Below are 56,597 nucleotides of genomic sequence, written 5' to 3'. Positions count from 1 at the left end.
TTTGCGTTTCTCTTAATAGGGAGATAGTTTTCTTTTGGCGGCTTCTGACGTTTTCATGAATTGTGCTCACACTCGCTCAACTCCTTCAGAAGCATATATATTCATATGTAAAAGACAGCATGACAAAAGAAAGAAACTGCCGACAGGCAGCAGTTTCTTGTTTGATTTAATCTTCCAGGTTGATCCAGACGCTTTTCACTTCTGTATAATTATTCAGCGCGTAAGAGCCCATTTCCCGCCCGAGGCCGGATTGCTTATAGCCGCCGAAAGGAGATGCCGCATCGAAAACATTGTAGCAGTTGACCCAAACGGTGCCGGCTTGGAGACGGTCAGCAATGTAATGGGCGTTTTTCACATTTTCAGTCCAAAGTCCGGCTGCAAGGCCGTATTCCGAGCGGTTCGCCCGCTCAATGACTTCATCAACCGTATCATACGGAATGGCGGCTAAGACCGGGCCGAAAATTTCTTCTTTTGCGATGGTCATACTGTCATCCACATCCGCAAATACAGTCGGGGAGACAAAATACCCTTCTTCAAACGGGCAGCTGCCGCCCGCGACAGCTTTGGCTCCTTCCGCTTTCCCTTTTTCAATATATGAAAGCACGCGCTCATGCTGTTCCTGACTGACGAGCGGGCCGATTTGTGTATCTTGGTGAAGGCCGGCGCCTTGCTGAAGCGATTTCGCATATGAAACCATTTCGCTGACGACCTCATCATATTTGTCTTTGTGAATGAAGACCCGGGAGCCTGCGCAGCATACCTGCCCCTGATTAAACATGACCCCGTTTAAAGCGCCGGGAATGGCTTTCTTCAAATTGGCGTCAGGCAAAATGATGTTAGGTGACTTTCCGCCAAGCTCCAGTGTCACGCGTTTAATTTTTTTTGCGGCTTTTTGCATGATTTTTTTGCCGATTTCTGTAGAGCCGGTAAAAGCGAGTTTATCGACATCGTCATGGTTGGTCAACGCTTCCCCGGCCGTCTCGCCGAACCCTGGGACAATATTGATGACGCCGTCAGGGAAGCCCGCCTGATCTATTAATTCCGCTAAATAGAGGGCGGTCAGCGGTGTCTGCTCCGCCGGTTTCAAAACGATTGTGCAGCCTGTGGCAAGGGCGGCGCCCATTTTCCACATCGCCATAAGGAGCGGAAAGTTCCAAGGGATGATCTGCCCCACGACGCCGACAGGCTCATGGCGGGTGTAATTAAAATATGAGCCGGCGACCGGAATTGTTTGTCCGGTTATCTTTGTAGACCACCCGGCATAATAACGCATATGCTCAATTGCGAGCGGGATATCCCCATTTGTTGTTTCATTAATCGGTTTTCCGTTATCAAGTGTTTCAAGCTGCGCGAGTTCCGTTTTGTGCTCTTCCATTAAATCGGCAAGCTTATACATCAGCCTGCTTCTGGAAGCGGCCGGCATAGTGCGCCATTCGCCGTGATCAAAGGCTTTGCGTGCCGCTCTCACTGCACTGTCAATGTCTTCTGACTGTGCCTCGTAAAGCGTCATCAGCGTTTCTCCGGTTGCCGGATTCGGTGTGACAAACGTTGATCCTGAAGCGCTCGGAACAAATTTTCCGTCAATATAAAGTTTCTTCGTACCCTGTAAAAATGTTTCCAGCCTTTTTGTGATCTGCATCGTTAAAGAACTCATTCGTAACAAACCTCCCGAAATTTTTTTATGGTCTGTTTTGAGCATCTTGATGTCCGCGCAAAGTAAGCGCATACAGTCATTCTATAATAACACCCCCGGTAAAATCAATCGATAACCGTTATTGCAATTCACAAGAAAAAACGGCTACAATAAGCTTATCGATTAAGAAAAGGAGTTTTATAAATGATTCATAATAATTGGCAGACAAAAGAAAGCGTCAAAAAGGTCAAATGCGTACATACAGATGCGAAAAAATACATTGTCAAAAATGTGCTGACGCCGGGTAAAGAGTATGAAGTCAAAAATGAAACAGAAGAATTCATTTTTGTTGCAGACAATACAAACAAAGTCGGAGGCTTCTACAAAGAGTATTTTGAAGAAGTTTAAAGCTGAATGAATCCATTTTGCCTGAGCCATACTAAAAAAGACTACATATAAAGGGTGGCTGCAAAATGAAAAAAACAGAGCAAGACAAACAAAATAAAACATCAGATCAGCTTCAGCAAGTGCAACCTGAAGAAGGCACCGACACGACGATGGAACAAATTTCAGATACCTATAAAGAAGGAACAATTGAAGATACGGATCGTTGATGTTTTGTTGAAACCGCGGCATTGGAGAAGCCGCGGTTTTTTATGGCGAAAATAAAAAACTGACTTTTCGAAAAAAATACCGTTTTCTTGAAACCTTTTCTTCCGCTGAACCGTATTACTTCATAACAGCAGCACCTTTCGCGAAGGGCTTTTTTGATGAACGTTCTAAAAATGTAATCTGTTCGTAATGGTTTAAATGCCGTCTATGTCGTATTCTTATATAGGGATAAAGAACTTATTTTTTTATGATTGTAATAAAACAATAGTATAGAAGCAGAAAGTGGGGTTCTTCATTGGGAATTTTTTCTGTCAGCAGATCAACCGACACAAAAAAGCTGGAGGCTTTGCTCGTTGAGGGAGAACGGATCGAAACGATTTATAAACTGCGGGTTGACCAAATATGCTTTACGAATAAACGAGTGATTTTCTTTGATAATAAAATGTTCTCCAAAAAGAAAGTGCGCGTATTTCTTCCATATAAAACAATTGAAAGCTTCGCCATTCAAGAAGCGGGGATGTTTGATCCCGATACCGGGCTTGTATTAATGACAAGGGGAAAAACTTTCGAATTGGAATTTGCAAAAGAAACGGACTTGACTGAGGTTCAAGCCATCTTAACAAAATACTTATGCAGTTAAATATCACATAAAAGCCATCCGAATGCATGCGGATGGCCTTTTTATTATATAATGCTTGTTTTTCCGGAGTTCGAATCAATGAGATCCGGATCAGCGATAGAACTGATGGGGATATAAATCGGCGCCAAATCACCATTTTCTTCACCGAATCCGTAGTTGATCTTATTGGATAAAAAATAATCGATCTGCTGATACGGCCCGATCGTAATGGAAGAACCGCGGTCGACCGCATTTACTTTAAAGCCTCCTACATTTACCAAAACCGGCGAAAACATCATAATGGGCCTCCTTTTCCGGCAGGGATTTTATCGCATGCAGACTCAAAGGTTGATGGAGAATCAATTTGATCCCGGTCATCCACTTTGCCGTTCGTGCCGATGAAGCCGCTTGCATCTCCGAAGTTCTGTCCGTATCCCTGATTCTTTTTATCAGAATTCTGCCATTCCGCCAGTAAATTTTGTCCGACATTCACCGCTGAAGCATTTTCAAAGGAATTAATTTTCAACATGAAAATATTAATATTGATATATGGAGTTGGTTGAACCACAGGCAAACCTCCTTTAATACAGGTGTATGCCGGCTGTTATGACCGTATGCTTAGACAGGGGGCGATAAAAATGGATTTCGATAAGATGAAGCAATGGATGGAAATGGCGCAAAACATGTCCGGCGGCGACTTTTGGAAAAACGTTTTTGATGATGAACAACTGAAATCATTTCAAAACGGCCATTCTCATTTTCCCTTTCAACAGGGAGATGGGCAAATGAGAAGAAATGAGGATGCTTTTCCTCTTATAGATATTGTGGAAACCCATGATGAGCTCCAATTTTTGCTGTATCTGCCCGGCTACCGGAAACAAGATGTTCAGCTTTTGTCCTACGGAGAATATATTGTCGTAAAAGGCACGAGAAAATCCTTTTTCAATGAACAGGATTTTAAACAGAAGACCGGAAAATACGGCGATTTTGAAAAAAAACTCGATCTTCCGCATTCCGCTCAAGGTACGAAGGGAATGCAGGCGGTATTCAAAGACGGGATTTTATATATATCGATTGCTAAACATCTGGGGGATGCAAGCCAGATCATTATCGAAGGCTGATCTTGTTCGCTGTGCCATCTATCAGATCTGAATCATCGATACTCATGATAGGGATGACGGCAACGGTGCAATCACCGTTTTGTTCACCGTACCCTTCATTTCTTTTATTGGCTGTTGTGTTTCTCACCATAACGGAAGAGCCGGTGTTAAAAGCCGCTCCGCCGCTGATTCCGTTCATTTTTATATACTCAAAGTTGATAACGGATGGAAAAAACATCATGATTCGCCTCCTTTTTGTATATCATGTTTATATATTCGCAATGCGGGACGCATAGAACTTTCCAAGAGTGACGGGGAAAGAAGTGATTTTCTTTGAAAAAAATAATGAAAGAGATTTTCAAAAAAGTGTGTGAAGATGAATTAGACCGGCTTAAGAAAGTGGAACAACAGCTTGATGACCTTCAGGATAAGTGTCATTTTGAGCCGCAAACGGTTGAAGGGGAAAAAACATATGTCCATATTGAGCACGTCAAAGTGGACAAGATTGAATACAATATTGATTTTGAACAGCTGAGTATAGAAGAGCTGAGCGGTATGCTGAATATCGGCGCCACTTACCATACACCGGCGCACAGGCTCAAACAAGCCTGCGCTGAAGAAAGTCGGGACAACCCGCAAAATGATGCTGCAAAAGAAAAAAGACAGACAAAGCAGCAGACACCCAATGTCACCATCAGGGGGAGAAAGCATTGACCCCCCATTGTTTCATCCTCCTTTTTCGAGGGTATGTATTAACAGATGCAGCGAAGAATACAGACGAAAAAGGAGATGATGAATATGTCATTATCAAAAGAACAGCAGGACAGCCTTTATCATAAATTAATCGATTTAAAGGAAAGTCTTCAGGGAGAACCAAAAGAAAATCATTCAATGAGCGAAGACACAGGAGAATTGTCGAACGGAGTAGATAATCACTTAGCGGATCACGGAAGCATTTATTTGGACAGGGTCACGAATCAGACGCTGGACGGTGTCGATCAGAATCTTTTAGATGAGGTGAACGCCGCGCTTGAACGAATGGATAAAGGAACATACGGGATTTGTGAGAAAACGGGAAAAGAAATTCCTTATGAAAGACTTGAAGCCGTTCCGTACGCCAGAATGACTGTCGAAGCGCAGCGAGAAACAGAAGGGGATGTGAAAACAGACGCTCCGTCATATGAAAGGGAATTTCACGAGCAGGTGAAAGACCTCTCAAATAAAGAAACCGTTGATCAAAAAAGCTCACAAACTTACGAAATCCTGGATCGCGAGCAGGATTCACAATAATAGCAGCAGGTACATTCATATGTACCTGTTTTTTTATTCCATAAAAAATCTCAGAATCGAAATAAAATCATTGACTTTATATAAAAAAGAAAGTAACATACTATTTGTAAGTAAATATTAAAAGATTACCGGGAGGAATTTAGAATGTCTCAAGTATTATTTGTAAAATCAAGTGACCGTACGGCTGAAGAAGGCGTGTCCGTAAAATTATACGAAGCGTTTCTGGCTGCTTATAAAGAAAACAATCCGAATGATGAAGTGATCGAACTTGATCTTCATAAAGAAAACCTTCCTTACCTCGGAAGAGATATGATTAACGGAACATTCAAAGCTTCAAAAGGAATTGAAATGACAGACGAAGAGAAAAAACTAGCGTCAACTGCTGACATTTACTTAAATCAATTCGTCAAAGCTGACAAAGTCGTGTTTGCATTCCCGCTTTGGAACTTCACAGTGCCTGCTGTGCTTCATACTTATGTTGATTACCTGTCTCGCGCAGGGGTTACTTTCACATACACGCCTGAAGGCCCTAAAGGTCTGATGGGAGATAAAAAAGTAGCGCTCTTAAACGCACGCGGCGGCGTATATTCTGAAGGACCGATGGCATCTCTTGAAATGTCATTAAACTTCATGAAAACCGTTCTCGGTTTCTGGGGTGTCCAAGATCTTCACACTGTTGTCGTTGAAGGTCATAATGCTGCACCGGATAACGCTCAAGCGATCATTGAAAAAGGACTGCAAGAAGCGAAAGATCTGGCTGCAAAATTCTAATTGCCATAACTCTTGCGCCCCTACAGGGTGTGAGAGTTTTTTCTATTATAGAAGAAACTGGCGGAAGCTTTCGATCTGATCTTATATTGATATATTGATATTTTGTCGAAAAAACAATTTTTATGTAGAATAAAGCATTTTTTACAAAGAAAAAAGGTTTTCTGTAAAAGAATTAACCCTCTTGCCAAAATACGACTGATGGTGTAGGATATAAGAGAAGCTACATTGTTCGTATTGTTAATTAAGTTTTAACCTTTAAGCTGTAATAGGGAGTTTTATATCGAAGCCGGAATGTCATGCCTCCATTGCAGAGGACGACAGGAACGCTTCTGCAAACACCCACTTTGAGGAGTGGTGGTTTAAAACTTTCTTACTTGCGTACGGCATACGTAGCGAAAGCCATTTCCCTTGCGGAGATGGCTTTTTATTTTGAATTGCCCTTGAGCAGCGTACTTTATCATTATGATAAAATGAAAGAATCAAAGACAAAGTGAGGTTTTACAACATATGCTGGATAAAGCCCAATCCCTTCTGGCGCATTATTTTGGCTACGACAGTCTTCGCGCGGGCCAAAAGCAGGCGATACAATCAGTTGCAGAGGAGAGAAAAAACACGGTCTGCATTATGCCGACGGGGGGCGGAAAATCAATCTGCTATCAGATTCCCGCACTGCTGTTTGAAGGAACCACAATCGTTATTTCCCCTCTTATTTCTTTAATGAAAGATCAAGTGGACGCGCTTGAAGAAGCGGGTGTCGCGGCAGCTTATATTAACAGCACCCAGACAAGCCGTGACATTCATGAGCGCCTGACCGGTTTGAAACAAGGGGCTTACCGGCTCTTTTACATCACACCGGAGCGTTTGACTTCTTCTGAATTCATTCACATCCTGCAGAATATTACGGTTCCTCTTGTCGCCATTGACGAAGCTCACTGTATATCGCAATGGGGACATGATTTCAGGCCGAGTTACCGGAATATCGAAATCCTTTTTAATGAATTAAAAGAACCGCCCGTCATCATCGCCTTAACGGCGACGGCTACGCCTGAGGTTCATGATGACATCTGCAAGCAGCTTCATATTAAGAAAGAACAAACTGTATATACCGGTTTTGCCAGAGAGAATTTAACGTTTAAAGTAGTAAAGGGCGAAAACAAAGACCGGTTTATCGAGCGGTACCTCGAAAAAAATAAACACGAAGCCGGCATTATATATACAGCGACAAGAAAAGAAACCGACCGTTTATATGAGAAATTAAAACGCAGCGGCATCAATGCCGGCCGTTATCACGGCGGATTGGCGGATGATGACAGAAAAGACCAGCAGGAGCGTTTTCTTAACGATCAGATACAAGTGATGGTAGCTACGTCCGCTTTCGGAATGGGAATCGATAAGAGCAACATCAGGTTTGTTTTACACGCGCAGATCCCGAAAGATATGGAGAGCTATTACCAGGAAGCCGGACGGGCCGGACGCGACGGCCTTAACAGCGAGTGTGTGCTCTTATTTTCGCCGCAGGATATTATGGTGCAGCGTTTTTTAATAGACCAATCGGCCGCCGGAGAAGAAAAACAAAAGCAGGATCTCAAAAAACTGAGACAGATGGTGGATTACTGTCATACGGAAGATTGCCTGCAGCGGTTTATTCTGAAGTATTTCGGCGAGAATGAGGCGGAAGCTTGCGAAGCATGCGGCAATTGCACTGATACAAGGACCGCCCATGACGTCACAAAAGAAGCGCAGATGGTATTGTCATGCATCATCAGAATGAATGAGCGCTTCGGAAAAACGATGGTGGCGCAGGTGCTTAGCGGGTCTAAAAATAAAAAAGTGCTGGAAAACGGCTTCAGCAGCCTGTCCACTTACGGCATTATGAAGCATCAATCCGCAGCGGAAATCAGTGATTTTATCGAATTTCTTATTTCAGACGAATATATCAGAATGGCGGACGGCACATTTCCGACGCTTATGGTCACCCAAAAAGGCAGGGACGTCCTGCTTGGAAAAAGCGCAGTCGCGAGAAAAGAAGCCTTACAGGCCGCCGCCGTTACCGAAAATGATGAATTATTTGAGCTTCTCCGGCGTCTCCGCAAAGAGATTGCAGCTGAACAGGGTGTTCCTCCATTTGTCGTGTTCTCAGATCAGACGTTAAAAGAAATGTCGGCGAAACTTCCGAAAACAGATCAGGATCTTCTTTCCGTAAAAGGGGTCGGGGAACAAAAAAGATTGAAATACGGAGCGGTTTTTTTAGAAGAAATCCGAAATTATGTAAGAGAAACAGAGTGAAAAAAAGTTTTTTTAGAAATTTGCACATTGTGTTTTTCATCGGCGCCGGAAAAATCAGAAGCTTGAAAACCCTTGCTGTATCAAGGTTTCAGCAAGACTTACCAAGCGAGAGAAATGTTTCATGTAAAGGAACTGTAATCTAATTCAAATCGTTTTGTTATTGAACTGACATTTTCATATGTTACGATATCACCTGTTAGCCGCCAATAAAAAGCTAACAAGGGAGGATTTACTTATGAAGAAGACGATTATGTCCTTTGTCGCAGTTGCAGCAATTTCAACAACTGCATTTGGAGCTCACGCTTCTGCTAAAGAAATCACGGTGCAAAAGGGTGACACGCTCTGGGGGATCTCGCAAAAAAACGGAGTGAACCTAAAGGACTTAAAAGAATGGAATCAGTTATCTTCTGATTTAATTATTGAAGGAGAGAAACTGACTATTTCTTCAGTAGAAACAACCACATCTGGGCAGTACACAGTGAAGCAGGGCGACAGCCTCTGGAAAATTGCTCAGAAATTCGGAACATCAGTCGGCAATCTGAAAAGCTTGAATAACTTGCAATCAGATATAATTTACGCAGGCACAACGTTAAATGTGAAAGGTCAGGCTCAGGCTGCACAGCCGGCTCAAGAAGCCAGCCAGCCGCAAACTGAACAAAAACCAGCTGCTGAGACAGAACAGCCGAAACAAGAAGCTGTCAAAAACGAGCAGCCTAAACAAGAACCTGTTCAAGAACAACAACAACCTAAACAAGAAGCGAAGGCTGTCGAAGCAAAACAGCAGCCTGTTCAATCAAATACAAACCAACAAGAGCCTAAAAAGCAGCTGACAATGACTGCAACTGCTTACTCTGCTAACGACGGCGGCATTTCCGGTGTAACGGCAACCGGTGTTGACTTAAACAAAAACCCTGATGCAAAAGTCATCGCGGTAGACCCTAGTGTCATTCCGCTTGGCTCTAAGGTTTATGTTGAAGGTTACGGAGTGGCAACAGCAGCAGATACAGGCGGCGCAATTAAAGGAAATAAAATTGACGTATTTGTTGCAAAGAAAAGTGACGCTAACAACTGGGGCGTCAGAACTGTAAATGTTAAAGTATTAGACTAGTTTCATATAGAGATGAAGAACACAAGGCGAAATGCTTTGTGTTCTTTTTTTCTTCCCTTTTTTGACTGTATATAATCGTTATATGCGGAAAAAGAAAAAGCGTTTCTCTAATATAATAAGGAATGGATGTGAAAACGGAATCTGAAGGGATGATGAATCTGATGGAGCCGGAATTTATATGTTTATGGAATGCCTTCACAGAATCACCAGTGTTTCAAGCAGGTATATGCACCGCTTTCGTCATTGTGCTCGTTATCGGACTGTCTATGCCTGCTGTCAGGCTGTTTCAGGCGCTTGACAGAGGGAGAGGAAGGCCAGCCGTTATTGAAAAGGTGAGAAGTACTGGCGTGATGAAGAATGGCAGGCACGAGCTTGTACTTATTTTAAACGTAAAAAACCAAGATGGAACGCATGATAAACGTGAACTGACACACGCCGTATATAATGAAGAGATCAGCCGTTTTTATGAAGGAGCTTCCGTATGGGTGACGGCAGCGGCTGGCGGACGAATTATGATCGCTCCGCGCACGCCGCGGCATAAGGCGTCAAAATAAAAAGACGGGGCGGTTTTCCCGTCTTTATGTATTAATGCCGATCAATCCATATCCGTCCGCCTTCTGAGCCGGCTTCTATCCTGCATGTTCCTCCGATCGGGAATGTCATCAAAGGGGAGGTATGGCCGAAATCAGCATTTGCGATAACAGGCATGGATGACAGTTCTTCTTTTGTACGGATGACGGTACGCAGAGCCTCCTCAGACACATTTGAAGCATGCTGGAAACGTCCGATGACAATTCCCTTCACGGCTGAAAAAGCGGGAAGATGGATGAGTGACTGCAAATCCCGGTCAAACATATGAATGTCCGACATATGATCATCTTCTATAAACAGAATCACTTGTTCCATCTCCGGAAAGTATTCCGTGCCCTGCAGAAGATTCAGCGTGCATAGATTTCCTCCGATCAGTGTTCCTTCCGCATATCCGGGTTGAATAACGAGCGGTCCCGGATTCCGATAAAAACGTCTGTCCTCCTGGTTCAAATACCATTTATCATCACTCCACTCGGATGAAGGTTTTACCTCATACGGGTTGTCAGAAGCACAGCAGGCCAAGAAAGAGTCAATCGTATAGTCCAGCCCTTTTTTCATGGCAAATGAAGAAAAATGGGGACCGGAATATGTAATAAGGCCGGTTTTTTGATATATGGCATGGCCGAGGGCGGTAATATCTGAATAGCCGCAAAGGATTTTCGGATGCCGCTTGATGTTTTCATAATCAAGATAGCGGAGCAGCTGATTTGATTGGAACCCGCCGAGTGTCGTCAAAATCGCTTTGATGTCAGGATCAGCGAAAGCTTCGTGCAGATCCCGTACACGCGATTCAATCGATGATGAATGAAATTCATTTATTTCTTTTGCATTCTCTGAAAAAGAGACACAAAAGCCCAGCTCCTCCAATTTTGTCTTCGCGGCATTTATATTTTCATCTGACATAGCGGACATGCTTGTGGCCGGAGACACAATACGAATGCCGTCGCCTTTTTTCAATTTTTCCGGATACAAAAAAACCCTCCTTAAATGGTTTAATCTATTACACCATATTAACGAGGGTTTATCTATCATTTTTTACAGGTCGACCCATTTAATGCCGCCTGATTGCGTATCATTGTCAATCCAGACATCAAATTGATGCTTTTCATAAAAATGAACGAGCCGGTCGACATGATCCCAATCACGCTTAGCGATGTCGCCCGTCACTTTCGGGATATTCTGCTCTCTGGCGATATGTTTTAAAAATTTCATGCAGATCGAGCCGTAGCCGTGGTTCGGCGGCCCTTTAATGTCCCCGATATGAATGGCATTATCATAATAAGAGGCGATCAGTGAAAAACAGCCTCTTCCCCGGTAGGCTGATTCACAATCAGTCAGCATAATCTTACATGTTTGGCCATCATCAATCGAGGAAACAATGATCCAATCGTCATTGTTCGATTGATCAATACCAAGCACTCGCGCGTCTTTTGATACATCTATCAGATTTTCCCGCATTCTGAAAATCTGAAATTCAAGTTTATGAAGCTCTTTTTCCAGCTCTTTCTGATCTCTTTCTTCTGCAGTAAACAAAATCATACTCCTTTCACAGCGTAAAAGTCTTAGTCAAACACAAGTATCCATTGTAGTAAATGATGTCTTGGTTTGTAAATGGGTTTTGCAAAAACTTTTTTAGAAAAGTCTGCCGTTTATATGTGGATTGACGTTTTTAAGGCGGTGCGGATAGGGAAAGGAACAGTGAGCAGCGGAAAAAGGAGGAATCTATAATGGCAATTGACTCACTCATCGGCAAATTGAAGTACGTAATGACGGAATCTCCTGATAAAATGCTTTCCTTATATGTAAATACGGATATGAGAAATCCGGATCAGCAGGGGGGAGAGTGGAAAATCGCCTTGAAAACCGGTTTTCGGAGATTAAAAGAGTATCTGTCTGTAAGTGATCCGGAAGAAGAAAAATCTCTCGTCCGCATCATGGAACGCGTCTATCAATATATCGATGGGCTTGGTAAAGAGATGCCGCGAAGTCTCGTATTTTTTGCATCGGGAGAAGGCGGCATCTGGGAGACGATTGAATTGCAGGTGCCTGTCGAAACACGATTTTATTGGGAAGAAACGGCTGTCCTTGATCAATTAGAACTTCTCCGTGAACAATTTCCGAGCACGGCTTTTATTCTCACCCAGCAGAATGAAGTGAAGATCATAGAAACCGTACTCGGAAAAATTGAAGGGGTGGAGCATTATCAATACGACGTCATCAATGAATCGTGGAAACCGCAGGATGTAAGCGGAAGCTCCGCATCGATGGACGAAGACGCTGCCAAAGCCCATGTCGAAGAAAACCAAAACAGGCTGTATAAACGATTGGCTTCAAACCTTGATCAAAAGGCCGCTTCACACCAATGGGAGCGTCTCGTAATCGCAGGGGACAAAGAAACAGCCGATATTCTCGATCAGCATATGAATAAACCGATAGATCGGATCATTCCAAAAAATCTGTTGAATGAAAACGAACATAAGGTGATAGAAGAACTGTTGAAGGAAGCATAATATGACGAAAGGCCGGGTCTCAAACACCCGGTCTTTTTAGGGCTTAAGTTTGTCTAATTTCTGACGAAGCGGACGAAACCGTTGACATCAAAGCTGAATTCTCATACCATTTGGATAGTCAGTAAAATTGAGAGAGGTCATAAGATGAATCAGACAGAAAACAAACCTAAAAGTTATACCGGTATCGTGCTGACATTGACCGTTTTGATCAACGGGTTAATTGCGGTGCTGTTTTTTATGCCGAAATCGGGACAGGTCAGCATTGCCAATATTCATATTCTGCCGATGTTAAATGCCATTTTTAACAGCTTTACTTTTATCTTTTTGCTGGCAGCGCTCTTTATGATTAAGCAAAAAAATATTCAAGCGCATAAACGCTTTATTTTGGCGGCGTTTACGACGACTCTGCTGTTTTTGATCTGCTATGTCGTGTACCACTCGATAGCTGAGAATACTTTATTCGGCGGCCACGGCATCATTCGGGGGATTTATTTCTTTATTTTGATTACGCACATCTGTCTTTCCGCCGTTATCGTGCCGCTTGCGCTGTTTACGCTGATCAGAGGATTCAGCATGCAAGTGGAGCGCCACAAAAAAATCGCGAGATGGACGATGCCGCTCTGGCTGTATGTCAGTCTGACGGGTGTCATTGTATACTTAATGATCTCACCGTATTATTAAAAAAAGCCGTGCTCTGCGCGGCTTTTTTCTATTGATTGAAAAAGGCGCCTCATCAGGGCGCCTTTTACTCTTCAAGCGTTTCAAGTGTTGTTACATTTAAGGATTGTTCAACGGTTTTTGTTTTTGCTTTTACTTTTTCTGCGTACGTGTAATCACCATAGCAGTAGGGATAACGGAAATTGTCTTTGTTCCCTCCGCAAGTGTAAAGTTTCGGATTCTTTTTGACCTGCTGCTCGGAGTATTGTTTTGCCAGTTCCTCAGTATGCGATCCTCCATGTTCAGCCACAAAATCAATATAGCCGGCTCCCATGTTGTAGCTTTGTATAATCGTATCCAAGTCTACGCCTTTTTTCTTGCCTGTTTGGTACATGAGAGTGAATTGTTTGATTCCCTGTTTGATACTGGTTTGAGGGTTTTTAATCTCATTTCGCTTTAAACCCAGAGATTCTGAAGACTGCATGGGATCATTTCCTCTTCCTTTTGACTCCTGATATATCATGCCGAGTACAAGCGATGTATATTTGGTGAGTCCTTTTTCATCCAGCTCGTCTTCAACAAGCGGTTTGTAATCTGTCAGCCGTTCAAGCACGATCGGTTTGACATCAAACGGAAGACTTTTGAGCCATTCATTATTTGAAAATAACAGAATGAGGAAGAAGGAAACCATGACAAAAACACATATCATCATAAGACCCGCGGCAGCGAAACAGCCTTTTTTCTTTTTCTCCACTGTGTTTCACCCTCAATTTCAGGAGCATTATGACTTTTTCATTATGACACAGATGAATGCGCGAAACCAAGCGGAAACCCGTATTTGAAACATAAATTTAAAATAACGGTTCTTTTGTCAGGCGCAGGATGTACCTGCATCAATTGACATTTGGTATAATTGGGCTACTTGAGAAAAGAAGGGTGAGGTATATGACTGAATTTCACGAATCCGGAAACACGAATGACCCCGCTGTCGATTTAGATGAGGAAACTTTATTTTTGGTTGCCCAGACTTTTAAGGCGCTGTCTGATCCGACCAGAATCAGAATTCTCCATTTGCTGTCACAGGGTGAACACGCGGTAAATGATATCGCAGAAAAGCTGAATTTGCTGCAGTCTACCGTTTCTCATCAGCTGCGTTTTCTTAAAAATCTGCGCCTCGTCAAATCACGCAGAGAAGGAACATCCATCTATTATTCACCTGAGGATGAACATGTGTTAGATGTGCTTCAGCAAATGATTCACCATACGCGGCACGATTAAAAAACATCCCTGCTTTTTAGACAGGGATGTCAGCCGTACTGACTGTTATTGGTTTGGTCTCTGCTCGTTTTTAAAACATAAAAAGAGAAGCCGCTGTAATAAACTGCGATGAAATAAAAGATACTGATGGTCAGCGGATCAGCCCCGACCGTTTGGCTGTATGCCTCCGGATGGGTAAAGTCCGCTGTGACCCGGTATATTTCAATAACGCGATAAACAAATCTCGATAGGAATAACGTTAATAGAATAAGTTCAATCCACAGGTGAGTGCGAAAATACATTTTTCCGCGGCGTTCTTCAAAAGAAATGTTCCGTTTGGCAAACAGGACCAGAAGCCAGCCGCAAAAAGTGCCGAATATAAGATACCCGTATAAAGCCGGGTGTGTGATGCTGAAAAACGCCAGAGCGGCGGCCAGCAATGAAAATAAAATCATTCTTGTGTAAAGCCAGCGGGGTTTCAAAGGCTGAAAGCCGACGGACCGTTTCACCTTTTTATACAGAAAAAAGGCAATCATTAAGACAGGGCAGATGCTTTGAAGTGTGATATGCATGATGTGGAACTCCCCCTCCGTTGAGTAGTGTATGCTTATCCGGCTGGTTTTAGTAGTCTGATTTATTCGCAGGCTGAAAGCATCTTTTATCACAGTATGCGCGTTTCTTTTTTTGGCATGAGAGAAGCGCCCGCGCCTTTTTCAGGATTTAGACAGAAAACGCTTGATAAACTAACGGCATTAGTTATAATAAAACTAATGATATTAGTTTTAGGGGGATGTTGATGAGAATCTTACAATACGGAAGGGTTTGGCAGCTGACTTTTTTTCCAGCGCTTTTCCCGGTGAATTGTTATTTGGTCGAAGAAGAAGAAGGAGTAACCCTGATTGACACCGGACTGCCTAACAGTCATAAAGGAATCAAACAAGCATTGCGGCAGCTTGGGAAGCCGCTGAATGACATATTACTCACCCACGCGCACGGGGATCACATCGGTTCGCTTGACTCATTAGCTGCGGAATTTCCGGATGCTTCCGTCTGTATTTCTGAGCGGGATTCTTTCTTGCTGAAAGGTGACACTTCTTTATTTGAGCATGAAGCACAAACGCCGATAAAGGGGGGAGTGCCGAAAAATGTTCAGACCGAACCTGATCGCCTGCTGAAAGGCGGCGAGCGGATCGGATCTTTACTTGTCATTCCCGCTCCCGGTCATACGCCGGGAAGCCTCGCTTTTAAAGATATGAGAAATGATATGCTGATCGTCGGAGATGCCTTTCAAGTACGGGGCGGCCTTGCTGTTTCAGGGAAGCTGAAATGGAAATTTCCGTTTCCGGCTTTTGCTACGTGGAATAAAGAAGAAGCTGTAAAAACAGCAAGAACGCTTATCGCTCATCAACCAAGCAGTCTGGCCGCCGGACATGGAAATGTTCTCTGCAATCCCGTTGAAATGATGGCTGAGGCTGCTGAGGAAGCTGAACGAAGCCTGCCGGGAGGCCGATCATAATGTCACCGAGAGTCGGAATGAGCCTTGACATGATATTGAGAGCCGCAGCAGGTATCGCTGACGAAAAAGGGCTGAACGAAGTGACGCTTGCGGCCGTTGCAAAGTCCTTAAACGTAAAACCGCCTTCCCTTTACAATTTTGTCAATGGCCTTCAAGGAATTAAAACAGAGCTGGCTGTCTCCGGTTTAACTATGTTATATGAAAAAATGGCGGCCTCTGCAGAAGGACTGACGGGTGAAACGGCTTTGCTCGCTCTTGCCGATGCCTATATCAATTTCGCCGAAGCCAATCCCGGATTATATGACGCAACATTTCAAAAGATAAAAGACGGCCGGATTGAGAATCTGTCAAGCCTGCTTGTAGAGCTTGTTGTCAGGCAGCTGACAGCTAACGGTTATGCACAGTCTGACACTGCGATTCATGCTGCGAGAGGACTGAGGAGTCTTCTTCACGGATTTGCCGTGTTGAGAAAACAGAGTGCATTTGAATTAACCGAATCAATTAAAGAAAGCCGGAAGTTTGCAGTTGTTGCTTTCCTAAGAGGTTTACAGATGAGGGGACAATAATATTATTATGTAAACTAAATAAAAAAACGCATCATGTAAAAGGAGGGACAAATGGATTCATTACAACATATCATCTGTGAGCGGCGCACCTATTCGCATATTTTTGATTCTCATGCACACACATACTGCCAAATGCTCTTTCCGCTCGAAGGACAGCTGGACTTGGAGACAGAAAGACGTGAAATCAGATTAAAACCTGATCAAATGCTGTATATTCCGCCCGGGCATGAACATCGGTTCCGTTCTTTGGAGCGAAATGAATGTCTTGTTCTCGACATACCGGCATATTTTTTCAAAGGTTCATTTGACCCCGGCGTACTGAATAAGCTTGATCCTTTTTGGACATCGATTCGGTTTCTGCTGACAGAAGAGACAAAGCAGCAGTCGGCTCATTCATTGAGTCTGCTTGCAGAATATATTGCTGAAAAGATACAAGAAAACCGTACGAATGATTCAATTGCGTATATCCGCCGAAATCTCTCAAAGACTTTTTCAATTAAAGAGCTTGCCGCAATGGAACATTACCACCCGGCGTATTATTCCGACTGGTTTAAAAAGCAGACGGGGAAAAGCCCGCAAGCTTATATTGCTGAGCTCCGTATGAAGAAAGCGGAACAAATGCTTATTGAAACAAAATGCCGGCTGACAGACATCAGTCAGGAGGTCGGCTTTCAAAATTTGTCTTCCTTTACCAGATGGTTTGTCAGACATAAGGGAATAACGCCGCGCGTCTTCCGAAACACCTTTCAATCTGATAAATAATCCTGAAAATCGGTTAAATAAACTGCGTCTTTTTTTGATATCATGATTGTAAAAAAGGAGTTTTTGATATGGCAGTCATCGAAGATTTTATCAAGCTCGATCTCAGAATAGGAACGGTCGTAAAAGCGGAAGTATTCCCGGAAGCAAAGGTGCCGGCTATTAAGATGACAATAGATTTCGGCGAAGAGATCGGCATGAAACAATCAAGCGCCCAGATTACAAAACGGTACGAACCGGATGATCTGACGGGCAGGCAGGTTACCGCGATTGTCAACTTTCCGCCGCGGCGGATCGCCGGATTTAAGTCAGAAGTTCTCGTTCTCGGCGGCATCCCGGAAAAAGGAGACGTTGTCCTGCTTACGCCAGAGCAGACAGTACCGAACGGAACGAAAATCGGATAATAAAAAAAGACGTTTGCAGAAGCAAACGTCTTTTGCGTATTGAGGCGATACACCACACGCCACATTCGTGTGTGCCGCAAGGGCATGTGCATCGGCTTACACAATTCAGCTCATCGCTATATGAATATAGCATGCCGGGTGTGGAAATGCAAGAGATTTTTTAATATATGTTATATCTGGCTTTGTTTTGCCGATCCCCGATTCCTTCGTGTAAGGTTTCGTTTGAAATTTTATGATCTTGAATAAAGCAGTTCGAGAAATGCAAGAGGGAATTTGAGCAAATTGTGACCTGAAGTGTGACCTGGAATTAAAATCCGGGTCTTTTTGTGTAAAAAATGCATGCGAAGAGACCATATAGGCATTAAATGTTATTACTGATGTCTTCATTTATCTTTTTGCTAAGTTTCTGAACCTTCTCTTTAACATTTGAAACAGCTCTTTTTTGAATTTCATCAAAGTTCTCCTGAATATAGTCCATGACACTTCTTATTAGAACTTCACTTTCAAAATTGAATATCTCATTTATTTCTGACTGTTCTTCATCTGTCAGGTGATGGTATTGAAGTTGTTTAGCATTTACTTCAGCAGCTGCATCAATCCTAACTTAGTTGTTCTGGCTGTACAATTTCATATTCACCTTCTGCATACTCTTGCTCCGCATAATGGCCTCCCCATTGACAGAGCTCCTGCAAGATAGGTTTAAGAGATTCTCCAAGTTCAGTGGATGAATATTCAACCTTCGGCGGTACTTGATTATACATCTTTCTGCTCACAAGTCCACTGGCTTCAAGCTCTCTAAGTGTTTGAATCAGCATTTTCTGAGTTATATTTGGGATAATGCGTTTTAATTCACTCGTTCTCTTTGGTCCATTCATTAAAAAGTATAATACAAGACCTTTCCATTTTCCGCCAATAACTTCCTTTGTCACTTCAAACCCACAGCTAAATTTTTTCATGTCTAAAGCTCTCCATTCCACATTTATTACTTTTTAGTTACTATATCACAAAAAAGTGGGTACTTCCGATAATGTGCTTACTGAAGGATACTATATCTTGTAAGTTGTTCTTCAAGTACTTAAAGGTACTAGACATAAAATAAAATTAATTCTAAAGGAGTGTTAAGTATGGGTAAATTTGAAGGTAAAATAGCGCTTGTAACGGGTGGAACAAGTGGGATTGGTCTTGCTGCAGCACAAAAATTTGTAAACGAAGGTGCATATGTTTATATCACGGGACGTAGACAAAACGAACTTGATAAAGCTGTTAACCAAATTGGCAAGAACGTAACCGGTGTTCAAGGTGATATTTCTAAGCTTGAAGACTTAGACAAACTATATGACATGATAAAGCAGGAAAAAGGTAAGTTGGACATTCTTTTTGCTAATGCGGGCACCGGCAGCTTCCTTCCATTAGGTGAAATTACTGAAGAGCAGGTTGATAGAACGTTCGGCATTAACGTTAAAGGAACCATCTTTACTGTTCAAAAAGCGTTATCACTATTCCCGGACAAAGTAGGTTCTATTATTGTAACGGGCTCTACTGCTGGATCAATTGGCAACCCAGCGTTTAGTGTATATGGAGCATCTAAAGCAGGATTAAGAGCACTAGTTCGCAACTGGATTCTTGACCTAAAAGATACTGAAATCCGTGTAAATGTGGTTAGTCCAGGAGCTATTCTTACACCTGCCTACGATGAGCTTTTTGGTGATGCACTTGAAGAAGTAATGGAAAATAGCAGAAATACTGTTCCAGCTGGAAAAGTTGGGACACCTGAAGAAGTAGCAAACGCTGTATCTTTCCTTGCTTCAGACGAAAGCAGTTACTTGACGGGTGTTGAATTGTTCGTAGATGGCGGGCTAGCACAGGTATAATTTCACTGCGCAGAGATTACAAATCGTCCCCAAAAAAGGTTAATGGGGATTTACTTGAAGAAGCCGTATAAAAAAGTCGTTTTCCTTAAAGGACAGGAAATTCGACTTTTTTATGTTTGAATTTGATTAACGTTGTAAATTCGCATTTTCCTGGGGCTGCCACTAAATGACCTGTAAAAAAGATTACTTTGTGAATAAATGTACTTAAAGTAACGGGAAGGAGAATGTCCAGTTGTTATTTGGAGTGAATTCGGTGGCTATAAAGAACTTAATTCTGCCTTATAAAGTTCTTTTATGAAAGACTTCATGAGATGAAAGAAAATCGGGAAGAAGATGAGGACTGGGACGATTAATAAAAGAAAGCTCTCTTTTAGAGAGCTTTTTTCAGGTTTTTAATTTTTTAACAGGCTTTATAATGAGCAAACAGGCATTACTCAAAATACTCGCCGCGCCTATCCAAAGCAGCCATTGTGTTGCGGTCAGCCATGAGGCAGTTAGGATAAAGAGTCCAATGGCAATTGATATATAATTGCCGGCTCGGTCCAGTTTACGGTTGCTATGAATTTTATATTTAGCATGAGAAATAAATTGATCAATTTTATCTTTCAGCTCATAGCATTTTTCCTTCATCTTATCCTCTGTTTCTTTTACTTTTCGATAAAGCATATTATTCATCGTCTGCACTCCCATATCTCCGTTTTGAAAATTCAGCCATGATTTTTTCTTCATAGTCATCTGAGATGAATCGTGCCTGGCCTTCAACTTTCAAATGTGCTTTTTCTTCAAAACCATCCTGTTCTTCACCATCAAAACGATAAAGTTTTTGCAATAGCCTCCAGAATGTTTCAACTTCTTCAGTTGTGAACTCATGAAACATATCCGCTAAAAAATAGGTGGATCTTTCTGAACAGGAAATTAACGCTTTTTTTCCTTCAGGGGTAATCTCAATATTGATTGCACGTTTATCCAGTTTGCTTGGCACCGTGTGAACATATCCTTTTTTCGCGAGGCTTGAAATTAATTTGTTAGCGGTTTGTTTTGTTGTGCCCAGCTTTTTAGCGATATTCATAAGTGTGGTATCTTCCGTCGGTAAATGGGCAATAGCAATAAGAGTCATGTGCTGTCGGGAAGTCAACATTTCTAAGTATTCGTCCCCCCGAGTCTGCACCTTATTGACAACCGAAAATAATGATGCGTAACTTTGTTGCATAAAATGCAGTTCCTTCATTAGTAATTTAATATCCATAAATTATCTCCCAACTAAATTGTCACCATGTTGACAATTACAATATACATCACAAAGGGAAATAAGTCAACATGGTGACTAATAGGGACGGGTACGGCTGTTTTCAAAAATGTCACAGGCAGTCGGAGTGTTTACAAAAGGGGAAATAAGTATAATAAATGCGAAAAGGGCATTAATCCAAAGTGAGAAGGTGTTTGACATGCAGAAAGTGAACTGGTCAGAACGGTATGAATGGTTCAATAAACAAGATGAAAAAGACGGGCGTTTAATGGCGCTCCTTCGTCATGAGCTTACATATGAGGAAGTCATACGGTTATATAAGAAAGGGTTTTATTTGAAATCTAAAGAAGGGGATGTTTCGTTACGTAAGAACGATATCTGTCGTATGTTTGGGGTTGAAGAGAGGCAGGGCGGCAAATCTTAAATGAACGGGAAGAGAAAAAACTCTTCCCGCTTTTCATAGCAGCTGTTATTCTTTTTCCAGCATGGAAGTCAGCCATTCTCTTAATGCCGTCTTCTGCACATACCGCTTTCCGTTTCTCGTGATATGCGGAATGTCAGAGGTGTCAGGCACGATTTGTTTCGCTTCTTCCTTGGTTACTCCTAAATAATAACCAATATAATAGTGTAAATCTTTTTCTTTAATGAGAATGTGGTCAGTGTGTTCATGAGGATCAGGTGATTTAAAGTTTTTCAATCCGTCTCCTATGAAATATCCGGCTAAAGCGATTCCGATGCCGGTAATGATATCCATACAGCAAACCTCCAATAAACGTAATCATTTTTTATACGGTGAAGCCGGCCGAAGGATTCAGCCTTCAGCAAAACCGCCGGGCGTTTATTGCGGACGGTTTTGATTGCTGAGCTTTTCCACCTGCACCTTTCCGGAGAAGAAAACAGCGCCTCCGCCCATATCCGCCAGCCGATCGGGCGTGAGCGAATTGACGAGCTGTTTTTTATCATCCATATCGGCCCAAAGACCTTGGCTCACCGCAACGCCGGGAAGCACCTGTTCGCCGACCGAAACTGTCAATTCGCACTCTCCGCGGTGATTCCAAACTCTAACGGTTTCCCCGTCTTCTATGTTCCGGAGTACAGCATCCTCTGTATGAATAAAAAGCTTTGGCGCTTTTTCTAATTTTACGTGTTTTTTATTATTTGAAAATGTTGAATTTAAAAAATTATGATTCGGTCCCGGGACAAATAAAAGCGGAAAATCGTCATCGCTCTCAAGAGGGATGTGTGTCGGCAGCGCCGGATAACCGTCCTGTTTCATCTTTTCCGAATATAATTCAATTCTTCCGCTAGGTGTCTTGAGCTTTCCCGGAAAAAGCGGTTTTTTCCGTTTGGCTTTCATGAAGGAATGGCGTGAGAGCGCTTCGTAATCAATATCCTCGATATACGGATTGTCGGGAAAGTCCAGCGCCTGTCTGATCAATTCTTCATCGGAATCCTGAAGCTCCTGCTCGGTAAATCCCATTGCTCCGGCAAGCAAACGGAACACTTCCGTATTCGATTTGCTGTCCCCGTAGGGTTCGATCACCGGTTTTTGCAGCTGAATAAAATGATGCCAGTAAGACGTGTAAAAATCCGTGTTTTCAAAAGCGGATGAAGCAGGGAGCACGATATCCGCATATTTGGCGGTTTCCGTTAAAAACAGATCGTGAACGACTGTAAATAAATCCTCCCGCAGCAGGCCTTTTCTGACTTTATTCGCTTCCGGCGCAACCACTGCGGGATTCGTACCGTAAATAAACAGGGAGCGCACGGGCGGTTTTGTTTCTAAAAGAACGCTTCCGAGCCTGTTCATATTAAATGATCGCGGCTTCCGGCCGTAAAGCAGATCAGGCCGCTGGAGCGCTTGTCTGTTATAGTTTAATACCGCGCTGTTGTGCTTGATTGCGCCTCCTCCGGTGTTGAGCCACTGTCCTGTAACAGCCGGAAGGCAGGCGACGGTGCGGACGATCATTCCGCCATTGTCATGGTGCTGAATGCCGTTTCCAATCCTGATAAGGGAAGGGGAGGTTTCCCCGTACATTCTCGCAAGGCGTCTGATATCGTCGGCTTTAATGCCTGTAATAGAAGAAACCGTTTCCGGATCATAGTGTTTAACATGCGCTTTTAATTCTTCACTGCCTTCGGTGTATTCTGTGAGAAATGCTTCATCGTGAAGGTTTTCGTCGAATAAGACATGCATGATACCGAGGGCGAGTGCGGCATCTGTGCCGGGACGAATGGGAATAAACCAATCGGCAAGCCGGCCGGTTTGGTTCTTATGTACATCGATAACGACAATTTTAGCCCCTTTTTTCCGGGCTTTTTGAGCAATCATGATTTGGTGCATATTCGTGCTGACGGCATTGATCCCCCAAAAAATAAAGAGCTTTGCATGTATGGTCTCCTCCGGATCAGTACCCGCTCCTTCACCCATTGTATAGTTATAGCCTTCAGATCCGGCTTTGCTGCAGATCGTCCGTTCGAGATGACTCGCTCCGAGACGATGGAAAAAACGGCGGTCCATTCCCTCTGCCGCCAGTTTTCCCATATTGCCGTAAAAGCTGTACGGAAGAATGCTTTCCGCTCCTTCTTCGGCAATAAGCTCTTTCCAGCGCGAACTGATCGTATTGATTGCTTCCTCCCAGGAAATAGGCGCAAACGCGGCTTCACCTTTTTTACCGATCCGTTTTACCGGAACGGTTACGCGCTTCTCATCATAAATACGCTCAGCCATGTGTCTGACTTTGTTGCAAATATTCCCTGATGTGACCGGGTGATCGGGGTCTCCCTGAATGTTAACGATTTTTCCGTCTTTTTTTGTCACAAGCAAGCCGCATTGATCGGGACAGTCTAGTGAGCACACCGACTTAAAGACCCCGTTCGGCTGTGTTGCAGCAGAATTCATAGCCCATTTCTCCTCTTTGTTTATATTGTAAGCATTATAACATTTCAAAATCGAACGTCAATTCAGAAAAAAGTGTTGACATTACGGAAAGACTTTTCTATGATGAGTTTATTCTTTTAAACAGCCTGACAATTTCATCATTTTATTTTCTATCCAGAGAGGTGGAGGGACTGGCCCTATGAAACCTCGGCAACATTTATTGTGCCAATTCCAGCAAGCGTATGCTTGAAAGATAGGAAAGAATGGTCTATACATATTTGTGCGCTTCAAGCGGATAAAGACGGTATATGAATCTCTTTCCTTCTTTGAGGAAAGAGATTTTTTTATGAAAAAATTTATGTGAAAAGGATGTTTTGCATCATGACGGTTTTAATTACCGCGCCATATCACGACGAGGGGCTGAAGGAGCTGACTGAGCTGTTCGGCCGGACTGTGCACCGGCCGTGGAAGAAGCACGGCCGGGCCTATCGGGAAGATGAATTAATCCGAATGATTCAAGAGACAAACGCGTCGGGGCTTATTACCGAACTTGATGAGGTGTCTGAGCGTGTTATTGACATATTGCCGGATTCCGCTTTTATCGGTGTCTGCAGAGGGATGCCGTCTAATGTGGATATTGCGGCGGCGACTAAAAGAAAAATCCCCGTTTTCTTTACACCGGCCCGCAATGCCCAGGCCGTTGCTGAAATGTTTATCGGAAATGTGATTTCATTTTTGCGTCATACGTATTCTTCCCATCAGTGGCTGAAGGACGGAAAGTGGAATGGTGATTATTTGCAGGCTTACGTCAAATTCAGAGGAAATGAGCTGACGGGGAAATCAGTCGGCCTTATCGGTTTCGGAGCTGTCGGACAGAGAATCGCCCGGCTATTGGCCGCTTTTGATTGCAAGGTGCTTTACTATGATCCATTTGTCCGTCATGAAAACCGGGAGTATGAAAAAACGACGATTGAACGGGTATTTTCTGAAAGTGATATTGTTTCCGTTCACTTGCCGCGCACAGAAGAAACCATCGGCCTTATCGGCGCCCGGCACTTTCAATTGATGAAACAGGAAGCTGTTTTTGTCAATACGTCAAGAGCGGCGGTTACAGACAGGGAAGAGCTGCTGCGGGTGCTGAAAGAACGGCGGATTAAGGGAGCGATCCTTGACGTGTTTTATCATGAACCGCCTGAATCTTCTGATTATAATTTGATCTCTTTGCCGAATGTGTTCGCGACTCCCCATTTAGCGGGCGCAACATTTGAAGTGGAAGATCATCATGTGAAGATTTTAAATGAAGCGCTTTTCAAATGGAAACAAGATCAAACCTGCACAATACGTGAACTTTATAACAAAAGAGAACTTGAAACGGAAGGAGGAGGCTGTAATGGCTGAACAAAAAGGCTACCTTGTATTTGACATCGGGACTGGGAATGCGCGAGTCGCGGTCGTTACTGCCGGCGGCGAAGTGACCGCGCTTGAAAGGGAAGACATCGAATATGTGACGGATCCGCTTTATCCGGACGGACGATATTTCTCACCGGAAGGGTTATGGACGCAAATCAGCGCTATGGCAAGAAAGGCTATTGCCAAGAGCCCTCATATTACATTAATCGGAATCACCTCAACAAGCCAGAGGCAGGGAATCGTTTTGATCAATAAAGATAAAAAGGCATTTCTCGGTCTGCCCAACATTGATAACAGAGGGCGTGAATGGGAAGGCGGGATTGAGGCAGAAGACGAAGTGCATCAGCAAACCGGACGTCTTCCGAGCGCTTTATTTTCCGCCATGAAACTTGTCGGATTAAAAGCCAGACAGCCGTCTTTATGGAAAGAAGTGAAGTGCATCACAAGCATCAGTGACTGGGTGACATTTGAGCTGAGCGGAATTTTAAGCTATGAACCGTCACAGGCTGCTGAAACACTGCTGTTTGACGTAAGGAAAAAGGCGTGGTCAGAGAAATTATGCAACATCTTCGGTGTGCCTTCTGCCATTCTTCCTTCACTCGTCCGATCTGGGACGGTTGTCGGAATGTTAACGTTTAAGAAAGCGGCGGTGCTCGGTCTTTCTGAAAGAGTGCCTGTGATTGCAGGCGGGGGAGACACACAGCTTGCCATCAAAAGTGCAGATGCAAAGCCGGGAGATATCGTCATCGTATCCGGCACAACGACGCCGATTACAAAGATAACAGCGGAGACCGGAACCGAAAGTTTAGAGAATGCATGGCTGAATTGCCATACAGAAGAAGGTCAATGGCTTCTTGAAACGAATCCGGGTGTAACAGGACTCAATTATCAAAAATTAAAATCCATTTTTTATCCGAATGAATCCTACAGCGTCATGGAACGGGAAATCGCAAGTCTGCCGAAACATGATCATGCCTGTATTTCTGCGTTAGGCTCCTATTTATCGCCTGAGAAAAACGCACTGGCAAAAGGCGGATTTATATTTGACGCTCCGCTGTCCCAAAACTTAAGCAGAGCCCATTTTGTTAAAGCCGCACTGCTGGAAATCGCTTTTTCAATCAAATGGAACTATGAGGCGTTAACAGAGGCGGCTTCCTTTGCACAAGATTATGTGAAGGTGTGCGGCGGCGGTTTCCAAAGTGATGCTTTGACGCAGTTTCTTGCTAACCTTCTTCAAAAGAAAATCTATAAGAGAGAGGGGTTCAGCCAGGCATCCGCAATGGGAGCGGTGATGATTTGCAACGAAGCTCTCGGTGTGAAAGCAGAGCTTTCGACCCGCACAAAGATAATTGAGCCGGAAGCGGATCAGACGGATCTCTTCCTATATGAAGAATGGAAACATGCGCAAAAATTATTTACTCATTTTCAGCCGGCGGTGAAAGCCTGACTTGGGGATGAGATGACAACATGAAAGATTGCTGAGGAGGAACAAAAATGCTTAATAAAATAGGAATTCCGAAACAGCTCGCCTGGGGATTTTTAGGGGTCGTGCTGTTTATGATGGGGGACGGCCTTGAACAAGGCTGGCTCAGCCCGTTTTTAGTTGAAAACGGCTTGACGGTACAGCAATCAGCATCCTTGTTTACGGTTTACGGTATTTCTCTTGCTGTGGCGTCGTGGTTTTCAGGGGTCTGCCTCGAAGCCTTCGGCGCAAAGCGGACGATGTTTATGGGGCTGTTGTTTTACGTCATCGGAACAGCCGCGTTTATCGCATACGGATTTGAGAATCTTAATTTGCCGGTGATGTATGTCACGTATTTTATTAAAGGGCTGGGTTACCCGCTGTTTGCCTATTCATTTTTGACATGGGTGATTTACCGGTCGCCGAAAAACAGGCTCAGTACGGCGGTCGGCTGGTTCTGGATTGCATATTGCTGCGGGATGTTTGTATTCGGTGCTTGGTATTCAAGCTGGGCCATCAAATCCTTCGGCTATTTGAATACGCTGTGGAGTTCAATTTTCTGGGTATGCCTCGGCGCGTTTTTTGCTTTGATTTTAAATAGGGACCGCTTTGAAAAGAAAAAGGCAGATAAGCGGGAAAAGGCGCAGGAATTAATGAAGGGAATCACCATCCTTGCTGAAAATCCGCGCGTGCTCTCTGGGGGGATCATTCGGATCATTAACAGCATCGGAACATACGGATTTCCGGTATTCCTCCCGATGCATATGGCGCAGCACGGCATTTCTACAAATGTATGGCTTCAAATTTGGGGAACGATCTTTCTCGGAAATATCGTTTTTAACTTAATATTCGGCGCAGTCGGCGATGCCTTCGGCTGGAAAAAGACCGTCATGTGGTTCGGAGGAGTGGGCTGCGGCATTTTTACTCTTTTATTATATTATGCTCCTGTTGTATCACATGGGAACTTGCTTTTGGTCAGCATAGTCGGTTTTATATGGGGAGGGCTCCTCGCCGGGTTCGTTCCGATCGGGGCTATCGTGCCGACGGCGGCCGGCAGCAATAAAGGTGCTGCCATGTCTGTGTTAAATCTGGCTGCGGGCCTGTCGGCATTTGTCGGCCCCGCGCTTGCCTGGGCGTTCATCGGGCTTGTCGGCGCACAAGGCGTTGTATGGATTTTCGCAGCGCTCTATTTCGTAAGTGCAATCTTGACAAATCAAATCAAAATACCTGAAGAGAAAACGGCAAAACACAATAAAGCATTGCCTGAATACGCTTCTTAACAGCAGCGCCCCGAAAATTCGGGGCGTTTTTTTACAGCTTCTGAAGAAACCCGGCAAACCGCTGAATTTGTTCACGTAACGATTGTTGGTTTTCGTGAAATTGTTTGAAACGATGTCCGTTTGCTCCGGACGGATGCGGGAAGCCTTCCAGAATGACCGCATGGCCCATTCTGCCGTTCTTCTTCAGCATGCGGCAGGCTGATTCTGCTGCTTTACCGAGAGGGACGAGCAGAATGTCCTTTTTCATCATTTCTATTTCATCCGGAAAACATGTCAGCGCATAACGGCTGAGAAGAGCTGACCTGCTGATGGGCGGCTGATGCCCCGTATAGTTTTTCTGTTTATAAAAAACAGGGTGTTTAATAACGGATGTCGTATGAAGCAGCTCCCGTTTTGAATCAAATAACCGGGATGAATCCTCAACGTGAAGCGCGGCCGGCAGACCGCATTCATTAAGCATTTCGATGATGTGCTGCCTCATGGAACCGGAAAGTCCGGCCGCTTTTTTTGTCTCATATGCTATCACCTCAAGAGATTCGCCGTTTTTTAAAAGCTGTGCCGCTGCTTTGTAAGCCCGCTGCATCTGAAAAAAACCGGGTGTAATTCCGGAGATGACAACCGCAGCATGTGGGTTGATATACTCATTATGAGGCGAATAATACATATCCAGATATCCGTCCTTGGCTAAATGGAACTCCGGAGTCAGCAAATCCGATTTTGTAAACCCTCCCGAAGATGATAATGCTTTAAGCTGCTGCAAAAAATGCGCAAGCCGCTCACGATCGCAAATCATGTTATGCCTCCTTGAATCCGCCAGTTTCTCTTAGTGTCATCAAAAACGTCGGATGACATGCAGGCTCATAAATCGCTTTTACCGGCGTTCCAGAGCATTTTCAGGACGTGAGGCGTTCCTTTAACTTCGGCTGCCGTCGTTTGCACGGCTGTTTTTTTAGTAAGAAAGTCTTCCTGCAGTTCTTTCTGCTTTTGTGATAACAAACGGGTTTCTGTTTTGATTTCTTCAACGGACGTCTGCATAGACGCTGTCGCGGCGTTAATCTTCTTTATATCAGGCGCTGTGTTTCTTTTAAAATGCACGGCGGATACGGCTGCATAAATTAATGTGGCAGCCGCAACGGCAGCACTGATATACAAAATGATGATCATCTGCTTTTCACTCCTTTTTTTCAGTTGATACCCTTTACGGATCGTGTTGAATCATTTTATTTGCTAATTGTTTTTTTTCTGCTTATAATGTGAAATCGTACATAAGGACATTCAGAAAGGGTGAAAGACATGGAAAGCCTACAAAACAAAACGGCTCTTATCACGGGTGCGGGCAGAGGAATCGGCCGCGCCGCCGCTCTCGCTTTAGCAAAAGAAGGAGTCAATATCGGTTTAATCGGCCGTACAGAAGCAAATGTCGAAAAGGTTGCGGAAGAAGTGAAAGCCCTTGGTGTAAAGGCATCATTCGCTGCTGCCGATGTGAAAAACCAAAAAGAGGTTGAACAAGCCGTCTCCTCTATTAAAGAAGAACTCGGTGAGGTTGACATCCTGATTAACAATGCCGGAATCAGCAAATTCGGCGGATTTTTGGATCTTACGCCTGAAGAGTGGGAAGACATCATTCAAGTTAATGTAATGGGTGTATACCACGTGACACGCGCCGTTCTTCCTGAAATGATTGAGAGAAAATCAGGAGATATCATTAATATTTCTTCTACGGCGGGCCAAAGAGGCGCCGCGGCGACAAGTGCGTACAGCGCTTCTAAATTTGCCGTTCTCGGTCTGACCGAATCTCTCATGCAGGAAGTCAGAAAACACAATATCCGTGTCAGCGCAATGACTCCGAGCACGGTTGCAAGCGACATGTCTATTGAATTAAATCTGACAGACGGCAATCCGGAAAAAGTCATGCAGCCTGAGGATCTTGCAGAATATATGGTTGCTCAATTGAAATTACATCCGCGCATTTTCATCAAAACGGCCGGTTTGTGGTCAACTAATCCTTAAACAAAAGGGGACCTGTCTTCGTGACGGGTCTTTTTTTGTTTTCGCAACCCGAATAAATAGGCATAAAGATCCGTTTTTGCAGAAAAAAGAGTGAAAAAGAAACCGATATAAGCTATAATTAAACTAAATAAACTATGTACCAAATGTTCACTAAGATTATTTTTCCCGCCTCCAAAAAACAAATCAATACAAACCAAACTGTCCGAACAATAAAAGGGAAAACGGGATATAAAGAGAATATTTAGTACATGGAATAATTTGTTAGAAGGAAGGGTGTGCACATATTGAAAGAAGAAAAAAGAAGTTCAACCGGTTTTTTAGTGAAACAAAGAGCCTTTTTAAAGCTTTACATGATTACAATGACAGAGCAGGAACGGCTTTACGGGCTGAAGCTTCTCGAGGTGCTGCGTTCGGAATTTAAACCCATCGGTTTTAAGCCGAATCATACCGAGGTGTACCGTTCACTTCACGAACTTTTGGATGACGGGATTTTAAAGCAAGTAAAAGTGAAAAAGGAGGGAGCCAAACTCCAGGAAGTCGTTCTCTATCAATTTAAAGACTATGAAGCAGCGAAGCTTTACAAAAAACAGCTGAAGACAGAGCTTGACCGCTGCAAAAAGCTGATAGAAAAAGCCATTTCAGATAATTTTTAAATCCGGCCGGAACGCATCCGGCCTCCCGGGCTCTAAAGGTTTGTTCTGTGATTCATTATACATAATAACAGGCTCGGAACAATACATATCAATAAAACCTTCAAACTTGACATCGACTCCTGAAGTGGTAACATAAAAAACGTGTGAAAAATACGAACAAAATACAAACAAGGGAGATGTTACCGATCTTAGATCAAAAGAAAGTTGCTTTTATCGGAGCAGGATCAATGGCTGAAGGAATGATATCAGGCATGGTCCGCGCAAAAAAAATTCCCAACCAAAACATCTGCGTGACAAACCGCCGCAATACAGAGCGACTCGCTGAATTGGAACATCAATACGGAATTCAAGGCATTGCTTTTGACAGCATGAAAACCGAAGACATTGATGTCTTTATTTTAGCCATGAAACCGAAGGATGCTGAAATCGCTCTTGCTACGCTGAAACGGCGTATCCAACCTCATCAAATCATCCTGTCTGTTCTGGCAGGCATAACAACCTCATTTATACAACAATCATTACATGACCGTCAGCCAGTTGTAAGAGTGATGCCGAACACATCCAGCATGATCGGCGAATCGGCAACAGCTGCGGCTTTCGGAGACCATGTCTCTTACGGTTCAGCAAAAACCGCGGTATCCCTTTTGGAATGCCTCGGGGAAGTGTACGTGATCAAGGAAGATCAGATGGACATTTTCACCGGCATCGCAGGCAGCGGACCGGCGTACTTCTATTATTTAATGGAGTTTATTGAAAAAGCAGGTGAAGAAGCCGGCTTAGACAAACGGCTGTCCCGCAAAATCGGCGCGCAAACGTTATTGGGCGCTGCTAAAATGCTGATGGAAACGGGTGAAAAACCGGATGTGCTTCGGGAAAACATCACCTCTCCAAACGGCACGACGGAAGCCGGCCTCGATGCGCTCAGGTCAGAAGGCGGCGGAGAAGCCATTGCCAAAGCCATTAAACATGCGACCGAACGTTCTATTGAGATCAGCAAAACAATTGAAAAAACGGCAGCACTATAATCGTTAAAAAACAGGAGTGATACAGTGACGTCTCGGACGAAGATCAAAAGAGTCGCGGTGAAAATCGGAAGCAGCTCACTGACGAGCCTGCACGGGGAAATCAGCAGAAGAAAGCTGGAAGCATTGGTGGATCAAATCGCACAGCTGAAAGACAGCGGCTATGAAGTGATTTTAATATCTTCCGGCGCAGTGGCGGCAGGTTATCGGAAGCTCGGATTTATTCAGAAACCGGAAGGCCTCCCTGAAAAACAGGCTTCTGCTTCCATCGGGCAGGGATTATTAATGGAGGCTTATTCAAAGCTGTTTTTAGCGCACGGTTATGTCGCATCACAAATATTAATTACAAGAAGCGACTTTTCCGATGAATACCGCTACCATAATGTGCGCAATACGATGAACGTCCTTTTGGAACGAGGCATTATTCCGATTATTAATGAAAATGACACGGTCACAGTCAACCGGCTGAAATTCGGAGATAACGATACACTCGCAGCGAAGGTGGCAGGTTTAATTGATGCCGACATGCTTGTAATTTTATCAGACATTGACGGTTTATATGATGATAATCCGCGCAGCAACCCGAAAGCGAAAAGAATCAGACATGTAAGCGACATCACTCCGGAAATAGAAGCAAGCGCGGGAGATGCCGGGAGTGAAATGGGAACCGGCGGAATGCGTTCGAAACTGGATGCTTTTAAAATTGTGATGGCCTCCGGTATTAAAGGCTTTCTCGGGCAGGCTAACATCCCGGACATTCTGCTTCAAGCGGTAGATGAGGCGGCTGAAGGAACTTATTTTGAAGCGGAAGGAACCCTGCCGTTAAACCACAAAGAACAATGGCTTGCATTTAATTCCGGCCCCGAAGGCGAAATTGTGATGGAAAAGAAAAGCAGCAACGATGTCGCGAACGGAAATATGGCACTGTCACCGCAGGATATCGAACAGATTAAGGGCAGATTCAGCAGCGGAGCGGTTGTCAGGCTGCTTGATCAGCAGGGAGAAGAGCTCGGACTCGGCATCGTCAACTATTCCTCAGCCCAGCTGAAGACATTTAAAGAAACGCCGCACAAACAGACCGATCAATCAGTCATTGATCCGGAAGCGTTTGTCTGCCACGTTGAACTATCCATTCCGATCGGCTGAGAAAGATCTATAAAAATATGAAAAAGCCCGAGGCTTCGTTTTGAAGCTCGGGTTTGTTTTTTATTGATATTGTTCAAGTTTGGAGAAAAATTGAATGACAAAATGATAGAAATCATTTGCAGACGGAGCCAGCTCTCTTCCTTTTGGTTTAATAATGCCTACGGTGCGCTTCACTTGAGGAAATTCAATCGGAATTTTGACCGTGAACCGGGGTGTGGTTTCTGCAAAGGTGCTTTCGGGTAATAAAGTAACTCCCATCCCCGCGGAGACTAATCCTTTAATGGCATCTAAATCCTCGCCTTCCGTCGATACAAGCGGCGCAAAGCCGGCCTGTCTGCAAGCGTCAATCGCCATGTTTCGGAGAATAAACCCTTCAGGAAATAAAACGAATTGGTCGCCGCGCAGATCAATTAAATGAATATTTTTCTGTTTGGCAAGCGGATGATGCAGCGGAACAAGCGCGTAAATCTTTTCCGTGAATAAGATATTGCCTGTTATGTCGGGGAATTCCGTGGGAACGGGGCCGAGCAGTGCAGCATCTATATCCCTGTTTCTTACCGCTTCGATTAAAAACTTATAAGAACCCTGGCGGAGCAAAAACTCAACGTTCGGGTATTCCTCTTTAAATGCCGAAATCACAGTCGGCAAAAGCTGGCTTGCAAGGCTCGTCGGAAATCCTATTTTGACGGTTCCGCGATTCGGATCAAGATATTCATCAATTTGTTCCTTCGCATAATCAATTGCTTTCATCGCCGTTTTAACATGTTCTAAAAATTGTTTGCCGATCGGCGTTAATTTAATATTTCTGCCTTCCCGTTCAAATAAAGTGACTTTCAGCTCTTCTTCAAGATTTGCAATCTGCCGGCTGATGGCGGATTGTGCGACATGCAGATGATCAGCCGCTTCTGACACATGTTCCCGTTCTGCTACCTCCATAAAATACCGAAGCTGGCGTAATTCCATTGCGTTCACACCCATCTATCTCATTTTGAGATGTATTTGATCTAAATTATATATTGTTTATATTGTTTTGAAAACTTACAATTAATTTAAAGTTGTCAGATTTTATGACCGATAATTAACGGAAACTGATCGGGGGAGAGGAATTATGACTTACAATCAAATGCCGAAAGCACAAGGTCTCTACCGTCCGGAATTTGAGCACGATGCATGCGGAATCGGCTTGTATGCCCATTTAAAAGGAAAACCTTCACATGACATTGTCAAAAAAGGACTGAAGATGCTTTGCCAGCTGGATCACAGAGGAGGACAGGGCAGTGATCCGAATACGGGTGACGGCGCCGGCCTGATGGTTCAGATCCCTGATGCTTTTTTTAAGAAAGAGTGCGGAGAAATGAAGCTGCCGGAAAAAGGCCGTTACGGGGTAGGAATGGTCTTTTTCTCGCAAAATGAAGAGGAAAGAAAAAAGATCGAAAAACAGGTGAATGCATTCATTGAGCAGGAAGGACAGATTGTTCTCGGCTGGAGAACCGTCCCTGTAAATGTCGGAAAAATCGGAACAGTGGCACAAAGCACTTGCCCGTATGTGCGTCAAGTATTTATCGGAGCCGCAAACGATTTGAAAGACAGCCTTGCTTTTGAACGCAAACTGTATGTCATCCGGAAGCAGGCGGAAAATTGGGGCGTTCAAGAACAGCTTGATTTTTACTTCGCAAGCTTGTCAAGCCAGACTATTGTTTATAAAGGGTTGTTAACGCCTGAGCAGGTTGACGCTTTTTATTTGGATTTGCAGGATGAGACCTTCGTATCTGCATTTTCACTCGTGCATTCAAGATTCAGCACAAATACCTTTCCTACTTGGGAACGTGCCCATCCGAACCGCTATCTGATTCATAACGGAGAAATCAATACGCTCCGGGGCAACATCAATTGGATGAGAGCGAGGGAGCAGCAGTTCGTTTCAGAAAGCTTCGGAGACGATCTTCACAAAGTGCTGCCGATTTTAAATGCTGAGGGCAGTGACTCATCCATTCTTGATAATGCGTTTGAATTTTTCGTGGTGGCGGGGCGGAAACCGGCACATACGGCAATGATGCTGATTCCGGAACCATGGACGGAAAACACTCACATGTCTAAAGCGAAACGGGCTTTTTATGAATATCACAGCTCTTTAATGGAGCCGTGGGACGGGCCGACCGCCATTTCGTTTACGGACGGAAAACAGATCGGCGCCATCCTTGACCGTAACGGCCTGCGTCCGGCACGTTACTATGTGACAAAAGATGACCATATTATTTTCTCATCTGAGGTCGGCGTTATTGAAGTGGAGCAGGAGAACATTCTTCATAAAAAACGTCTGGAGCCCGGAAAAATGCTGCTCATTGACTTAGAGGAAGGCCGGATTATTTCAGATGAAGAAGTAAAAACAGAAATCGCCAATGAATTCCCGTATCAAAAATGGCTTGAAGAAGAATTGGTTCAAGTGGATCCTGACCCGGAAATCCGGGAAGAGGAACAATTCGATGATCTTCTCGTCCGTCAAAAAGCGTTCGGCTATACGTATGAAGATATTCAGAAGTATTTAATTCCTGTTATTAAAGAAGGCAAGGACCCGCTCGGCTCTATGGGAAATGATTCGCCGCTCGCCGTTTTATCCGATCGCGCCCAATCACTGTTTCATTACTTTAAACAGCTGTTTGCGCAAGTCACAAACCCGCCGATTGACGCGATCCGCGAGCAGCTTGTGACCTCTACGGTGACATGGCTTGGAGCTGAAGGCGATCTGCTGCATCCGAGTGAAAGAAATGCACGCCGCATAAAATTGTATACTCCTGTATTATCAAACGAACAGTTTTATGCGCTGAAAACACTTGTGCACCCTGACATTAAGAGCCAGAACATCCGCACGCTGTTTTCCGATGACCTAGAAAAAGGCCTGAAGGATTTGTTTCAGCAAGCGGAAAAAGCGATCAAGGAAGGCGTATCTCTGTTAATTTTATCTGACAGGGCAATGAGTAAGGAATTGACGCCGATTCCGCCGCTTTTGGCCGTCAGTGCGCTGCATCAGCATTTGATCCGTCAAGGCCTGCGAACAAAAGCAAGCATTATCGTTGAATCCGGGGAAGCGCGTGAAGTTCATCACTTTGCGGCTCTCATCGGGTATGGTGCCGATGCTGTCAATCCGTATTTGACTTATGCTACATATAAGCAGGAAATCGATGAAGGCCGGCTTGATATTCCGTATGAAGAAGCTGTCAGCAAATACGGAAAGAGCGTAACAGAAGGCGTCGTGAAAGTGATGTCAAAAATGGGGATTTCAACTGTGCAAAGTTACAGGGGCGCCCAAATTTTTGAAGCGGTCGGCATCGGTGAAGAGGTTATCGCCAAATACTTTACCGGTACTGCATCTCAGCTTGGCGGAATCGATATCGAGACGATTGCGCAAGAAGCGAAACAGCGCCATCAAGCGGCGTACAAGGATGATTACAGCCAAACTCTTGATCCTGGAAGTGAATTCCAATGGCGGAACGGGGGAGAGCACCACGCTTTCAACCCGAAAACCATCCATACGCTGCAATGGGCCTGCCGAAAAAATGATTACAGCCTGTTTAAGCAGTATTCTCATGCAGCGGATGAAGAACGAATCGGATTTTTACGCAATCTGTTCGCCTTCAAAGAAGACCGCAAGCCTTTAAAATTAGAGGAAGTTGAATCAGCTGCGTCCATCGTGAAACGTTTTAAAACAGGAGCGATGTCATTCGGTTCATTAAGCAAGGAAGCCCATGAGGCTTTAGCGATAGCGATGAACAGGCTTGGCGGAAAAAGCAACAGCGGAGAAGGCGGCGAGGACCCGAAACGTTTCGTTCCGGATGAAAATGGCGACGACAGAAGAAGTGCGATTAAACAGATCGCCTCCGGCCGTTTCGGCGTAAAGAGCCATTATCTCGTCAATGCGGATGAATTGCAGATCAAAATGGCGCAAGGAGCGAAGCCGGGAGAAGGCGGTCAGCTTCCGGGGAACAAAGTATATCCTTGGGTCGCGGATGTCCGCGGTTCTACACCAGGTGTAGGGCTGATCTCACCGCCTCCTCACCATGATATTTATTCAATTGAAGATTTGGCGCAGCTGATCCATGATTTGAAAAATGCAAATCGAAGCGCGCGAATCAGCGTCAAGCTCGTGTCAAAAGCCGGTGTCGGCACGATTGCGGCCGGTGTGGCAAAAGGCACTGCGGATGTCATCGTCATCAGCGGCTACGATGGCGGAACGGGCGCATCGCCGAAAACGAGTATTAAACATACCGGTCTTCCGTGGGAGCTTGGTCTTGCAGAAGCTCACCAAACGCTGATGCTGAACGGTTTACGGGATCGCGTGGTATTGGAAACGGACGGTAAGCTGATGACAGGCCGAGATGTCGTGATGGCCGCCTTGCTCGGTGCGGAGGAATTCGGCTTTGCTACAGCGCCGCTTGTTGTTCTCGGCTGCGTCATGATGCGCGCCTGCCATTTAGATACATGTCCTGTAGGTGTCGCGACGCAAAATCCGGAGCTCCGCAAAAAATTCATGGGCGATCCTGACCATATCGTAAATTACATGCTGTTTGTCGCAGAAGAAGTGCGTGAATATATGGCGCAGTTAGGCTTTAAGACGCTTGATGAAATGATCGGACGGACAGACGTTCTTCATGTCAGTGAACGTGCGAAAGCGCATTGGAAAGCGGGCCAGCTTGATTTATCCACACTGCTGTACCAGCCTGAAGGCATACGCACTTTCCGTACGGCGCAAAACCATAAAATCGACGAGTCGCTTGATATGACGGTTATTCTTCCGGCGGTGCAGGCTGCAATTGAAGCCGGTCAGGAAGCGGAAACTGAAATCAAGATCAATAATACAAACCGCGTAGCCGGAACCGTGACGGGAAGTGAAATTTCTAAACGCTACGGAGCGGAAGGCCTGCCGGATGATACGATCAGACTTCATTTTACCGGATCAGCCGGACAGAGTTTCGGAGCATTTGTCCCTAAAGGGATGACGCTTCATTTGAACGGGGATTCAAATGACTACGTAGGCAAAGGGCTTTCAGGCGGAAAAATCATCGTGAAAGCGCCTGATGCCTTCAATTGTGAAACACACGATAACGTTATTATCGGGAACGTCGCATTTTACGGAGCAACAAGCGGGGAAGCGTACATTAACGGGCGCGCCGGTGAACGTTTTGCAGTCCGTAACAGCGGAGTCAATGTCGTTGTAGAAGGTATCGGAGACCACGGCTGTGAATACATGACAGGCGGCCGGGTTGTCGTCCTCGGCGAAGTCGGCAAAAACTTCGGGGCGGGAATGTCAGGCGGTATCGCATACGTCCTGAGTGAAGATGCCAAAGCATTTAAACGCAAATGCAACATGGAAATGATTTCATTTGAAAAGCTGACGGATGAGGCGGAGATCAAAGAAGTGCAAGAAATGGTCAAACGGCATGCGGCGCTGACAAACAGCAAAAAAGCCGCAAATCTTCTGGACAATTGGGAAAAAGCCGCAGAAACCTTTATCAAAGTCATTCCGAAAAACTATAAACAAATGCTCCTCAGCATCGAAGAACAAAAAGCGGCGGGTTTATCAGAAGAAGACGCAATTATGTATGCTTTTGAAGCCAATACAAAGGTCCTCCAAACGCCTGCCAAAGATCAAAAACAAGCGGTAGTACAGTAAGAAAGGGGAGAGGAACATGGGGAAACCAACTGGATTCATGGAAGAAAAACGAGAAAAACCGGCTGAGCGGGACCCTCTCACTCGCTTAAAGGATTGGAAAGAGTATTCGGCTCCATTTTCAGATGAAGCGTCAAAGCGGCAGGGGGCGCGGTGTATGGATTGCGGCACACCGTTTTGCCAAATCGGCGCTGATATCAACGGTTTTACCTCCGGCTGCCCGATTTATAATCTGATACCGGAGTGGAATGACCTCGTCTATCGGGGGCGCTGGAAAGAAGCCTTGGAGCGCCTTCTGAAAACGAATAACTTTCCTGAATTCACAGGGCGGGTCTGTCCCGCTCCTTGTGAAGGATCTTGTACGCTGGCCATTTCAGATCCGGCTGTTTCAATTAAAAACATCGAGCGGACGATCATTGACAAAGGTTTTGAAAATGGATGGATTCAGCCGAGAATCCCCGCGAAACGCACAGGTAAAAAAGTCGCTGTCGTCGGTTCAGGCCCGGCAGGTCTGGCAAGCGCTGATCAGCTGAATCAAGCCGGTCATTCCGTAACGGTCTACGAGCGTGCCGACAGAGCCGGCGGCCTGCTGATGTACGGCATTCCGAGCATGAAGCTTGAGAAAAATGTCGTCGAACGCCGTATTAAGCTTTTGACGCAGGAAGGTATAGATTTTGTGACAAATACCGAAATCGGCGTTGACATAACGGCAGATGAGCTGAAAGAACAATTTGATGCCGTCATTTTGTGCACAGGCGCCCAAAAGCAGCGCAATCTGCTGATTGAAGGCCGGGAAGCAAAAGGCGTCCATTATGCGATGGACTATTTAACACTGGCGACGAAAAGCTATTTAGATTCCAACTTCAAAGACAAACAATTTATAGACGCTAAAGGGAAAGATGTCATCGTGATCGGCGGAGGAGACACAGGAGCTGACTGCGTGGCAACCGCGCTGCGCCAAAAAGCGCGCAGCGTGCACCAGTTCGGGAAACATCCTAAACTTCCTCAGACGCGCACGAACGACAATATGTGGCCTGAACAGCCGCACGTCTTTACCCTTGAATACGCCTATGAAGAAGCGCAGGCAAAGTTCGGCAAAGACCCGAGAGAATATTCAATTCAGACGACAAAAATGGTGGCCGATAAGCAGGGCCGCTTACAAGAGATCCACACCATCCAAATGGAAAAAGTCAGAAACGAATTCGGAAAGTATGAATTTCATGAACTGCCCGGTACAGAAAAAGTCTGGCCTGCTCAGCTGGTGTTCATCGCCATCGGTTTTGAAGGAACAGAACAGCCATTATTGAAACAGTTCGGTGTCGATTCGGCAAATCATAAAATTCAGGCGGCATATGGGGATTATAAAACGAATGTTGACGGTGTTTTCGCCGCAGGGGATGCGAGAAGGGGCCAAAGCCTGATTGTATGGGCGATTAATGAAGGCCGGGAAGCAGCGCGCGAAGTCGACAGTTATTTAATGGGGAGCACTGTTTTACCGTAAATAAAGGGGTTTATTTATAAAACCGGCTGGGATCAGCCGGTTTTTCGTATTGAAATGAAACCTCCTTCTTCCTGTATTGGTCATATAAGGGTAACGTGAAATGGAAGATAACATATGGAATTTTGTTTTACAGAGTGGAGAGATTATTTTCTTCCGCAGACTGAGACGATTTGCAAGCCTTGAGCTGTCGATCACGGTGCTGCTGACGGCGGAAGTCATCGCCGCCGTTTATTTATGACGCCCTAAAAAACGTGACGGGCTCTTTGTGTCTGCAGTCGATTTTTGGGCAGATTTTAATCGATGAAGAAAAACATATTGCATTTCAAGCGGAAACGCTTAAAAACAAATAAGGGAACGGACGGGTCCGCTCCTTTTTTTAGACATCTACACGAAAGCCAATATTGCCGAACTGCCGTCCTTCCCGCATCCTGTTAAAAGCGGCAGCTGCTTCACTGAGAGGGTACATGCGGTCGATAATGGGACGGATGCCGCAGCGGTTTATCAATTCCAGCATATCCGCGAATTCCTCATTGCTTCCCATTGATGTACCGAGAATATGAATCTGCGGAAAAAACAGCGAGCGAATAGGAAATCCGAGCTGATTGCCTGAACTGGCGCCGAATGTTACGATCCGGCCATTCGGTTTAATAATGTCAAGATAGTGTTGAAATAAGGCGGGGCCTACACCGTCAAGTATGATATCTGCTTTTTCGCCATTCAGCGCCTCATTCCAGTCACCGTAGCTGTCAATCGCCCGGTCTGCACCGTATGACAGTGCGGTTTGTTTTTTGTTTTCACTGCGGGAGGTGACGCTGACTTTCGCTCCGATAGCTTTTGCCATTAATAAGGCGTATGTTGCCACGCCGCTTCCGATGCCCGGAAGGATAAGGTGTTCGCCTTTTTTTAATTGTCCTTTTGTAAATAAGGCGCGATAAGCGGTTAATGCTGATAACGGCAGGACGCCCGCTTCCTCCCAAGTCAGGTGTTCGGGTTTTAAAACGGCATTTTCCGCAGGAACGATGACATAAGGTGAAAATGTTCCGTCGCTCGGACCGCCTAAAATATCAGGGACGGCTGGTACGTCCTCAACAGTCTTCCAATTCAGCACCGGGTTGATGATGACTTCTGCATTCAGTAAATGAGACCGGACGCCGTGTCCTATTTCGGTTACGATTCCCGCGCCGTCTGAACCGAGAATAAATTCATGGTTTCCGGTTTCGTGTTTTTTCATTAAAAACAAATCACGATGGTTTAATCCGGCTGTTTTCAGCTTTATTTTTACTTCGCCGTTCCCCGGCCTTTTGTCAGGTGCCTGCCTGAAATCAAAGCCATTTTCGTGTATGATAAGGGCATTCATCATTCTTCTCTCCTTTATGATTGATGAGAAAAATTTTACAGGCTGTATCAGCTGCAGTAAATAAATGAAAATTGATAGCCGGCTATCAATAAAAATCATAGCAAGAAGGTGCCCTTACATGGAAAGCGGAGACTTAAAGATTTTTCAGGCTGTCGCCCGCAAAGGAAGTATTTCAAAGGCGGCAGAAAGCCTGCATTATGTTCAATCAAATGTGACAAACCGGATTCAGCAGCTGGAACGGCAATTGCAAACACAGCTTTTTTACCGCACAAATCGGGGAATGACGCTGACGCCAGCAGGTGAAAACTTATTAAAAGACGCAGACAGAATCCTTCAATTGCTGCATGAGGCGCAAAAAACGGCGCAAGAGGCAGGCGATCCGAACGGCCCGCTTCGAATCGGTTCTCTTGAAACGGCGGCAGCCGTCCATCTCCCTCAATTTTTCACGGAGTATTGCAGCCGCTACCCGAAAGTACAGCTGTCGCTGTCAACCGGTGATACACATACCTTAGTGCAGCGCGTTCTACACTATGAGCTGGACGGCGCTTTTGTTTACGGACCGGTCGAATATGAAGATCTTGAGCAAGACGCTGTATTTCAAGAAGAATTGGTCTTGGTTTCAAATAAGCGGGAAGGCAGTTTGCAAGACTTGCTGCGAGAGCCGATTCTGTATTTTGCCGCGGGCTGTTCGCACCGCCGCAAAATAAAAAACATACTGAAAGAAGAGGCAGTGCCCGCACATAAAATCATTGAATTCGGTACGTTGGAAGCCATTATTGGGGCGGTGCAGGCGGGGATGGGGGTCTCCTTTCTGCCTGCATCAGCCGTCCGTTATTTTCAAAACAGGAAAAATCTTTTTCTTCATGAGCTTCCTGAACATTTTCGGAATATGAATATATCATTCATCTACCGGAGTGATTTATTTTTGACATCGGCGTTTGAAGAACTGCTGAATGGATTAAAAACATTATCGAACGGAAAATGAGAAAACAGAACAGCTGTGTACGCCAATTTTTTTCGTTCCGGTTTTTCTTAAAAAACTTTCTTTTTCAGGAAATTTATGTATAATAAAAGAAAGTTTTTCGTATAAAGAATCTGCAATGATAAGGACATGAGACATTTTAACCGGCCATACAGAGAGGGGAGGAACGGCTGAGACCTTCCCGGCACGAAGAATGAGCTTACCGCTTTTTGAGCTGTATCGGTGAACGAGAGCAAGCCGATACCGTATAGCCGCGTTACGGCAAAAATGAGCCGTCACTTAAAGTGGCGGGAATTTGGGTGGAACCGCGGGTCTGACACACACTCGTCCCTTGCTTTGGGATGAGTGTGTTTTTTATTTTATTAAAAATAAAGGAGAGATTAGACCGTGAAGAAGCCACACATTGTGATTACTTTTCCTGACGGGGAACAAAAAAAATACCGGAAAGGCGTTACGTTAGAAGAGATCGCCCAATCAATCAGTCCGAGTCTGAAAAAGGCGTCTGCCGCCGGAAAGATAAACGGATCGTTATATGACCTTAGAAGAAGCATTCATAAGGATGCGGCGATTGAACTGTGCAGTTTTCAGTCTGAAGCGGGACTGGAAGTGATGAGACACACAGCAGCACACGTATTGGCGCAAGCGGTAAAACGTCTGTATCCGAAGGTTTGTTTAGGGATCGGACCCGTTATTGACAATGGCTTTTATTATGATTTTGATATGGATGAAACGATTACAGAAAAAGAATTGGCCGTCATTGAAAAAGAGATGAACCGAATCATTTCGGAAAATCCGGAAATTATCAGAGAAGAAATCTCCAGAGAAGAGGCAGAGCAGCTGTTTGCTCATGAACCGCTGAAGCTTGAGCTCTTAGCAGGTATTCCGCAGACTGATACAATCAGTATATACCGCCAGAGCGAATTCATTGATTTATGCCGCGGTCCGCACTTGGCGTCTGCCGGACAGATAAAAGCTTTTTCGCTCACTCATGTATCGGGGGCTTATTGGCGCGGCGACAGCAATCAAAAAATGCTCCAGCGCATCTATGGGAAAGCATTTTCCTCAGAAAAGGAGCTGAACAGACATTTTCAGCTGTTGAAAGAGGCGGAGATGAGAAATCATCGGAAATTGGGAGCGGAATTACAACTTTTTATGTTTTCGGAAGAGGCGCCGGGTATGCCTTTTTATCTGCCGAACGGTCAGTTTATCCGAAACACGCTTGAATCATTTCTGCGTTCAAAGCAGGATGCCTATCAGTATCAGGAAGTGCGCACCCCTATGATGATGAACCAGCGTCTTTGGGAGCAATCCGGCCACTGGGATCATTATAAAGAGAATATGTATTTCTCAGAAGCCGATCATCAGCGCTTCGCGTTAAAGCCGATGAACTGTCCCGGCCACATGCTCATTTTTAAAGAAAAGCTTCGTTCTTATCGTGATCTTCCGATTCGGATGGCTGAGTTCGGTCAGGTGCACCGTCACGAATTCAGCGGGGCGCTTAATGGCCTGCTCCGCGTCAGATCTTTTTGCCAGGATGACGCACACATTTTTGTAACGCAGGATCAAATCGAGAGTGAAATTGCTTCGGCGCTGCAGCTGATTCACGAGGTGTACACTGCATTTGGTTTTTCCTATGATATTGAGCTGTCAACAAGACCTGAAGATTACATGGGAAGCGAAAACTTGTGGGACAGGGCTGAGAGCGCATTAGAAAAAGTATTAAAAGAACAGGGATACCGTTTTCGGTTTAATCGGGGAGATGGCGCATTTTACGGACCGAAAATTGATATTCATATAAAAGATGCGCTGAACCGGAGCCATCAATGCGCCACTGTCCAGCTGGATTTTCAAATGCCGGAGAAATTTGATTTAACATATATCGATGAAAAAAACCAAAAAGTCCGTCCTGTTGTCATTCACCGGGCAGTATTCGGTTCTCTCGACAGATTTCTCGGAATCATTACAGAACATTTCGCAGGAGCGTTCCCTTTATGGCTTGCACCGGTACAGGCGAAAATCATCCCAGTCTCAAACACCGCACACCGGGACTGCGCAGAACAGGTGCACCTGCAAATGAAGAAAGCGGGTATCCGGGCTGAGCTCGATCAGCGTGATGAAAAACTCGGCTATAAAATCAGAGAAGCACAAATGAAAAAAATACCGTATATTGCGGTTGTGGGAGATCAAGAGTGCCGCCATCATTCTGTACATGTAAGGCAATACGGGCGGGAAAACACATTTGAAGAGAATGTGAGTGATTTTATTTCCCGGATCATAAGAGAGACAAAACAAAAAATAGAGTTTCAAGAAAAATAACATTGACATATCGCAAAATCACGATATAATAAAGCGTATGAAACCTATTGATGTTTTTAAAGCGTTGTCTAATGAGTCACGGCTTGAGATTTTACAATGGCTGAAAGAGCCGGACCGTCACTTCGCACCGCATGATGGCATTGATATGAATGAGATCGGAGTATGTGTCAGCCAGATCACCGATAAGCTTCAGATGACACAGTCAACGGCGTCTCAATATCTTTCCATCCTTCAGCGGGCAGGCCTTATCCAAACAAAACGGATTGGCAAATACACCTATTATAAAAGAGATGAAGATGCGATAAAGGCGATGGCCGATTATTTTCAGCGCGAAATGTAGGGCTGAATCCTTTAGAAGAGGGATTCAGTTTCTTTTTCCGACTACACATCGACATATTGCGATTTGTTTCTGTTTGTTCAATTCTTTATATCGATATATCACAATATATCTTTATATAAATCATCAATGAAGGAGTGTGTCAGGTGCAAAATACCTGGAAGATTTACATTTTGGCAATTATCAGCTTTTTAGTGGGGACGTCTGAATATGTGATATCCGGGATGCTTGATAAAATTGCAGGTTCCTTGGGAGTTACTGTGGCAGCAGCAGGGCAGCTGATTACGATTTTTTCACTTGTTTATGCAATCGGAACGCCTGTCATGATGGCCCTTACAGCAAAACTGGATAGAAGGAAGCTCATGATCTATGCTCTTGGATTGTTTGTAATCGGAAATATCATTTCATTTCTCGTACAGGGATACGGCTTATTTGCGGCAGCCCGGGTGATCATGGCGCTTGGAGCAGGAACTGTGGTGGTCACCGCGCTTACGATCGCAGCAAAAATCGCTCCCCCGGGAAAACAGGCAAGTTCTCTCGCAACAGTCATTATGGGGTTTACGGCGGCGCTCATTATCGGTGTTCCGATCGGAAGAACCGTGTCTGAAGCTTTCGGCTGGAAGGTGGTTTTCGCCGGAATTGCGGCAATCGGAATCATTGCTATGCTTATTATACGTTTCGCGTTGCCTGAGATAAAAGGAGATAAACCGGTGCCGCTCATTCAGCAATTTTCTCTTTTGAAGAAACGAAAGGTGGCTGTCGGGCTGGCTATTACGTTTTTTTGGCTCGGAGGCTATTCGGTTGCGTATACGTACCTTTCTCCGTATTTACTGAACGTCACTCATATCGGCAGCGGAATACTGAGTACATTGCTGCTTATTTTCGGTGTTGCAAGTCTTGCCGGTTCTAAAGCAGGCGGTTTCAGCGCAGACAAATGGGGGGCGCGTATGACATTAACCGGCGGAATGGCGCTTCATGCTATCATGCTCATGTTATTGCCGTTTGTCACACATTCTGCTTTCGGAGCGGCGGCAGTGCTTATTTTTTGGTCCTTCGCCGCCTGGTCATCAGGACCTGCTCAGCAGTATCATTTGGCAACGATGGAGCCTGAATCATCGGGTGTATTACTTGGCCTCAACCAGTCCGTGATGCAGCTGGCTATGGCGGCCGGGGCGGGCATCGGGGGCCTTGTTGTCACTCATCTGTCTCTTGCGTCAGTGACATGGATCGGATCAGCGGGTGTTGTCATCGCGATGTGCAGCGTGCTTTCACTTGCCTCGTTAACATCTGAAAAACCCTCATCTGAATACAGTGCAGAATAAACAAAAGCCTCATTTCTCAGCTTGAGAAACGAGGCTTTTTGTCTAGTTATTTTTTATATTGTTTCAAGTTTACGCCGATTGCGGCTCCGTTTCGGCTTGAGTCGGCAACTCCGGTGAAGGTGCCGTTTTCACGGTCGATCAGGATGCTTTGCACATTACCGATATCAACAGGGCTGCTGCCGAATTTATGCCCCATTTCGTTCAGTTTTGTGCGGGCTTCTTCCGGCACTCCTTTTTCATATCGATAGGATGTCATGCTGTTTGTGTAAATTCTCGGCTCTTCGACCGCCGCTTTCAGATCCATGCCGTACTCAACTTTGTTCAGGATCGTTTGCAGGACGGAAGAAATAATCGTTGCTCCGCCGGGAGAGCCGACAGTCAGGACAGGTTCGTTATTTTTGAATAAAATAGTCGGAGTCATGCTGCTGAGCGGACGTTTATTCGGCTGCACTTCATTTGCGCCGCCAGGCACCGCATCGAAGTCTGTTAACTCATTATTCAACACAACGCCGTATCCGGGAACCATAATGCCGGAACCGAACAGCTGTTCAATCGTTGTCGTATAAGATACGACATTGCCGAAGCGGTCGGTTACCGTGAAGTGAGTCGTTTGGCCTTCTTGTTTGTCAGTCGGCTGCTTCACTTGTTTATAGTTTGCAGAACCTTCCTGATAGGCCCAAGGGTCGCCGGCTTTCGGTTTTTTATTGACTTTATCAATATCTATCAGCTGTCTGCGGGCATTGATATAATCTGGATTCAAGAGGCCTTTGAGAGGGACGTTGACGAATTCTGGATCCCCGGCAAATGCGGCGCGGTCAGCATAAGCCAAATGCATCGTTTCTGCGAGAAGCTGATATTTTTGCCAAGAACGGATATCATATTGAGAAAGCTTAAAATCATCCAGGAGGTTCAGCATTTGCAACAGGAAAACACCGCCCGAGCTTGGAGGAGGAGCAGTTGCGATATGATAGCCCTGGTAATCTCCCCAGATCGGTTCGTCAATCGTCACATTGAAGTTTTTAATATCTTTTTCTGTCATTGAGCCGCCGAATTCCTGCACTGTTTCCGCAAGCTTTTTGGAGAATGCACCGTCATAGAATGCTTTTGTGCCTTTGTACTTAATAGCTGTAAATGTTTTGGCTAAGTCTTTTTGGATGAGTGTGTCTCCTTCTTTCAGAGGTTTTCCGTCCGGAAGAAACACGTCTTTTGCAGCGGTGTGTGATAATTTGTCTTTATAATCTGAGATGGCATCAGCTAAAACCGAATCGATCGGAAAGCCTTTTGAGGCAAGTTTAATGGAAGGGGTGATGAGTTGTTTCATGGAGCGTGTGCCCCATTTGTCGAGCGCTTTTTCAAGTCCTTTTAATGTTCCCGGAACACCGACTGCAGTCCCTTTAGTAACGCGTTCGGAGAAAGGGATGGCTTTGCCGTTCTCGTCAAGGAACATATCCGGTGTTGCGCCTGCCGGTGCGCGTTCCCGGCTGTCGATAATGGTGGTGTCTTTCGTCTTCGCATCATAAACCATCATAAATCCGCCGCCGCCGATTCCCGACATCATAGGTTCAGTTACGTTTAATGCGAATTGAATGGCGACCGCGGCGTCAACTGCATTGCCTCCTTTTTTCAGCACGTCGGCACCGATTTGTGAAGCGAGAGGATGGGCGGTGGCAACCATGCCGTCTTTGCCGACATCTACCTGTTTGTAGTCGTCATAGGAAAACGGGTGTTTCTTAGCCTGAGCGTGATAAGGGATGCTTCCGGCCGCGAGCAAAGTACTGAGCAGAACGATAAAACAGAGATTCATAAACTTTTTCTTTTTCATAGTCTGCCTCCTTTGTTTTCCGCTTACAATTATAGAGTAAGTAAAATGTGCTGTTTTCACAAGTGACAAACGGAATAGTCCGGTGCGCAAAAAGCCGGAGTTTCTGTGTGAATGTAATCAGTCGCAAATAGGCTAAATGGGAAACCGGACAGAAAAAGCTGTGAAACAAGCATAAAGACAAAAAATAAGCTACAATAAACAAAACAGAATTCACTCACATGACATATGAAAGGAACGTGAGCCATGTATTTAACGATCAAAGAGACAGCTGAGTTTACCAGTCTTCCTGAAGAATATGTGCACAATCTTGTTTTGACGAATAAAATAAGGGCCGTACATGACGGACAGCAATATTTAATCAACAAGGAACAATTTCAAACCCATCTCGAACAGCTGGAAAAATATAAGGAAATGATTCAAGAGTTTTTAAATGAGCCGCTTCCTGAAGACATTGATGTAAAAGATGAAGACTAGGACACAATTTCATATTGTGTCTTTTTTTTTTTATTTTTTTCGGTTGCTCACAAAAAAACGAATGCTCAGATTTCGTTTTAAGGACGTTGTTTTTCTTTTTTAATACCGTGAGTATCTATTGATTTAAAAGCCCGCCACCGGGTCGAAAATGATGTTTTTGAAGACTTCGATGAAACTGCATGCCTTATTCCCCTTATGTAACACTATGTATATTATGTTACATAAGGCCCTTCATCCTTTATCATTCAACAGGTTTCGGCTATAATAGTAACATAATGCTCAATATGTTACTTTACCAATTATAAGGAGTTTTTTGATGCATATCGTACAGCCGATCCGAAGTTTGGAGAAGATCCAGGAAGTCAAACAGTATTTAATGAAGAAAAGTGATCGTGATTATTTTTTATTTATTTTCGGCATGAACAGTGCACTGCGGATTTCTGATGTTCTGCCGCTTCGCGTGAGGGATGTAAGGAACAAAGACCATGTGTGGGCAACCGAAAGCAAAACGAGAAAGAAAAGAAAAATTCTGATACTGGAGTCTTTAAAGGCCGACATATACGCTTATACAAAAGACATGAAAGAGGATGACTATTTGTTTAAATCGAAACGGACGAATAAGCCTATTTCCCGGATTCAGGCATACAGAATATTAAAGGAAGCGGCAGCCGCTTGCGGATTGGAGGAAATCGGGACGCATACGCTTAGAAAGACGTTCGGGTATCATTTTTATCAGAGGACAAAAGACATTGCTGAACTGCAGAGGATTTTGAATCATTCTTCTCCGTCTATTACAATGCGTTATATCGGAATAGATGAAGATACGACGAGAGCCGCCTATAAAGTGTTCGGAGGGCTGTAGGCTTGAAAAAAACGGCCGCCAGCGTTACTATAATAGAAGCAGGCTCTAGTAGCACAGCGGATAGTGCAGCAGTTTCCTAAACTGCAGGTCGGGAGTTCGAATCTCTCCTAGAGCGTTTTTTGTATAAGATAGGCGCATATTAATAATGTCGGCAAAACAGAAAACCCCTTGTTATACAAGGGGTTTTTGAGTTTAATATTTTGCAAGAACCTGGTGGAAATGATGTGAAAAAAGCCCGCTGTAAGCAAGCGGGCTTTTTCTTATATGACAGCATCAAATTGATTGACTTTCCAAACGTTGTTTTCTTTTACGAATGTTACATCGCGTTTTGCTGACGGAGAACCGTCAAGAGTCGGTACAGTGAAGCGGTATGCTTGAACGCTTCCTTTTTTAGAAAGAAGAGTCATTTTTGCTTTTTTCCAATTCAGGAGGTTATCTCCGTCGCCGACCGGAACAGCCAATTTGCCGTCTTTTACAGTGAAGTGGTAATCTTTGAGCCCTTTGTCAATCGCTTGCTTTGTAAAAGCGGGTGTCAGATATTTTACGGCTTTCGCTTTTGTTCCGAGGTCTTTGCACATAAAGACGTATTGAAGATTTTGATATTCAAACGGTTCAGATGTGCAGTTTGCGTTTGATTTAAGCGCACCGCCGCTCATCGTGTTCCAGAAATGTTCTCTCGCTGACAGGGCCAGTTGAAGTGCTTGTTTTTGTGTAAGGTCATTAGATGCATTTTTGGCGGTCGCCGCAGTGCCCAATGACAGAATCAATGTAATAGTAGTGAGGAATAATAGCCATTTTTTCATGATATAATCTCTCCTTCAATCAATCTCTTTCTCTTATGTTACAAATGTTACAATAATTACGGTAAGATTACAATACCTTTTCAGAAATATTTTCCGGACTTTTTATTTTTATGGTTTATTTCCATGTAAGACGTGAGAAAAAGATAAAGAGTTTCATTGAACAAAAGGTTTTTACAAGCTGTCTGCTGAATAATAAAATGGAAGAAAATCAAAAAAGGAGTCCTACATATGGAAGTACAAGATCATTTAGAAACAGCGGAAGGCCGCGGCCAGTCTGTCTGGCGATCGATGTCACTGTTTTTAGTGCCGCTGCTTTTAAGCAATGTATTGCAATCTGTCGGCCAATTGGTCGGAATGGTATTTGTCGGAAGGTGGCTTGGAGTCGATGCGCTTGCCGCTGTATCGTCTTTTTTTCCGCTGTTTTTTCTGCTGATCTCCTTTACGATCGGAATCGGTTCGGGAAGTTCCATTCTGATCGGGCAGGCTTACGGCGCGAAAAACGAAGAGAGGATGAAGGCGATTGTCGGCACTACACTGACTTTTACCTTTATGCTCGGTGTTGTTCTGGCAGTTGTCGGCAGTGTGTTTACACTTGATATTCTGCGGCTGATGGGAACGCCGGAAAACGTAATAGATGTCAGTGTCCGATATGCGCGCATTTTGTTTTGCGCAATGCCGCTGATGTTTTTATATTTTGCGTATACGACATTTTTACGCGGAACGGGAGATTCAAAGACTCCGTTTTATACGTTAATCGTCAGTACAGTCATAAACATCGGGCTCTTGCCCTTATTGATTCTCGGGCTTTTCGGACTTCCGAAGTTCGGCATTTACGGTTCGGCGTATGCAACCGTGATTTCAAACATCGTGACATTTATCGTACTCATGGTTTATTTGCGGAAAAGGAAACATCCCTTGGCATTTGACCGGACTGCGCTCCGTTCTCTTAAAATGGACAAAAAGCTGCTCGCGCTTTTACTCCGTCTCGGGATTCCGTCGAGCATCAATATGATTCTCGTGTCACTTTCTGAAATTGCGGTCATTTCATTTGTCAATCATTACGGATCAAACGCGACGGCTGCTTACGGGGTTGTCAACCAAGTGGCGAGTTATGTGCAGATGCCGGCGGTAAGCCTCGGTATCGCCGTTTCAATTTTTGCCGCCCAATCCATAGGAGCTAATCAATTCGGCCGGCTGAAGCAGGTCATCAAAGTCGGGATCGGCCTGAATTATTTGATCGGCGGGGTTTTGATTGTGCTGATTTACACCTTCTCCCGGCAGATACTGGCTTTGTTTTTAACCGATCAGGATACACTCCGCATTGCCCGCAATCTGATTATGATTACCCTTTGGAGCTATTTGATTTTCGGTCACGCTCAGATTGTTTCAGCAACAATGCGGGCGAGCGGTACGGTGTTATGGCCGACGATTATCAGCATTTTTGCGATTTGGGGAATTGAAGTGCCTGTGGCCTTTATTCTTTCTCATTATACGAATCTCGGCATTCTCGGCATTTGGGTCGGTTATCCAGCGGCTTTTGTCGTCAGCCTGCTGCTGCAATACGGATATTACCGGTTTGTATGGAAGAAAAAACAGATTACCCGGCTGATTCAATAAGGTTTTACCGCACATCGCTCAATTCATACGGGCGATGTTTTTTTTAGAGAAGGAAAACGAGTTTAGAAAATGGAATTCCTATACATGCTAGAAAACAAGGAAAGGGCAGGTGCTTATGACGATTGAACATACGACTTATTTAGGAGTTTCAGCCATAAAGGCGGAGACTGATCAGGCTGAATGCATCATTGTGCCGGAGTGGGGATCAAATGTCATATCGCTTCGGGATAAAAGAACCGGTATGCGGCTTCTGAGAGAACCGGAAACTGCGGAGGAATTCCTCAAAAAACCGATGCTGTACGGCATTCCCGTTTTATTCCCGCCGAACCGGATTACGGACGGGACGTTTCGTTTTGACGGCCGTGCGTATCAATTCGAGATAAACGAAGAGGATAAACATAATCATATTCACGGCTTTCTTCACAATCAGCATTGGAAAGCGGCGGCAGCGAAAGAAGAGGGGGACGGAATGACAGTCGAAACAGAAATTGATCTTTCAAAGATTCCCCGTGTTCATAAACAATTTCCGCACGATGTCATTGTCCGGATGACCTATACATTAAAAGACAATGTGTTTACGCAGCGGGCGCTGATTATGAATAAGGGAACGGAGGCTTTTCCTTGGGGGCTAGGCTATCATTCCACATTTGTTTTCAATGAAGAGCGATCCCGCCTATTTTTGACGGCTGACCGCATGTGGGAATTAAATGAACGTTTCGTACCAACGGGCCGTTTATTGGATGTTCCTGATAAAGAAGCGTTCCGTCACGGGATGTCTTTGAAAAATAAACAGTTTGACGATGTTTTTCTTTCTTCCGGACGGAATGGCGGCAATAACGAAGCTGTTATTTATCATCCGAATGAGAAATTATCCGTTTTGTATCAGGCAGACACGTCTTTCAAGCATTGGGTGGTATATAACGGCGACGGAAAGCAGGGGTTTGTCAGTCTTGAGCCTTATACTTCCGTTACAGATGCTTTTAATCTGAATCAGCCTGCATCACTGACAGGGCTTCAGATTCTGAAACCGGGCGAAGAAGCGGCTGCGTCATCCAGGATCACCATTTTGCATGACGAAGAATAGGAAAGAGGCGGGATAACATTGAAAACATATGTGAAACGCTTGTGCGCGGTGATTCTGCTTTTGATCATTGCCGAAGTTCCTTATATTGATGATGCGGCTAAGGCGGCTGAACAAAAAAATACTTTGCAAAAAGAGCTGGAACACATTCTGGATGAAGAACCCGCTTTAAAGGGAGCTTCAGCGGGCGTCAGTGTCCGGTCAGCAAAAACAGGGGAGGTGCTGTTCGGCAGCCGGGAAGATATGCGGCTGAGGCCTGCATCATTGATGAAACTGCTGACGGCATCTGCGGCGCTTTCCGTTCTCGGAGAAGATTACACCTTTAAGACAGAAGTACGGACAGACGGCGCCGTGAAAGGAAAACAGCTGCGCGGAAACCTTTATCTCAGGGGAAAAGGCGATCCGACCCTATTGGCTTCTGATTTTGAGAAGATGGCTAAACAAGTCAAAGCCAGAGGCATCCATGTCATTAAAGGAGATCTGGTCGGGGATGATTCGTGGTATGACGATACCAGGTATTCAGTTGATCTTCCGTGGAGTGATGAAGGCCAATATTATGGCGCGCAAGTATCAGCTCTTACTGCTTCCCCAAATGAAGATTATGATACCGGAACGGTGATTGCTGAAATCACCCCGGCGAAACAGCCCGGTAAAAAGCCGCGTATTTCGATTTCTCCCCATACGGACGTCGTTCGTGTGAAAAATGAAGTGAAAACCGTCGCTTCTGATGAAAAGAAAGAATTGACGGTTGAACGGGAGCACGGTGGCAATGTGATTACGATAAAGGGAACCATACCTGCCGGCTCGGCAAAGGCAAGAGAATGGGCGGCAGTGTGGGACCCGTCGTCCTATGCTTTAGATTTATGGAAACAAGCGCTTACTAAACAGGGTATAACTGTAAAAGGGAAAATCAGAACAGGGCGAATGCCGCACCGCACCCAGCTTGTCACATCACGGACGTCCATGCCTCTTTCAGAATTATTGATCCCGTTTATGAAACTGAGCAACAACGGGCACGCCGAAATTCTGATCAAGGAAATGGGAAAAGTGAAAAAAGGGGAGGGCAGCTGGGAAAAGGGCTTGGACGTGATGAAATCGGAGCTCAAATCGTTCGGGCTGAATCCGGATGAATTGATTGCAAGAGACGGATCCGGCGTTTCTCATATTAACGGCGTATCCGCCGGCCAAATCGGAGAGCTTTTGTATGCGGTTCAGAAAGAAAAGTGGTACCCGGCTTTCCTTCGTTCGCTCCCTGTCGCCGGTGCAAGCGACAGAATGACGGGAGGCACTCTTCGGAACCGGCTGAAGAATACTCCGGCAGAGGGCAAAATTAAAGCGAAAACCGGGTCACTAACATCAGTCAGTTCGATTGCCGGCTATGCAGACACAAAAACAGGAGATACGCTTATTTTTTCCGTGCTTCAAAACGGGCTGCTTGACGAAGATGACGGAAAAGACATTGAAGACAAAATCGCAGTCGTGCTGGCAAATCAATAAGAAGGGCCGGATCCTTAGAGGGTTCGGCTTTTTTTGATGTCTGTAAAACATTATATTGCGATTATGAATCAATCTTTTCAAAAAGTAATATCACAATATACTTCCTTTTTTTTACATGATACTTTCTTACTTGTTCACCGATTTTTCATTTTCTAACATGAAACTTCTTTTCAGGAGGCAAAACCTTTTTAAAAGCGCAATTAATTATACATTTTATTCCTTATTATAGTGTTTAAGAACCAGTTTGCAGTGTGCATACATACCGTTTTACATGGTATAAAGATTATAGAAATGAAGAAATGAAGTGAGGAATATATACTATATTCTAAAAAATGTTAGAGAAAATTTAATTTTTTATTGTGATTTCTAAAATATGTTTTAAAATAATGCTTATATGGATGATTTAGTCATATGCTGTCGAAATTTAATTGTAATTATTTCACTTTCTTATCCTCTTAAATTGAAGCGGAGGGATTCCATTGAAGAACACTGTTTATTCTTTAACTCACGCACAAAGAAGAGTGTGGTTTACCGAGCTGCTCGAACCGGGCACAAGTATCTGCAATCTCGCGGCATGCGTCAAATTCAGGGGGGACATTGATTTTGACGTACTGCGCCATGCTTTAGATTTTTCTATCTCGCAAAATGATTCGCTCAGGTTTCAACTGACAGAAGGGGACGGATCAGAACCCCAGCTGTATCTGGCCGGGCATCGGCCGATTTCTCTAGAGACTGTTGATTTTACTCATACTGATAACTCAGAGCGGGACGCATGGATTGACACGCAGACCCGTGTTCCGTTCAAGCTGTTTCATTCACCTCTGTATCAATTTACTCTGCTTGTCATGTCAGACGAAGAAGTTTGGCTTTATTCAAAATTTCACCATATTATCATGGACGGCATCTCGCTCAACCTGCTCGGCAACCAGCTCATTGATATCTACCAAAAGATCATGCGGGGCGAGGATTTAGCTGAACATCACAGGCCTTCCTATCTCAGCTACATGGAAAAAGAACAGCAATACTTACAGTCTTCCCGTTTTCAAAAGGACCGTTCATTTTGGACTGAAACATACCGAACCGTTCCGGAACACCTTTCACTGGCGGAACGAACCTCTCATCTTAGACAAAGCACTGCGGCTTCCAGAGATACAATCACTCTTTCTCACTCCTTAGAACAATCTATCCGGCGTTTTTGCAAAGAAAATAATATCAGCATCATCTCTCTGTTTATGGCTTCGTTATACATATGCATCAGCCGTCTGACGGCTAAAAAAGATATTGCCATCGGCACTTATTACGGAAACCGGGGCTCCAGGCTCGAAAAGGATATGCTCGGCATGTTCGTCAGCACACTGCCGATCAGAATGACGGCAGATCCTGATGCGGAGTTCCTGTCCTTTGTCCGCAGCGTAGGAAAAGAGCAGCTGTCTGTTATGCGGCACCAGAAATATCCTTACAATCTTTTTGTCAATGAATTAAGGCAGGTTCATCACGATTTGCAAAATATCATCGGGATTTCGATGCAATACCAGCCTCTCGCGTGGCATCAGGCGGAGGGCTTCGATTATGAAACGGCGATGTTTTTCAGCGGGCATACGGCAAATGAGCTGTCCATTTTAATTAAGGAGCGGACAGATACGGGGTTGATTGAGCTGAATTTTGATTATCAATCCGCTTTATTTACTGAAACATCGATTAAACGGATTCAAACTCATTTGCTGACGATCGTTGAAAATGCCGTTAGAAATCCAAACCGGCTGATTCGGCATATTGATATGGCGGATGAAAAAGAAAAGAAACGGGTGTTAACTGCGTTTAACCGTACAGAAACGGCTGAACCGCCGGCTCCGACGCTTCACGGGCTGTTTACCCGCCGCGCCGCGCTTTCGCCGCATTGTCCGGCGCTTCGTTTTCCGGACGGTATGCTGACGTACGCCGAGCTTGACCGGTACACAGACAGACTCGCTGTTCGGCTCCGCCAAAAAGGCGTCCGCAAAGAAAGCGTGGTCGGTGTGCTCGCTGAACGCTCGCCGGAGATGGTGATTTCAGTGCTTACCGTGTTAAAAGCAGGCGGCGCCTACGTGCCGCTTGACCCGGAATATCCGGAGGACAGGCTGCGCTATATGCTCGACGACAGCGGCGCCTGTCTCCTGCTTGCACAGTCGGGGTTATCCGTTCCCGGTTTTTCCGGCGAAACGCTAGAAGTGTCTCTTTCTGCCCTTACAGGTGAGGCGGAGACAGGGGCTGTCTCTGACGAAGCGGATGCTGATTCGCTCGCTTATATCATTTATACGTCCG

General features: G+C 44.7%; 59 protein-coding genes, 1 tRNA gene, 1 other RNA gene and 1 riboswitch (1 of these 62 running past the window's edge). Of the genes, 41 read left to right on the top strand and 20 right to left on the bottom strand.

Translation table 11 applies throughout. The features are described 5' to 3' along the window. A protein-coding gene (locus ACWJJX_RS10350) for a terpene cyclase/mutase family protein (protein ID WP_454022965.1) crosses the window boundary here: on the bottom strand, positions 1-70 show its beginning. Its footprint begins 1,814 nt before the window's first position; the window shows 70 of its 1,884 coding nt (coding positions 1-70); the start codon lies at positions 68-70; the stop codon falls past the left edge of the window. 96 nt (positions 71-166) lie between these two features. Next, the gene (locus ACWJJX_RS10345) at positions 167-1,654 is read right to left on the bottom strand and encodes an aldehyde dehydrogenase family protein (protein WP_454022964.1); all 1,488 of its coding nucleotides are present in this window, start codon (positions 1,652-1,654) and stop codon (positions 167-169) included. A gap of 183 nt (positions 1,655-1,837) precedes the next feature. Here ACWJJX_RS10345 and ACWJJX_RS10340 point away from each other — a divergent pair, with 183 nt between their 5' ends. The 3 genes from ACWJJX_RS10340 (at position 1,838) to ACWJJX_RS10330 (ending at position 2,885) form a co-directional block, all read left to right on the top strand. After that, entirely contained in the window at positions 1,838-2,041 is a 204-nt protein-coding gene (locus tag ACWJJX_RS10340) for a DUF6501 family protein (protein WP_003153779.1), read from the top strand. 65 nt (positions 2,042-2,106) lie between these two features. After that, positions 2,107-2,247: a DUF4025 domain-containing protein gene (locus ACWJJX_RS10335; protein ID WP_003153781.1), complete on the top strand. Its 141-nt coding sequence runs from the start codon at positions 2,107-2,109 to the stop codon at positions 2,245-2,247. Between the two features lie 293 nt (positions 2,248-2,540). Then, positions 2,541-2,885, top strand: coding sequence for a PH domain-containing protein (locus ACWJJX_RS10330; RefSeq protein ID WP_003153783.1), 345 nt, complete (start codon positions 2,541-2,543; stop codon positions 2,883-2,885). Positions 2,886-2,929: 44 nt separating this feature from the next. On the opposite strand, the gene ACWJJX_RS10325 is transcribed toward ACWJJX_RS10330, so the two are convergent. Both ACWJJX_RS10325 and ACWJJX_RS10320 read right to left on the bottom strand, forming a co-directional pair. Continuing rightward, on the bottom strand, positions 2,930-3,163 hold the full coding sequence (locus ACWJJX_RS10325) for a hypothetical protein (protein ID WP_003153785.1): 234 nt from the start codon (positions 3,161-3,163) through the stop codon (positions 2,930-2,932). Continuing rightward, positions 3,160-3,432 carry a hypothetical protein gene (locus tag ACWJJX_RS10320; RefSeq protein ID WP_003153786.1) on the bottom strand — a complete coding sequence of 91 codons (273 nt, stop codon included), beginning with the start codon at positions 3,430-3,432 and terminating at the stop codon, positions 3,160-3,162. Before ACWJJX_RS10320 ends, ACWJJX_RS10325 begins: the two co-directional genes overlap by 4 nt. 70 nt (positions 3,433-3,502) lie before the next feature. On the opposite strand from ACWJJX_RS10320, the gene ACWJJX_RS10315 reads away from it, so the two are divergent. Beyond that, a complete protein-coding gene (locus ACWJJX_RS10315; protein ID WP_003153787.1) occupies positions 3,503-3,985 on the top strand; it encodes an Hsp20/alpha crystallin family protein in 483 nt (160 codons plus the stop codon). On the opposite strand, the gene ACWJJX_RS10310 is transcribed toward ACWJJX_RS10315, so the two are convergent. Further along, positions 3,972-4,205, bottom strand: coding sequence for a hypothetical protein (locus ACWJJX_RS10310; protein WP_454022963.1), 234 nt, complete (start codon positions 4,203-4,205; stop codon positions 3,972-3,974). The two genes, ACWJJX_RS10315 and ACWJJX_RS10310, sit on opposite strands and share 14 nt — an antisense overlap. 92 nt (positions 4,206-4,297) lie before the next feature. On the opposite strand from ACWJJX_RS10310, the gene gerPC reads away from it, so the two are divergent. The 7 genes from gerPC (at position 4,298) to ACWJJX_RS10275 (ending at position 9,973) form a co-directional block, all read left to right on the top strand. After that, positions 4,298-4,678, top strand: a complete 381-nt coding sequence (gene gerPC, locus ACWJJX_RS10305; protein ID WP_031379037.1) for a spore germination protein GerPC — start codon at positions 4,298-4,300, stop codon at positions 4,676-4,678. Between the two features lie 84 nt (positions 4,679-4,762). Further along, positions 4,763-5,254: a TraR/DksA family transcriptional regulator gene (locus tag ACWJJX_RS10300; protein ID WP_454022962.1), complete on the top strand. Its 492-nt coding sequence runs from the start codon at positions 4,763-4,765 to the stop codon at positions 5,252-5,254. A gap of 144 nt (positions 5,255-5,398) precedes the next feature. Beyond that, positions 5,399-6,025: an FMN-dependent NADH-azoreductase gene (locus tag ACWJJX_RS10295; protein ID WP_094246851.1), complete on the top strand. Its 627-nt coding sequence runs from the start codon at positions 5,399-5,401 to the stop codon at positions 6,023-6,025. A 214-nt stretch (positions 6,026-6,239) separates the two neighbouring features. Beyond that, positions 6,240-6,425: non-coding RNA, 6S RNA (ssrS, locus tag ACWJJX_RS10290), on the top strand. 107 nt (positions 6,426-6,532) lie between these two features. Further along, complete coding sequence (recQ, locus tag ACWJJX_RS10285) at positions 6,533-8,311, top strand: DNA helicase RecQ (RefSeq protein WP_070081962.1); 1,779 nt, start codon at positions 6,533-6,535, stop codon at positions 8,309-8,311. Positions 8,312-8,546: 235 nt separating this feature from the next. Beyond that, a complete protein-coding gene (locus ACWJJX_RS10280) occupies positions 8,547-9,419 on the top strand; it encodes a 3D domain-containing protein (RefSeq protein WP_003153795.1) in 873 nt (290 codons plus the stop codon). A 161-nt stretch (positions 9,420-9,580) separates the two neighbouring features. Further along, positions 9,581-9,973: a hypothetical protein gene (locus tag ACWJJX_RS10275; protein ID WP_094247879.1), complete on the top strand. Its 393-nt coding sequence runs from the start codon at positions 9,581-9,583 to the stop codon at positions 9,971-9,973. Positions 9,974-10,004: 31 nt separating this feature from the next. Here ACWJJX_RS10275 and ACWJJX_RS10270 read toward each other — a convergent pair whose 3' ends face one another. Both ACWJJX_RS10270 and ACWJJX_RS10265 read right to left on the bottom strand, forming a co-directional pair. After that, a complete protein-coding gene (locus ACWJJX_RS10270; protein WP_077722447.1) occupies positions 10,005-10,982 on the bottom strand; it encodes a S66 family peptidase in 978 nt (325 codons plus the stop codon). A 63-nt stretch (positions 10,983-11,045) separates the two neighbouring features. After that, positions 11,046-11,549, bottom strand: coding sequence for an N-acetyltransferase (locus tag ACWJJX_RS10265; protein ID WP_014305189.1), 504 nt, complete (start codon positions 11,547-11,549; stop codon positions 11,046-11,048). Positions 11,550-11,737: 188 nt separating this feature from the next. On the opposite strand from ACWJJX_RS10265, the gene ACWJJX_RS10260 reads away from it, so the two are divergent. Together ACWJJX_RS10260 and ACWJJX_RS10255 are read left to right on the top strand one after the other, a co-directional pair. Further along, positions 11,738-12,520, top strand: coding sequence for a VLRF1 family aeRF1-type release factor (locus ACWJJX_RS10260; protein WP_031379041.1), 783 nt, complete (start codon positions 11,738-11,740; stop codon positions 12,518-12,520). A gap of 144 nt (positions 12,521-12,664) precedes the next feature. Continuing rightward, complete coding sequence (locus tag ACWJJX_RS10255; RefSeq protein WP_003153801.1) at positions 12,665-13,201, top strand: DUF420 domain-containing protein; 537 nt, start codon at positions 12,665-12,667, stop codon at positions 13,199-13,201. A gap of 64 nt (positions 13,202-13,265) precedes the next feature. On the opposite strand, the gene ACWJJX_RS10250 is transcribed toward ACWJJX_RS10255, so the two are convergent. Next, entirely contained in the window at positions 13,266-13,931 is a 666-nt protein-coding gene (locus ACWJJX_RS10250; protein ID WP_003153802.1) for a lysozyme family protein, read from the bottom strand. A gap of 191 nt (positions 13,932-14,122) precedes the next feature. Here ACWJJX_RS10250 and czrA point away from each other — a divergent pair, with 191 nt between their 5' ends. Continuing rightward, positions 14,123-14,455: a Zn(II)-responsive metalloregulatory transcriptional repressor CzrA gene (czrA, locus tag ACWJJX_RS10245; RefSeq protein ID WP_007407993.1), complete on the top strand. Its 333-nt coding sequence runs from the start codon at positions 14,123-14,125 to the stop codon at positions 14,453-14,455. 29 nt (positions 14,456-14,484) lie between these two features. Here the strand turns inward: czrA and ACWJJX_RS10240 are convergent, their stop codons facing one another. Further along, positions 14,485-15,006 (bottom strand): kinase, encoded by a 522-nt coding sequence (locus tag ACWJJX_RS10240; RefSeq protein ID WP_094246852.1) that lies wholly within the window; start codon positions 15,004-15,006, stop codon positions 14,485-14,487. Between the two features lie 224 nt (positions 15,007-15,230). Here ACWJJX_RS10240 and ACWJJX_RS10235 point away from each other — a divergent pair, with 224 nt between their 5' ends. From ACWJJX_RS10235 to csaA, 4 genes are all read left to right on the top strand, one after another. After that, the gene (locus ACWJJX_RS10235; protein WP_102422265.1) at positions 15,231-15,950 is read left to right on the top strand and encodes an MBL fold metallo-hydrolase; all 720 of its coding nucleotides are present in this window, start codon (positions 15,231-15,233) and stop codon (positions 15,948-15,950) included. Then, the gene (locus ACWJJX_RS10230) at positions 15,950-16,516 is read left to right on the top strand and encodes a TetR/AcrR family transcriptional regulator (protein WP_094246854.1); all 567 of its coding nucleotides are present in this window, start codon (positions 15,950-15,952) and stop codon (positions 16,514-16,516) included. The genes ACWJJX_RS10235 and ACWJJX_RS10230 overlap by 1 nt, the downstream gene beginning before the upstream one ends. Positions 16,517-16,567: 51 nt before the next feature. Continuing rightward, a complete protein-coding gene (locus tag ACWJJX_RS10225; RefSeq protein ID WP_094246855.1) occupies positions 16,568-17,278 on the top strand; it encodes an AraC family transcriptional regulator in 711 nt (236 codons plus the stop codon). 68 nt (positions 17,279-17,346) lie between these two features. Beyond that, the gene (gene csaA / locus ACWJJX_RS10220; protein WP_094246856.1) at positions 17,347-17,679 is read left to right on the top strand and encodes a chaperone CsaA; all 333 of its coding nucleotides are present in this window, start codon (positions 17,347-17,349) and stop codon (positions 17,677-17,679) included. A gap of 599 nt (positions 17,680-18,278) precedes the next feature. Here csaA and ACWJJX_RS10215 read toward each other — a convergent pair. Further along, positions 18,279-18,635 carry a winged helix-turn-helix transcriptional regulator gene (locus tag ACWJJX_RS10215; RefSeq protein WP_014417586.1) on the bottom strand — a complete coding sequence of 119 codons (357 nt, stop codon included), beginning with the start codon at positions 18,633-18,635 and terminating at the stop codon, positions 18,279-18,281. 168 nt (positions 18,636-18,803) lie between these two features. On the opposite strand from ACWJJX_RS10215, the gene ACWJJX_RS10210 reads away from it, so the two are divergent. Then, a complete protein-coding gene (locus tag ACWJJX_RS10210) occupies positions 18,804-19,550 on the top strand; it encodes an SDR family NAD(P)-dependent oxidoreductase (RefSeq protein ID WP_146284491.1) in 747 nt (248 codons plus the stop codon). A gap of 384 nt (positions 19,551-19,934) precedes the next feature. On the opposite strand, the gene ACWJJX_RS10205 is transcribed toward ACWJJX_RS10210, so the two are convergent. Then, positions 19,935-20,225: a hypothetical protein gene (locus tag ACWJJX_RS10205; protein WP_233662541.1), complete on the bottom strand. Its 291-nt coding sequence runs from the start codon at positions 20,223-20,225 to the stop codon at positions 19,935-19,937. Next, positions 20,218-20,796, bottom strand: a complete 579-nt coding sequence (locus tag ACWJJX_RS10200; protein WP_172614748.1) for a MarR family winged helix-turn-helix transcriptional regulator — start codon at positions 20,794-20,796, stop codon at positions 20,218-20,220. The genes ACWJJX_RS10205 and ACWJJX_RS10200 overlap by 8 nt, the downstream gene beginning before the upstream one ends. Before the next feature lie 199 nt (positions 20,797-20,995). Here ACWJJX_RS10200 and ACWJJX_RS10195 point away from each other — a divergent pair, with 199 nt between their 5' ends. Continuing rightward, a complete protein-coding gene (locus ACWJJX_RS10195) occupies positions 20,996-21,220 on the top strand; it encodes a hypothetical protein (RefSeq protein ID WP_031379048.1) in 225 nt (74 codons plus the stop codon). Between the two features lie 45 nt (positions 21,221-21,265). On the opposite strand, the gene ACWJJX_RS10190 is transcribed toward ACWJJX_RS10195, so the two are convergent. Together ACWJJX_RS10190 and ACWJJX_RS10185 are read right to left on the bottom strand one after the other, a co-directional pair. Continuing rightward, positions 21,266-21,550 carry a hypothetical protein gene (locus ACWJJX_RS10190; RefSeq protein ID WP_053573314.1) on the bottom strand — a complete coding sequence of 95 codons (285 nt, stop codon included), beginning with the start codon at positions 21,548-21,550 and terminating at the stop codon, positions 21,266-21,268. An 84-nt stretch (positions 21,551-21,634) separates the two neighbouring features. Continuing rightward, on the bottom strand, positions 21,635-23,698 hold the full coding sequence (locus tag ACWJJX_RS10185) for a molybdopterin oxidoreductase family protein (RefSeq protein WP_454022961.1): 2,064 nt from the start codon (positions 23,696-23,698) through the stop codon (positions 21,635-21,637). Between the two features lie 146 nt (positions 23,699-23,844). Continuing rightward, positions 23,845-23,937: riboswitch (SAM riboswitch) on the top strand. A gap of 121 nt (positions 23,938-24,058) precedes the next feature. On the opposite strand from ACWJJX_RS10185, the gene ACWJJX_RS10180 reads away from it, so the two are divergent. From ACWJJX_RS10180 to ACWJJX_RS10170, 3 genes are read left to right on the top strand one after another with little or no spacing between them, the layout of a single operon-like run. Then, positions 24,059-25,075: a 2-hydroxyacid dehydrogenase gene (locus ACWJJX_RS10180; protein ID WP_454022960.1), complete on the top strand. Its 1,017-nt coding sequence runs from the start codon at positions 24,059-24,061 to the stop codon at positions 25,073-25,075. Continuing rightward, a complete protein-coding gene (locus ACWJJX_RS10175) occupies positions 25,068-26,534 on the top strand; it encodes an FGGY-family carbohydrate kinase (protein ID WP_454022959.1) in 1,467 nt (488 codons plus the stop codon). The genes ACWJJX_RS10180 and ACWJJX_RS10175 overlap by 8 nt, the downstream gene beginning before the upstream one ends. Positions 26,535-26,581: 47 nt before the next feature. Next, positions 26,582-27,829, top strand: coding sequence for an RbtT/DalT/CsbX family MFS transporter (locus ACWJJX_RS10170; RefSeq protein ID WP_146276980.1), 1,248 nt, complete (start codon positions 26,582-26,584; stop codon positions 27,827-27,829). A gap of 31 nt (positions 27,830-27,860) precedes the next feature. Here ACWJJX_RS10170 and ACWJJX_RS10165 read toward each other — a convergent pair whose 3' ends face one another. Together ACWJJX_RS10165 and ACWJJX_RS10160 are read right to left on the bottom strand one after the other, a co-directional pair. Beyond that, a complete protein-coding gene (locus tag ACWJJX_RS10165) occupies positions 27,861-28,622 on the bottom strand; it encodes a hypothetical protein (protein ID WP_448197556.1) in 762 nt (253 codons plus the stop codon). 65 nt (positions 28,623-28,687) lie between these two features. Continuing rightward, a complete protein-coding gene (locus ACWJJX_RS10160) occupies positions 28,688-28,993 on the bottom strand; it encodes a DUF948 domain-containing protein (protein ID WP_070081954.1) in 306 nt (101 codons plus the stop codon). A 129-nt stretch (positions 28,994-29,122) separates the two neighbouring features. Here ACWJJX_RS10160 and ACWJJX_RS10155 point away from each other — a divergent pair, with 129 nt between their 5' ends. The 4 genes from ACWJJX_RS10155 (at position 29,123) to proB (ending at position 32,660) form a co-directional block, all read left to right on the top strand. Continuing rightward, positions 29,123-29,839 carry a 3-ketoacyl-ACP reductase gene (locus tag ACWJJX_RS10155; protein WP_454022958.1) on the top strand — a complete coding sequence of 239 codons (717 nt, stop codon included), beginning with the start codon at positions 29,123-29,125 and terminating at the stop codon, positions 29,837-29,839. Between the two features lie 284 nt (positions 29,840-30,123). After that, a complete protein-coding gene (gene rtp, locus ACWJJX_RS10150; protein ID WP_003153833.1) occupies positions 30,124-30,492 on the top strand; it encodes a replication termination protein in 369 nt (122 codons plus the stop codon). Positions 30,493-30,668: 176 nt separating this feature from the next. Then, a complete protein-coding gene (proC, locus tag ACWJJX_RS10145; protein WP_014418088.1) occupies positions 30,669-31,517 on the top strand; it encodes a pyrroline-5-carboxylate reductase in 849 nt (282 codons plus the stop codon). Between the two features lie 24 nt (positions 31,518-31,541). Next, positions 31,542-32,660 carry a glutamate 5-kinase gene (gene proB, locus ACWJJX_RS10140; protein WP_176283360.1) on the top strand — a complete coding sequence of 373 codons (1,119 nt, stop codon included), beginning with the start codon at positions 31,542-31,544 and terminating at the stop codon, positions 32,658-32,660. Positions 32,661-32,720: 60 nt separating this feature from the next. Here the strand turns inward: proB and ACWJJX_RS10135 are convergent, their stop codons facing one another. Next, positions 32,721-33,623 carry a LysR family transcriptional regulator gene (locus ACWJJX_RS10135; RefSeq protein WP_003153836.1) on the bottom strand — a complete coding sequence of 301 codons (903 nt, stop codon included), beginning with the start codon at positions 33,621-33,623 and terminating at the stop codon, positions 32,721-32,723. 145 nt (positions 33,624-33,768) lie between these two features. Between ACWJJX_RS10135 and gltB the strand changes: the two genes are divergently transcribed. The 3 genes from gltB to ACWJJX_RS10120 all read left to right on the top strand — a co-directional run bounded on the left by gltB (position 33,769) and on the right by ACWJJX_RS10120 (position 40,064). Next, positions 33,769-38,328 (top strand): glutamate synthase large subunit, encoded by a 4,560-nt coding sequence (gene gltB, locus ACWJJX_RS10130; protein ID WP_454022957.1) that lies wholly within the window; start codon positions 33,769-33,771, stop codon positions 38,326-38,328. Between the two features lie 16 nt (positions 38,329-38,344). Then, positions 38,345-39,826 (top strand): glutamate synthase small subunit, encoded by a 1,482-nt coding sequence (gltD, locus tag ACWJJX_RS10125; protein WP_003153838.1) that lies wholly within the window; start codon positions 38,345-38,347, stop codon positions 39,824-39,826. 100 nt (positions 39,827-39,926) lie between these two features. Then, the gene (locus tag ACWJJX_RS10120; protein ID WP_165409691.1) at positions 39,927-40,064 is read left to right on the top strand and encodes a hypothetical protein; all 138 of its coding nucleotides are present in this window, start codon (positions 39,927-39,929) and stop codon (positions 40,062-40,064) included. 138 nt (positions 40,065-40,202) lie between these two features. Here ACWJJX_RS10120 and ACWJJX_RS10115 read toward each other — a convergent pair whose 3' ends face one another. Then, on the bottom strand, positions 40,203-41,183 hold the full coding sequence (locus ACWJJX_RS10115) for a zinc-binding dehydrogenase (RefSeq protein ID WP_454022956.1): 981 nt from the start codon (positions 41,181-41,183) through the stop codon (positions 40,203-40,205). A gap of 118 nt (positions 41,184-41,301) precedes the next feature. Here ACWJJX_RS10115 and ACWJJX_RS10110 point away from each other — a divergent pair, with 118 nt between their 5' ends. The 4 genes from ACWJJX_RS10110 (at position 41,302) to ACWJJX_RS10095 (ending at position 46,140) form a co-directional block, all read left to right on the top strand. Beyond that, complete coding sequence (locus ACWJJX_RS10110) at positions 41,302-42,168, top strand: LysR family transcriptional regulator (protein ID WP_070081951.1); 867 nt, start codon at positions 41,302-41,304, stop codon at positions 42,166-42,168. A gap of 384 nt (positions 42,169-42,552) precedes the next feature. Beyond that, a complete protein-coding gene (gene thrS, locus ACWJJX_RS10105) occupies positions 42,553-44,481 on the top strand; it encodes a threonine--tRNA ligase (RefSeq protein WP_146276968.1) in 1,929 nt (642 codons plus the stop codon). Positions 44,482-44,518: 37 nt separating this feature from the next. Further along, positions 44,519-44,821, top strand: a complete 303-nt coding sequence (locus ACWJJX_RS10100; RefSeq protein ID WP_003153841.1) for an ArsR/SmtB family transcription factor — start codon at positions 44,519-44,521, stop codon at positions 44,819-44,821. A 143-nt stretch (positions 44,822-44,964) separates the two neighbouring features. Then, positions 44,965-46,140 (top strand): MFS transporter, encoded by a 1,176-nt coding sequence (locus ACWJJX_RS10095; RefSeq protein ID WP_058906088.1) that lies wholly within the window; start codon positions 44,965-44,967, stop codon positions 46,138-46,140. Between the two features lie 46 nt (positions 46,141-46,186). Here ACWJJX_RS10095 and ggt read toward each other — a convergent pair whose 3' ends face one another. After that, positions 46,187-47,962, bottom strand: coding sequence for a gamma-glutamyltransferase (gene ggt, locus ACWJJX_RS10090; RefSeq protein ID WP_003153845.1), 1,776 nt, complete (start codon positions 47,960-47,962; stop codon positions 46,187-46,189). 243 nt (positions 47,963-48,205) lie between these two features. Between ggt and ACWJJX_RS10085 the strand changes: the two genes are divergently transcribed. The 3 genes from ACWJJX_RS10085 to ACWJJX_RS10075 all read left to right on the top strand — a co-directional run bounded on the left by ACWJJX_RS10085 (position 48,206) and on the right by ACWJJX_RS10075 (position 49,413). After that, a complete protein-coding gene (locus ACWJJX_RS10085) occupies positions 48,206-48,436 on the top strand; it encodes an excisionase family DNA-binding protein (protein WP_003153848.1) in 231 nt (76 codons plus the stop codon). A gap of 316 nt (positions 48,437-48,752) precedes the next feature. After that, on the top strand, positions 48,753-49,298 hold the full coding sequence (locus ACWJJX_RS10080; protein WP_003153850.1) for a site-specific integrase: 546 nt from the start codon (positions 48,753-48,755) through the stop codon (positions 49,296-49,298). A 42-nt stretch (positions 49,299-49,340) separates the two neighbouring features. Further along, positions 49,341-49,413 (top strand) — tRNA-Arg (locus tag ACWJJX_RS10075). 145 nt (positions 49,414-49,558) lie between these two features. Here the strand turns inward: ACWJJX_RS10075 and ACWJJX_RS10070 are convergent. Further along, positions 49,559-50,101 carry an IseA DL-endopeptidase inhibitor family protein gene (locus ACWJJX_RS10070; RefSeq protein ID WP_077722425.1) on the bottom strand — a complete coding sequence of 181 codons (543 nt, stop codon included), beginning with the start codon at positions 50,099-50,101 and terminating at the stop codon, positions 49,559-49,561. A 228-nt stretch (positions 50,102-50,329) separates the two neighbouring features. On the opposite strand from ACWJJX_RS10070, the gene ACWJJX_RS10065 reads away from it, so the two are divergent. The 4 genes from ACWJJX_RS10065 to ACWJJX_RS10050 form a co-directional block, all read left to right on the top strand. Continuing rightward, positions 50,330-51,718, top strand: a complete 1,389-nt coding sequence (locus tag ACWJJX_RS10065; protein ID WP_077722424.1) for an MATE family efflux transporter — start codon at positions 50,330-50,332, stop codon at positions 51,716-51,718. A gap of 115 nt (positions 51,719-51,833) precedes the next feature. After that, complete coding sequence (locus tag ACWJJX_RS10060) at positions 51,834-52,802, top strand: aldose 1-epimerase (protein ID WP_077723164.1); 969 nt, start codon at positions 51,834-51,836, stop codon at positions 52,800-52,802. An 18-nt stretch (positions 52,803-52,820) separates the two neighbouring features. Next, on the top strand, positions 52,821-54,296 hold the full coding sequence (gene dacB, locus ACWJJX_RS10055; protein WP_326360860.1) for a D-alanyl-D-alanine carboxypeptidase/D-alanyl-D-alanine endopeptidase: 1,476 nt from the start codon (positions 52,821-52,823) through the stop codon (positions 54,294-54,296). Between the two features lie 479 nt (positions 54,297-54,775). Then, positions 54,776-56,597 (top strand): condensation domain-containing protein (locus tag ACWJJX_RS10050; RefSeq protein WP_454022955.1); only part of this gene is annotated, 1,822 nt, incomplete at its 3' end.

Source organism: Bacillus sp. YH3-2-B2 (genome assembly GCF_053663335.1).
This window is presented reverse-complemented; position numbering and strand designations above follow the sequence as displayed.

Bases quoted from the DNA above. Each gene is read 5' to 3' on its own strand.
- ACWJJX_RS10345 (WP_454022964.1), bottom strand. From the start codon at position 1,654: ATGAGTTCTTTAACGATGCAGATCACAAAAAGGCTGGAAACATTTTTA.
- ACWJJX_RS10340 (WP_003153779.1), top strand. From the start codon at position 1,838: ATGATTCATAATAATTGGCAGACAAAAGAAAGCGTCAAAAAGGTCAAA.
- ACWJJX_RS10335 (WP_003153781.1), top strand. From the start codon at position 2,107: ATGAAAAAAACAGAGCAAGACAAACAAAATAAAACATCAGATCAGCTT.
- ACWJJX_RS10325 (WP_003153785.1), bottom strand. From the start codon at position 3,163: ATGATGTTTTCGCCGGTTTTGGTAAATGTAGGAGGCTTTAAAGTAAAT.
- ACWJJX_RS10315 (WP_003153787.1), top strand. From the start codon at position 3,503: ATGGATTTCGATAAGATGAAGCAATGGATGGAAATGGCGCAAAACATG.
- ACWJJX_RS10310 (WP_454022963.1), bottom strand. From the start codon at position 4,205: ATGATGTTTTTTCCATCCGTTATCAACTTTGAGTATATAAAAATGAAC.
- ACWJJX_RS10300 (WP_454022962.1), top strand. From the start codon at position 4,763: ATGTCATTATCAAAAGAACAGCAGGACAGCCTTTATCATAAATTAATC.
- ACWJJX_RS10295 (WP_094246851.1), top strand. From the start codon at position 5,399: ATGTCTCAAGTATTATTTGTAAAATCAAGTGACCGTACGGCTGAAGAA.
- recQ (WP_070081962.1), top strand. From the start codon at position 6,533: ATGCTGGATAAAGCCCAATCCCTTCTGGCGCATTATTTTGGCTACGAC.
- ACWJJX_RS10280 (WP_003153795.1), top strand. From the start codon at position 8,547: ATGAAGAAGACGATTATGTCCTTTGTCGCAGTTGCAGCAATTTCAACA.
- ACWJJX_RS10275 (WP_094247879.1), top strand. From the start codon at position 9,581: ATGGAGCCGGAATTTATATGTTTATGGAATGCCTTCACAGAATCACCA.
- ACWJJX_RS10265 (WP_014305189.1), bottom strand. From the start codon at position 11,549: ATGATTTTGTTTACTGCAGAAGAAAGAGATCAGAAAGAGCTGGAAAAA.
- ACWJJX_RS10260 (WP_031379041.1), top strand. From the start codon at position 11,738: ATGGCAATTGACTCACTCATCGGCAAATTGAAGTACGTAATGACGGAA.
- ACWJJX_RS10255 (WP_003153801.1), top strand. From the start codon at position 12,665: ATGAATCAGACAGAAAACAAACCTAAAAGTTATACCGGTATCGTGCTG.
- czrA (WP_007407993.1), top strand. From the start codon at position 14,123: ATGACTGAATTTCACGAATCCGGAAACACGAATGACCCCGCTGTCGAT.
- ACWJJX_RS10240 (WP_094246852.1), bottom strand. From the start codon at position 15,006: ATGCATATCACACTTCAAAGCATCTGCCCTGTCTTAATGATTGCCTTT.
- ACWJJX_RS10235 (WP_102422265.1), top strand. From the start codon at position 15,231: ATGAGAATCTTACAATACGGAAGGGTTTGGCAGCTGACTTTTTTTCCA.
- ACWJJX_RS10230 (WP_094246854.1), top strand. From the start codon at position 15,950: ATGTCACCGAGAGTCGGAATGAGCCTTGACATGATATTGAGAGCCGCA.
- ACWJJX_RS10225 (WP_094246855.1), top strand. From the start codon at position 16,568: ATGGATTCATTACAACATATCATCTGTGAGCGGCGCACCTATTCGCAT.
- csaA (WP_094246856.1), top strand. From the start codon at position 17,347: ATGGCAGTCATCGAAGATTTTATCAAGCTCGATCTCAGAATAGGAACG.
- ACWJJX_RS10215 (WP_014417586.1), bottom strand. From the start codon at position 18,635: ATGAAAAAATTTAGCTGTGGGTTTGAAGTGACAAAGGAAGTTATTGGC.
- ACWJJX_RS10210 (WP_146284491.1), top strand. From the start codon at position 18,804: ATGGGTAAATTTGAAGGTAAAATAGCGCTTGTAACGGGTGGAACAAGT.
- ACWJJX_RS10205 (WP_233662541.1), bottom strand. From the start codon at position 20,225: ATGAATAATATGCTTTATCGAAAAGTAAAAGAAACAGAGGATAAGATG.
- ACWJJX_RS10200 (WP_172614748.1), bottom strand. From the start codon at position 20,796: ATGGATATTAAATTACTAATGAAGGAACTGCATTTTATGCAACAAAGT.
- ACWJJX_RS10195 (WP_031379048.1), top strand. From the start codon at position 20,996: ATGCAGAAAGTGAACTGGTCAGAACGGTATGAATGGTTCAATAAACAA.
- ACWJJX_RS10190 (WP_053573314.1), bottom strand. From the start codon at position 21,550: ATGGATATCATTACCGGCATCGGAATCGCTTTAGCCGGATATTTCATA.
- ACWJJX_RS10185 (WP_454022961.1), bottom strand. From the start codon at position 23,698: ATGAATTCTGCTGCAACACAGCCGAACGGGGTCTTTAAGTCGGTGTGC.
- ACWJJX_RS10180 (WP_454022960.1), top strand. From the start codon at position 24,059: ATGACGGTTTTAATTACCGCGCCATATCACGACGAGGGGCTGAAGGAG.
- ACWJJX_RS10175 (WP_454022959.1), top strand. From the start codon at position 25,068: ATGGCTGAACAAAAAGGCTACCTTGTATTTGACATCGGGACTGGGAAT.
- ACWJJX_RS10170 (WP_146276980.1), top strand. From the start codon at position 26,582: ATGCTTAATAAAATAGGAATTCCGAAACAGCTCGCCTGGGGATTTTTA.
- ACWJJX_RS10165 (WP_448197556.1), bottom strand. From the start codon at position 28,622: ATGATTTGCGATCGTGAGCGGCTTGCGCATTTTTTGCAGCAGCTTAAA.
- ACWJJX_RS10160 (WP_070081954.1), bottom strand. From the start codon at position 28,993: ATGATCATCATTTTGTATATCAGTGCTGCCGTTGCGGCTGCCACATTA.
- ACWJJX_RS10155 (WP_454022958.1), top strand. From the start codon at position 29,123: ATGGAAAGCCTACAAAACAAAACGGCTCTTATCACGGGTGCGGGCAGA.
- proC (WP_014418088.1), top strand. From the start codon at position 30,669: ATGTTACCGATCTTAGATCAAAAGAAAGTTGCTTTTATCGGAGCAGGA.
- ACWJJX_RS10135 (WP_003153836.1), bottom strand. From the start codon at position 33,623: ATGGAATTACGCCAGCTTCGGTATTTTATGGAGGTAGCAGAACGGGAA.
- gltB (WP_454022957.1), top strand. From the start codon at position 33,769: ATGACTTACAATCAAATGCCGAAAGCACAAGGTCTCTACCGTCCGGAA.
- gltD (WP_003153838.1), top strand. From the start codon at position 38,345: ATGGGGAAACCAACTGGATTCATGGAAGAAAAACGAGAAAAACCGGCT.
- ACWJJX_RS10120 (WP_165409691.1), top strand. From the start codon at position 39,927: ATGGAAGATAACATATGGAATTTTGTTTTACAGAGTGGAGAGATTATT.
- ACWJJX_RS10115 (WP_454022956.1), bottom strand. From the start codon at position 41,183: ATGAATGCCCTTATCATACACGAAAATGGCTTTGATTTCAGGCAGGCA.
- ACWJJX_RS10110 (WP_070081951.1), top strand. From the start codon at position 41,302: ATGGAAAGCGGAGACTTAAAGATTTTTCAGGCTGTCGCCCGCAAAGGA.
- ACWJJX_RS10100 (WP_003153841.1), top strand. From the start codon at position 44,519: ATGAAACCTATTGATGTTTTTAAAGCGTTGTCTAATGAGTCACGGCTT.
- ggt (WP_003153845.1), bottom strand. From the start codon at position 47,962: ATGAAAAAGAAAAAGTTTATGAATCTCTGTTTTATCGTTCTGCTCAGT.
- ACWJJX_RS10085 (WP_003153848.1), top strand. From the start codon at position 48,206: ATGTATTTAACGATCAAAGAGACAGCTGAGTTTACCAGTCTTCCTGAA.
- ACWJJX_RS10080 (WP_003153850.1), top strand. From the start codon at position 48,753: ATGCATATCGTACAGCCGATCCGAAGTTTGGAGAAGATCCAGGAAGTC.
- ACWJJX_RS10070 (WP_077722425.1), bottom strand. From the start codon at position 50,101: ATGAAAAAATGGCTATTATTCCTCACTACTATTACATTGATTCTGTCA.
- ACWJJX_RS10065 (WP_077722424.1), top strand. From the start codon at position 50,330: ATGGAAGTACAAGATCATTTAGAAACAGCGGAAGGCCGCGGCCAGTCT.
- ACWJJX_RS10060 (WP_077723164.1), top strand. From the start codon at position 51,834: ATGACGATTGAACATACGACTTATTTAGGAGTTTCAGCCATAAAGGCG.